52 protein-coding genes, 3 tRNA genes and 1 rRNA gene (1 of these 56 cut by a window edge) are annotated in these 56,041 nt (G+C 71.4%); 29 read left to right on the plus strand and 27 right to left on the minus strand.

Features of this window, described 5'->3' with window-relative positions:
* The 8 genes from AOM07_RS09240 to AOM07_RS09275 form a co-directional block, all read right to left on the minus strand.
* A 16S ribosomal RNA gene (locus tag AOM07_RS09240) occupies window positions 1-814 on the minus strand; the annotation flags it as partial.
* A 616-nt stretch (window positions 815-1,430) separates the two neighbouring features.
* Window positions 1,431-2,444, minus strand: coding sequence for a LacI family DNA-binding transcriptional regulator (locus tag AOM07_RS09245; protein ID WP_369401212.1), 1,014 nt, complete (start codon window positions 2,442-2,444; stop codon window positions 1,431-1,433).
* A 144-nt stretch (window positions 2,445-2,588) separates the two neighbouring features.
* Window positions 2,589-3,767 (minus strand): multiple monosaccharide ABC transporter permease, encoded by a 1,179-nt coding sequence (gene mmsB, locus AOM07_RS09250; protein WP_062313083.1) that lies wholly within the window; start codon window positions 3,765-3,767, stop codon window positions 2,589-2,591.
* Window positions 3,764-5,320, minus strand: a complete 1,557-nt coding sequence (mmsA, locus tag AOM07_RS09255; protein WP_062313086.1) for a multiple monosaccharide ABC transporter ATP-binding protein — start codon at window positions 5,318-5,320, stop codon at window positions 3,764-3,766. The genes mmsB and mmsA overlap by 4 nt, the downstream gene beginning before the upstream one ends.
* A gap of 80 nt (window positions 5,321-5,400) precedes the next feature.
* Window positions 5,401-6,564, minus strand: coding sequence for a multiple monosaccharide ABC transporter substrate-binding protein (gene chvE, locus AOM07_RS09260; protein WP_062313089.1), 1,164 nt, complete (start codon window positions 6,562-6,564; stop codon window positions 5,401-5,403).
* A 470-nt stretch (window positions 6,565-7,034) separates the two neighbouring features.
* Window positions 7,035-8,549 carry an L-arabinose isomerase gene (araA, locus tag AOM07_RS09265; protein ID WP_062313091.1) on the minus strand — a complete coding sequence of 505 codons (1,515 nt, stop codon included), beginning with the start codon at window positions 8,547-8,549 and terminating at the stop codon, window positions 7,035-7,037.
* Window positions 8,550-9,257 (minus strand): L-ribulose-5-phosphate 4-epimerase, encoded by a 708-nt coding sequence (locus AOM07_RS09270; protein ID WP_062313093.1) that lies wholly within the window; start codon window positions 9,255-9,257, stop codon window positions 8,550-8,552.
* A 423-nt stretch (window positions 9,258-9,680) separates the two neighbouring features.
* Window positions 9,681-10,703: a LacI family DNA-binding transcriptional regulator gene (locus tag AOM07_RS09275; protein WP_169748147.1), complete on the minus strand. Its 1,023-nt coding sequence runs from the start codon at window positions 10,701-10,703 to the stop codon at window positions 9,681-9,683.
* Window positions 10,704-11,066: 363 nt separating this feature from the next.
* Here AOM07_RS09275 and galK point away from each other — a divergent pair, with 363 nt between their 5' ends.
* The 4 genes from galK (at window position 11,067) to AOM07_RS09295 (ending at window position 15,059) form a co-directional block, all read left to right on the plus strand.
* Window positions 11,067-12,233, plus strand: coding sequence for a galactokinase (gene galK / locus AOM07_RS09280; RefSeq protein WP_439644920.1), 1,167 nt, complete (start codon window positions 11,067-11,069; stop codon window positions 12,231-12,233).
* Window positions 12,234-12,271: 38 nt separating this feature from the next.
* Window positions 12,272-13,246 (plus strand): UDP-glucose 4-epimerase GalE, encoded by a 975-nt coding sequence (galE, locus tag AOM07_RS09285; protein WP_062313097.1) that lies wholly within the window; start codon window positions 12,272-12,274, stop codon window positions 13,244-13,246.
* A gap of 207 nt (window positions 13,247-13,453) precedes the next feature.
* A complete protein-coding gene (locus tag AOM07_RS09290) occupies window positions 13,454-14,755 on the plus strand; it encodes a uracil-xanthine permease family protein (RefSeq protein WP_062313099.1) in 1,302 nt (433 codons plus the stop codon).
* An 88-nt stretch (window positions 14,756-14,843) separates the two neighbouring features.
* Entirely contained in the window at window positions 14,844-15,059 is a 216-nt protein-coding gene (locus AOM07_RS09295; protein WP_062313102.1) for a hypothetical protein, read from the plus strand.
* A gap of 26 nt (window positions 15,060-15,085) precedes the next feature.
* Here the strand turns inward: AOM07_RS09295 and AOM07_RS09300 are convergent, their stop codons facing one another.
* On the minus strand, window positions 15,086-15,436 hold the full coding sequence (locus AOM07_RS09300; protein ID WP_062313104.1) for a metallopeptidase family protein: 351 nt from the start codon (window positions 15,434-15,436) through the stop codon (window positions 15,086-15,088).
* 137 nt (window positions 15,437-15,573) lie between these two features.
* Here AOM07_RS09300 and AOM07_RS09305 point away from each other — a divergent pair.
* The 4 genes from AOM07_RS09305 to AOM07_RS09320 all read left to right on the plus strand — a co-directional run bounded on the left by AOM07_RS09305 (window position 15,574) and on the right by AOM07_RS09320 (window position 16,464).
* Window positions 15,574-15,646, plus strand: a tRNA-Glu gene (locus AOM07_RS09305).
* A 62-nt stretch (window positions 15,647-15,708) separates the two neighbouring features.
* Window positions 15,709-15,782: transfer RNA gene (locus AOM07_RS09310), tRNA-Asp, on the plus strand.
* A gap of 64 nt (window positions 15,783-15,846) precedes the next feature.
* Window positions 15,847-15,922 (plus strand) — tRNA-Phe (locus AOM07_RS09315).
* 161 nt (window positions 15,923-16,083) lie between these two features.
* Complete coding sequence (locus tag AOM07_RS09320) at window positions 16,084-16,464, plus strand: phage holin family protein (RefSeq protein ID WP_062313106.1); 381 nt, start codon at window positions 16,084-16,086, stop codon at window positions 16,462-16,464.
* Here AOM07_RS09320 and AOM07_RS09325 read toward each other — a convergent pair.
* The 3 genes from AOM07_RS09325 to AOM07_RS09335 form a co-directional block, all read right to left on the minus strand.
* Window positions 16,461-17,519, minus strand: a complete 1,059-nt coding sequence (locus AOM07_RS09325) for a DMT family transporter (protein ID WP_062313108.1) — start codon at window positions 17,517-17,519, stop codon at window positions 16,461-16,463. The genes AOM07_RS09320 and AOM07_RS09325 overlap by 4 nt on opposite strands.
* A complete protein-coding gene (locus AOM07_RS09330; protein WP_062313110.1) occupies window positions 17,516-18,052 on the minus strand; it encodes a methylated-DNA--[protein]-cysteine S-methyltransferase in 537 nt (178 codons plus the stop codon). Before AOM07_RS09330 ends, AOM07_RS09325 begins: the two co-directional genes overlap by 4 nt.
* Before the next feature lie 174 nt (window positions 18,053-18,226).
* Window positions 18,227-18,424 carry a BldC family transcriptional regulator gene (locus tag AOM07_RS09335; RefSeq protein WP_062313112.1) on the minus strand — a complete coding sequence of 66 codons (198 nt, stop codon included), beginning with the start codon at window positions 18,422-18,424 and terminating at the stop codon, window positions 18,227-18,229.
* 306 nt (window positions 18,425-18,730) lie between these two features.
* Here AOM07_RS09335 and AOM07_RS09340 point away from each other — a divergent pair, with 306 nt between their 5' ends.
* Window positions 18,731-18,916, plus strand: a complete 186-nt coding sequence (locus tag AOM07_RS09340; RefSeq protein ID WP_062313114.1) for a DUF3073 family protein — start codon at window positions 18,731-18,733, stop codon at window positions 18,914-18,916.
* 445 nt (window positions 18,917-19,361) lie between these two features.
* Here the strand turns inward: AOM07_RS09340 and purM are convergent, their stop codons facing one another.
* From purM to AOM07_RS09370, 6 genes are all read right to left on the minus strand, one after another.
* Window positions 19,362-20,477 (minus strand): phosphoribosylformylglycinamidine cyclo-ligase, encoded by a 1,116-nt coding sequence (gene purM, locus AOM07_RS09345; RefSeq protein WP_062313116.1) that lies wholly within the window; start codon window positions 20,475-20,477, stop codon window positions 19,362-19,364.
* A complete protein-coding gene (purF, locus tag AOM07_RS09350; protein ID WP_228374423.1) occupies window positions 20,474-21,988 on the minus strand; it encodes an amidophosphoribosyltransferase in 1,515 nt (504 codons plus the stop codon). Before purF ends, purM begins: the two co-directional genes overlap by 4 nt.
* On the minus strand, window positions 21,985-22,299 hold the full coding sequence (locus tag AOM07_RS09355) for a hypothetical protein (protein ID WP_062313120.1): 315 nt from the start codon (window positions 22,297-22,299) through the stop codon (window positions 21,985-21,987). Before AOM07_RS09355 ends, purF begins: the two co-directional genes overlap by 4 nt.
* Before the next feature lie 113 nt (window positions 22,300-22,412).
* On the minus strand, window positions 22,413-23,354 hold the full coding sequence (locus AOM07_RS09360) for a carbohydrate ABC transporter permease (protein ID WP_062313122.1): 942 nt from the start codon (window positions 23,352-23,354) through the stop codon (window positions 22,413-22,415).
* Window positions 23,354-24,373 (minus strand): carbohydrate ABC transporter permease, encoded by a 1,020-nt coding sequence (locus AOM07_RS09365; protein WP_439644921.1) that lies wholly within the window; start codon window positions 24,371-24,373, stop codon window positions 23,354-23,356. The genes AOM07_RS09360 and AOM07_RS09365 overlap by 1 nt, the downstream gene beginning before the upstream one ends.
* 74 nt (window positions 24,374-24,447) lie before the next feature.
* Window positions 24,448-25,812 carry an ABC transporter substrate-binding protein gene (locus tag AOM07_RS09370; protein ID WP_062313124.1) on the minus strand — a complete coding sequence of 455 codons (1,365 nt, stop codon included), beginning with the start codon at window positions 25,810-25,812 and terminating at the stop codon, window positions 24,448-24,450.
* Between the two features lie 279 nt (window positions 25,813-26,091).
* Between AOM07_RS09370 and AOM07_RS09375 the strand changes: the two genes are divergently transcribed.
* From AOM07_RS09375 to AOM07_RS09400, 6 genes are all read left to right on the plus strand, one after another.
* The gene (locus AOM07_RS09375) at window positions 26,092-26,880 is read left to right on the plus strand and encodes a sensor histidine kinase (protein ID WP_062313126.1); all 789 of its coding nucleotides are present in this window, start codon (window positions 26,092-26,094) and stop codon (window positions 26,878-26,880) included.
* Entirely contained in the window at window positions 26,877-27,530 is a 654-nt protein-coding gene (locus AOM07_RS09380) for a response regulator (protein WP_062313128.1), read from the plus strand. Before AOM07_RS09375 ends, AOM07_RS09380 begins: the two co-directional genes overlap by 4 nt.
* Window positions 27,531-27,624: 94 nt before the next feature.
* A complete protein-coding gene (locus AOM07_RS09385) occupies window positions 27,625-28,821 on the plus strand; it encodes a serpin family protein (protein ID WP_062313131.1) in 1,197 nt (398 codons plus the stop codon).
* A gap of 80 nt (window positions 28,822-28,901) precedes the next feature.
* The gene (locus tag AOM07_RS09390) at window positions 28,902-29,654 is read left to right on the plus strand and encodes an ABC transporter ATP-binding protein (RefSeq protein ID WP_062313133.1); all 753 of its coding nucleotides are present in this window, start codon (window positions 28,902-28,904) and stop codon (window positions 29,652-29,654) included.
* A complete protein-coding gene (locus AOM07_RS09395; protein ID WP_062313135.1) occupies window positions 29,651-31,492 on the plus strand; it encodes an ABC transporter permease family protein in 1,842 nt (613 codons plus the stop codon). The genes AOM07_RS09390 and AOM07_RS09395 overlap by 4 nt, the downstream gene beginning before the upstream one ends.
* Window positions 31,489-33,573 carry an FtsX-like permease family protein gene (locus tag AOM07_RS09400; protein ID WP_062313137.1) on the plus strand — a complete coding sequence of 695 codons (2,085 nt, stop codon included), beginning with the start codon at window positions 31,489-31,491 and terminating at the stop codon, window positions 33,571-33,573. Before AOM07_RS09395 ends, AOM07_RS09400 begins: the two co-directional genes overlap by 4 nt.
* Here the strand turns inward: AOM07_RS09400 and AOM07_RS09405 are convergent.
* From AOM07_RS09405 to AOM07_RS09415, 3 genes are all read right to left on the minus strand, one after another.
* A complete protein-coding gene (locus tag AOM07_RS09405; protein WP_062313139.1) occupies window positions 33,570-33,944 on the minus strand; it encodes a sterol carrier family protein in 375 nt (124 codons plus the stop codon). The two genes, AOM07_RS09400 and AOM07_RS09405, sit on opposite strands and share 4 nt — an antisense overlap.
* A gap of 82 nt (window positions 33,945-34,026) precedes the next feature.
* Window positions 34,027-36,333 carry a phosphoribosylformylglycinamidine synthase subunit PurL gene (purL, locus tag AOM07_RS09410; protein WP_062313141.1) on the minus strand — a complete coding sequence of 769 codons (2,307 nt, stop codon included), beginning with the start codon at window positions 36,331-36,333 and terminating at the stop codon, window positions 34,027-34,029.
* Window positions 36,334-36,496: 163 nt separating this feature from the next.
* Window positions 36,497-37,039: a hypothetical protein gene (locus AOM07_RS09415; RefSeq protein ID WP_062313143.1), complete on the minus strand. Its 543-nt coding sequence runs from the start codon at window positions 37,037-37,039 to the stop codon at window positions 36,497-36,499.
* Window positions 37,040-37,149: 110 nt separating this feature from the next.
* Between AOM07_RS09415 and AOM07_RS09420 the strand changes: the two genes are divergently transcribed.
* On the plus strand, window positions 37,150-37,401 hold the full coding sequence (locus tag AOM07_RS09420) for a type II toxin-antitoxin system Phd/YefM family antitoxin (protein ID WP_062313145.1): 252 nt from the start codon (window positions 37,150-37,152) through the stop codon (window positions 37,399-37,401).
* Window positions 37,398-37,655 (plus strand): type II toxin-antitoxin system RelE family toxin, encoded by a 258-nt coding sequence (locus tag AOM07_RS09425; RefSeq protein WP_062313147.1) that lies wholly within the window; start codon window positions 37,398-37,400, stop codon window positions 37,653-37,655. Before AOM07_RS09420 ends, AOM07_RS09425 begins: the two co-directional genes overlap by 4 nt.
* 111 nt (window positions 37,656-37,766) lie before the next feature.
* Here the strand turns inward: AOM07_RS09425 and AOM07_RS09430 are convergent, their stop codons facing one another.
* Window positions 37,767-39,038, minus strand: coding sequence for a hypothetical protein (locus AOM07_RS09430; RefSeq protein ID WP_062313149.1), 1,272 nt, complete (start codon window positions 39,036-39,038; stop codon window positions 37,767-37,769).
* A gap of 74 nt (window positions 39,039-39,112) precedes the next feature.
* Here AOM07_RS09430 and AOM07_RS09435 point away from each other — a divergent pair, with 74 nt between their 5' ends.
* Both AOM07_RS09435 and AOM07_RS09440 read left to right on the plus strand, forming a co-directional pair.
* Window positions 39,113-39,616, plus strand: coding sequence for a phosphoribosyltransferase (locus tag AOM07_RS09435; protein ID WP_062313151.1), 504 nt, complete (start codon window positions 39,113-39,115; stop codon window positions 39,614-39,616).
* 20 nt (window positions 39,617-39,636) lie between these two features.
* A complete protein-coding gene (locus AOM07_RS09440; protein ID WP_062313153.1) occupies window positions 39,637-40,368 on the plus strand; it encodes an ABC transporter permease family protein in 732 nt (243 codons plus the stop codon).
* 4 nt (window positions 40,369-40,372) lie between these two features.
* On the opposite strand, the gene AOM07_RS09445 is transcribed toward AOM07_RS09440, so the two are convergent.
* Together AOM07_RS09445 and AOM07_RS09450 are read right to left on the minus strand one after the other, a co-directional pair.
* A complete protein-coding gene (locus tag AOM07_RS09445; protein ID WP_062313450.1) occupies window positions 40,373-40,759 on the minus strand; it encodes a VOC family protein in 387 nt (128 codons plus the stop codon).
* On the minus strand, window positions 40,759-41,037 hold the full coding sequence (locus AOM07_RS09450) for an ArsR/SmtB family transcription factor (protein WP_228374424.1): 279 nt from the start codon (window positions 41,035-41,037) through the stop codon (window positions 40,759-40,761). The genes AOM07_RS09445 and AOM07_RS09450 overlap by 1 nt, the downstream gene beginning before the upstream one ends.
* 105 nt (window positions 41,038-41,142) lie before the next feature.
* On the opposite strand from AOM07_RS09450, the gene AOM07_RS09455 reads away from it, so the two are divergent.
* The 9 genes from AOM07_RS09455 (at window position 41,143) to AOM07_RS09495 (ending at window position 51,731) form a co-directional block, all read left to right on the plus strand.
* The gene (locus tag AOM07_RS09455) at window positions 41,143-41,556 is read left to right on the plus strand and encodes a rhodanese-like domain-containing protein (protein WP_062313155.1); all 414 of its coding nucleotides are present in this window, start codon (window positions 41,143-41,145) and stop codon (window positions 41,554-41,556) included.
* Between the two features lie 307 nt (window positions 41,557-41,863).
* Complete coding sequence (locus AOM07_RS09460; RefSeq protein WP_062313158.1) at window positions 41,864-42,883, plus strand: LacI family DNA-binding transcriptional regulator; 1,020 nt, start codon at window positions 41,864-41,866, stop codon at window positions 42,881-42,883.
* 121 nt (window positions 42,884-43,004) lie between these two features.
* On the plus strand, window positions 43,005-44,330 hold the full coding sequence (locus tag AOM07_RS09465) for an ABC transporter substrate-binding protein (RefSeq protein WP_062313160.1): 1,326 nt from the start codon (window positions 43,005-43,007) through the stop codon (window positions 44,328-44,330).
* A 66-nt stretch (window positions 44,331-44,396) separates the two neighbouring features.
* Complete coding sequence (locus AOM07_RS09470; RefSeq protein WP_062313162.1) at window positions 44,397-45,362, plus strand: carbohydrate ABC transporter permease; 966 nt, start codon at window positions 44,397-44,399, stop codon at window positions 45,360-45,362.
* Between the two features lies 1 nt (window position 45,363).
* Window positions 45,364-46,257: a carbohydrate ABC transporter permease gene (locus AOM07_RS09475; RefSeq protein WP_062313164.1), complete on the plus strand. Its 894-nt coding sequence runs from the start codon at window positions 45,364-45,366 to the stop codon at window positions 46,255-46,257.
* Window positions 46,254-48,524 (plus strand): alpha-xylosidase, encoded by a 2,271-nt coding sequence (yicI, locus tag AOM07_RS09480; RefSeq protein WP_062313166.1) that lies wholly within the window; start codon window positions 46,254-46,256, stop codon window positions 48,522-48,524. The genes AOM07_RS09475 and yicI overlap by 4 nt, the downstream gene beginning before the upstream one ends.
* A 169-nt stretch (window positions 48,525-48,693) precedes the next feature.
* Window positions 48,694-49,911, plus strand: coding sequence for an O-succinylhomoserine sulfhydrylase (gene metZ, locus AOM07_RS09485; protein ID WP_062313168.1), 1,218 nt, complete (start codon window positions 48,694-48,696; stop codon window positions 49,909-49,911).
* Between the two features lie 66 nt (window positions 49,912-49,977).
* Window positions 49,978-50,589 carry a hypothetical protein gene (locus AOM07_RS09490; protein ID WP_062313170.1) on the plus strand — a complete coding sequence of 204 codons (612 nt, stop codon included), beginning with the start codon at window positions 49,978-49,980 and terminating at the stop codon, window positions 50,587-50,589.
* Complete coding sequence (locus tag AOM07_RS09495; protein WP_062313172.1) at window positions 50,586-51,731, plus strand: PrsW family intramembrane metalloprotease; 1,146 nt, start codon at window positions 50,586-50,588, stop codon at window positions 51,729-51,731. The genes AOM07_RS09490 and AOM07_RS09495 overlap by 4 nt, the downstream gene beginning before the upstream one ends.
* 11 nt (window positions 51,732-51,742) lie before the next feature.
* Here AOM07_RS09495 and AOM07_RS09500 read toward each other — a convergent pair whose 3' ends face one another.
* Together AOM07_RS09500 and AOM07_RS09505 are read right to left on the minus strand one after the other, a co-directional pair.
* On the minus strand, window positions 51,743-54,070 hold the full coding sequence (locus tag AOM07_RS09500) for a heavy metal translocating P-type ATPase (RefSeq protein WP_062313174.1): 2,328 nt from the start codon (window positions 54,068-54,070) through the stop codon (window positions 51,743-51,745).
* A gap of 9 nt (window positions 54,071-54,079) precedes the next feature.
* Entirely contained in the window at window positions 54,080-54,499 is a 420-nt protein-coding gene (locus AOM07_RS09505; protein ID WP_062313176.1) for a heavy metal-responsive transcriptional regulator, read from the minus strand.
* Between the two features lie 86 nt (window positions 54,500-54,585).
* Between AOM07_RS09505 and AOM07_RS09510 the strand changes: the two genes are divergently transcribed.
* Entirely contained in the window at window positions 54,586-55,287 is a 702-nt protein-coding gene (locus AOM07_RS09510) for an aspartate/glutamate racemase family protein (RefSeq protein WP_062313178.1), read from the plus strand.
* A 23-nt stretch (window positions 55,288-55,310) separates the two neighbouring features.
* On the opposite strand, the gene AOM07_RS09515 is transcribed toward AOM07_RS09510, so the two are convergent.
* On the minus strand, window positions 55,311-56,041 hold the end of the coding sequence (locus tag AOM07_RS09515; RefSeq protein WP_062313180.1) for an amidohydrolase. 934 nt of this gene lie beyond the right edge of the window; only the last 731 of its 1,665 coding nucleotides appear in the window; the start codon falls outside the window, past its right edge — the gene reads right to left on this strand; the stop codon is at window positions 55,311-55,313.

Consider the following 56,041-nt stretch of genomic DNA (forward strand, 5'->3'; position numbering starts at 1 on the left):
CCCACATCTAGTGCCCACCGTTTACGGCGTGGACTACCAGGGTATCTAATCCTGTTCGCTCCCCACGCTTTCGCTCCTCAGCGTCAGTTGTGGCCCAGAGACCTGCCTTCGCCATCGGTGTTCCTCCTGATATCTGCGCATTCCACCGCTACACCAGGAATTCCAGTCTCCCCTACCACACTCTAGTCTGCCCGTACCCACTGCAGGCCCGAGGTTGAGCCTCGGGATTTCACAGCAGACGCGACAGACCGCCTACGAGCTCTTTACGCCCAATAATTCCGGACAACGCTTGCGCCCTACGTATTACCGCGGCTGCTGGCACGTAGTTAGCCGGCGCTTCTTCTGCAGGTACCGTCACTTTCGCTTCTTCCCTGCTGAAAGGGGTTTACAACCCGAAGGCCTTCATCCCCCACGCGGCGTCGCTGCATCAGGCTTGCGCCCATTGTGCAATATTCCCCACTGCTGCCTCCCGTAGGAGTCTGGACCGTGTCTCAGTTCCAGTGTGGCCGGTCGCCCTCTCAGGCCGGCTACCCGTCGTCGCCTTGGTGAGCCATTACCTCACCAACAAGCTGATAGGCCGCGAGTCCATCCCAGACCGAAAAACTTTCCCAACCCTCACCATGCGGTGGAGTCGCGTATCCGGTATTAGCCCCGGTTTCCCGAGGTTATCCCAGAGTCTGGGGCAGGTTACTCACGTGTTACTCACCCGTTCGCCACTGATCAGAAAAAGCAAGCTCTTTCATCACCGTTCGACTTGCATGTGTTAAGCACGCCGCCAGCGTTCGTCCTGAGCCAGGATCAAACTCTCCGTAAATGAATGGCGTACAACCACAAAACGTGGCATACAACATTACAGAGTACGTCTCCGAAAAGACTTATTTGACCTCTGACATCGAACAAAACATCATTGCTGACATTTCGTTGTCTACCAAAGGAATCCTGCACCCCCTCAAACGAAGGGATGCCGGGTTTTGGCATCGACATGTGGCACACTGTTGAGTTCTCAAGTTTCGGACGCGCACCGCCTCGACCCTTATTCAGGACCTCGCTCGGGGCAACCCTTCTAACTTACTCTCATCATTTCCCCGTGTCAAATCGGCCCCTCGGGCCTGACTTTCCACCAAAGAAACGAACAAGAGCTCGTCGGTGATCCTTCGAGTGGTGCGGGGCACGAATGCCCGCCGCTTCCATCGGATCATCGTCACCGGGGCGTCTCCTGCAGGACCTTGTTCAGTCCCTGCCTGGCGCGTTCCTCGTCGGCGACAGGTGAAAACATTACGCACCCCCGCCCCCACCGTCAAATCACCGGGATCTCGGGCGTGTCGCCGGTGATGGTGCTGGTAGATACAGGAAGGGGCCGGTCGTGGGCCTCGCGCCCGAGCCGGCTGGCACAGAAATCGCCCGAGGAATCTTGTCGGCCCCGGACGGGGCTAGACGGTGCCCCGCTCCACGATCTCGGTGGGCACCGTGACCCGGCCCGCGGGCTTGCCGTCGATCTCGTCGATCAGCAGCCTCACCATCTCCGCGCTCACGCGGTCGAAGGGCTGGCGCACGGTCGTGAGCGGCGGCTCGGTCTCGAGGGCGACCGGCGCATCGTCGAAGCCGGCCACCGCGACGTCCTCGGGGACGGCGATGCCGGCGGACCGCAGCACGTCCATCGCGCCCGCTGCCATGAGGTCGTTCGCGCAGAAGACCGCGTCGAACGGGATCTCACGCGCGAGCAGCTCACGCATCGCGTGCCGTCCCGACTCCCTGCCGTAGTCCCCGTACGCGACGAGGTCCTCGGAGAACGCCTCCCCCATGAGGTCGCGGAAGGCGCGCAGGCGCGAGGTGCCTCCCGAGGTGTCCTGCGGCCCCGCGATGTGGACGATCCGCGTGCGTCCCCTCGCGCGCAGGTGCTCGACCATGGCGCGCGCGCCGCCCTCGTCGTCCGCGGTCGCGAAGCCCACGCGGTCCTCGAAGCCGAGCGGCACGCCGGCCGAGATCACCGGGAGCTGCGCCTGCAGCAGCGTCGCGAGGAACTCCTGGCTGCCGCTGTGCGACGAGACGACGAGCGCGCCGTCGACGTGCCCGCCGGTGAGGTACTCGGTCGCGCGCCCCCGCTCCTCGAGCGTGTCGGCCATGATGAGCACGAGCGTCATGCCGTGCTCGGCGAGCGCGTCCGCGCACGAGCGCAGGATCTTGAGGAAGTTGGGGTCCGCGAAGAACCGCTCGTAGGACTCCGTGAGGAGGAATCCGATCGAGCCCGTGCGGCTCGTGGCGAGGGAGCGGGCGTGCGGGTTGATGCGGTAACCGGTCACCCGGATCGCGCGGTCGACCTGCGCCCGCGAGGACTCCGAGACCCAGTGGCCTCCGTTGAGGACCCGCGACACGGTGCCGCGCGACACCCCGGCCTCGCGGGCCACATCGTCGATGGTGGGCCGGCGTCCTCGGGGCTTCGTCACTGGCAGCTCTCCTCTTGTACGACTACGAGTATGGACTAGTACCGCTCTCAGTGCGGACCCGTGCCGCGTGCGCGTGTCGCCCCGCGCATCGTCCGCACGCGAAAGGGGCCCCGGCGAACCGGGGCCCCTCCAGCGACGCGGTGCTTAGCGAGCGCCCGCGCGGCGCTTGTTGTAGACGTCGAACGCGACCGCCAGCAGCAGCACGAGGCCCTTGACCACGGACTGCACGGACTGGTCGACGCCCATGAGCTGCATGCCGTTCGACATCACCGCCATGATCAGACCACCGACGATGGCGCCGGTCACGCGACCCACACCACCGGTGACGGCGGCGCCACCGATGAAGCAGGCGGCGATCGCGTCGAGCTCGAACATGTTTCCGGCGGCCGGCTGCGCGCCGTTCGAGCGGGACGAGTACACGATGCCCGCGACCGAGGCGAGGACGCCCATGTTGAGCATGACGCCGAAGTTGACCCAGCGGACCTTGACGCCGGAGAGCATCGCCGCCGCGAGGTTGCCGCCGACCGCGTAGACGTGGCGACCGAACACGGTGCGCTGCGTCACGAGCGAGTAGGCGATGACCAGGATCGCGAGGATGATGAGGACGTTCGGCAGGCCGCGCGCGTTGGCGAGCTGCCAGGCGAACCACATGACCACCGCGGCGACCACGACGAGCTTGACGATGAAGAGCGGGAACGCCTCGACCGGCTGCTCGTAGGCGATGCGCTGGCTGCGCGTACGCCATGCGGAGAAGAAGTAGCCCGCGACCGCGACGCCGAACACGACGAGCGTGAAGACGTCGTACCCGTCACCTCCCAACAACCCGTTCTGGAAGCCGCTCGCGATCTTCTGGTACTGCGCCGGGAACGGCGACAGCGAGATGTTGCCGAGCACCAGCAGCGTGAGGCCGCGGAACAGGAGCATGCCCGCCAGCGTCGTGATGAACGCCGGGATGCCGACGAACGCGACCCAGAAGCCCTGCCAGGCCCCGATCAGCACGCCGGTGCCGAGCGCGGCGAGCACGCCGCCCCACCACGGCACGTCGTGCTTGATCACCAGCACCGCCGAGATCGCGCCTGTCACGGCGACGACCGATCCGACCGACAGGTCGATGTGGCCGGCGATGATGACCATCACCATGCCGATCGCGAGGATCAGGATGTAGGAGTACTGCAGCACCAGGTTGGTGACGTTCTGCGGGCTGAGCGACGTACCTCCCGTGAGGAAGAAGAACAGCGCCACGATCGCGACGAACGCGATGTAGATGCCGCTCGTACGAATGTTCCGCGTGAGCAATTCCCGGATGTTCGCTGTGCCGGTCATGCCCGGACCTCCTTGTCCTTGGTTGCCTTCTCCTGAGTCATCAGGGTCATGAGCCCCTCCTGCGTGGCCTCGGCGACCGGCACCTCGCCGGTGACCACGCCGAACGCGAGGGTGTAGATGCGGTCGCACGTGCCGAGCAGCTCGGGCAGCTCGGACGAGATGATGATGACCGCCTTGCCGGCTGCGACCAGCCGGTTGACGATCGTGTAGATCTCGTACTTCGCACCGACGTCGATACCGCGCGTCGGCTCGTCGAGGATCATCACCTCGGCGTCCGAGTAGATCCACTTGGACAGCACGACCTTCTGCTGGTTGCCGCCCGAGAGGTTGCCGACGGTCTGCATGACCGACGGCGTCTTGATGTTCATCGAGCCGCGGTACTCCTCCGCGACCTTGATCTCCTTGTTGCCGTCCACCCAGCCGCGCTTGGCGAGCTTGAACAGGGCGGCCGACGAGATGTTGCGACGGACGTCGTCGATGAGGTTGAGCCCGTACCGCTTGCGGTCCTCGGTCGCGTACGCGAGGCCGTTCTTGATCGCCTCGGACACGTCGCGGACGTGGATCTCCTCGCCGTGCATGTACATGCGACCCGAGATGTCACGGCCGTAGGACCGGCCGAAGAGGCTCATCGCGAGCTCCGTGCGGCCGGCGCCCATGACGCCGGCGATGCCGACGACCTCGCCCTTGCGGACGTTGAAGGATGCGTTGTCGACCACGACGCGGCCCGGCTGGGTCGGGTGGTAGACGGTCCAGTCCTCGACGCGGAAGAGCTCGTCGCCGACGACGTGCTCGCGCTTCGGGTACCGGTTGGTGAGATCGCGGCCCACCATGCCGCGGATGATGCGGTCCTGGATGCCGGCCTCGTTCACCACGTCGATGGTCTCGATGGTGTGACCGTCGCGGATGATGGTGGTGCGGTCGCAGACCTCCTGGATCTCGTTGAGCTTGTGGGAGATCATGATCGACGTGATCCCGCGCTCCTTCAGCGTGCGCAGGAGACCGAGCAGGTGCTCCGAGTCGTCGTCGTTGAGCGCCGAGGTGGGCTCGTCGAGGATGAGCAGCCGCACGTCCTTGGACAGCGCCTTCGCGATCTCGATGAGCTGCTGCTTGCCCACACCCAGCTGGTTGACCGGGGTCGTGGGGTTCTCGTCGAGGCCGACCTGCTCGAGCAGGCGCATGGCGTCGTGGTTGGTCTGGTTCCAGTCGATCATCCCGTTCTTCCCGCGGCGCTCGTTGCCGAGGAAGATGTTCTCCGCGACCGAGAGGTACGGGATCAGCGCCAGCTCCTGGTGGATGATGACGATGCCCTTGTGCTCGGAGTCCGGGATCGAGTGGAACTTCTGGACCTCGTCGTCGAAGACGATGTCGCCCTCGTAAGTGCCGTACGGATAGACGCCCGAGAGGACCTTCATCAGCGTTGACTTGCCTGCGCCGTTCTCGCCGCAGATGCCGTGGATCTCGCCGTCGATCACGCTGAGCTCGACTTCGGAGAGCGCCTTGACGCCGGGGAAGGTCTTGGTGATCTTCCGCATCTCAAGGATGTGCTTCGGCATGTCTCACCTCCATGGTGTGAGAGGGGTCGGAGGGGAGGGAGCAGCGGTGCCGGCTCCTGGGAGCCGGCACCGCCGTCGACTTAGGCCACGCCCTTGTCGACCTGCTCCTGGGTCCAGTAACCGGAGTCGATCAGCAGCTCGGTCACGTTGTCCATGTAGACGATGTCCGACTCGAGGAGGTACGACGGCACGACCTTCACGCCGTTGTCGTAGGTCTCGGTGTCGTTCGCCTCGGGCTCCTCACCGTTGAGGTAGGCGGTCGCCGCGACGACGGCCTGCTCGGCGAGCTTGCGGGTGTCCTTGAAGATCGTGGAGAACTGCACGCCGTCCACGATCAGCTTGACGGACTCGACCTCGGCGTCCTGACCGGTCACGACCGGGAAGCCGTCCTCGACGGTGCCGGAGTAGCCGTTGTTCTGGAGCGCCGTGATGATGCCGCGCGACAGGCCGTCGTACGGGGACAGCACGCCCTCGACCTTCTTGTCGGTGCCCACGTAGTTGCCGGTCAGGAGGTCCTCCATGCGCTTCTGCGCGGTCTCCTGCTGCCAGCGCAGCGTGGCGGCCTGCTCGATGTCCATCTGACCCGACGGGACCACGAGGGTGCCCTCGTCGATGTAGGGCTGGAGCGTGTCCATGGCGCCCTGCCAGAAGAAGTGAGCGTTGTTGTCGTCCAGCGAGCCGGCGAAGAGCTCGACGTTGAACGGACCCGACGCGTCGCCCTCCGAGCCGTCCTCGTTGAGGAGGCCGAGGCCCACGAGCAGCGAGGTGGCCTGCTGCACGCCGACGTTGTAGTTGTCGAAGGTCACGTAGAAGTCGACGTTCTCCGAGTCACGGATGAGGCGGTCGTACGAGATGACCGGGATGCCCGCGTCCGCGGCGGCCTGGAGCTGGCTCGACAGCGCGGTGCCGTCGATGGCCGCGATGATGAGCGCCTTCACGCCGTTGGTGATCATGTTGTCGATCTGCTGCGACTGCGTCGGGATGTCGTCGGCCGCGAACTGCAGGTCGACCTCGAAGCCCTGCTCCTCGAGACCCGACTTGACCGCGTCGCCGTCGGCGATCCAGCGGGACGAGGTCTGGGTGGGCATCGCGACACCGATGGTGCCGCCCTCCTCCATCATCGCGCCGTCGTCGCCCGAAGCCGAGCTGTCCGAGCTGCTGCCCGCACCGCCGCCGGAGCACGCCGCGAGGCTGAACGCGAGCGCCGCACCGGCGCCTGCCGCCAGGAACTTCCTGAACTTCATATCTCCTCCTCGAGATACCGGCCCGCGCCATCGCGAGCCGTGCGCTTCACAGTGTGTTTGCGTTCACACGCAGAGTCAAACCTTATTCGTCACGATGCGGTCACAAGCCTGTGACACCTTGAATTAAATAGGTTTACCAGGGGCTTCGCGCTTTGACTGGGAGCGGTTACAGGTTTGCGACATGCCGTGCCGATGCGCGCGGCGGGCCGACCCGGGACCTTGGGCCCAGCCTCGAGAGGGCCGCGGTCGAGCGTCGGGAGCGGCCGGTGGCGCCGCCGACGGACCGCCCTGGGACCACCCGCGCCGCCGCCCGCGGCGCCGCCCTCGGGCCACGCCCCGGGCCACGCCCCGGGCCGCCCGGCGCATCGTCCCCGCCCCCGCCCAGCGCATCGTGCCCGGCCTTCGCACGACCCCGGAGACGACGGAAGGCCCCGGCCGGAGCCGGGGCCTTCCTGGGACGCGCGCTGGGGTCAGCGGCCGCCCATCGCGTAGTACGCGTTGTTCCAGCGGATCTGCTGCTCGAAGCCCTCGTACGTGGTGTCCTCGTCGATGACGAGGAGCTCGATGCCCACCATCTTCGCGAAGTCCTTGATCACGTCGATGCCGATCTGGTTCGACATCGCCGTGTGGTGCGCGCCGCCGGTCTGCAGCCACGACGCGACCGCCGTGGTGAAGTCCGGGCGGGGCGTCCACACCGCGTGGCCCACCGGGAGGTTCGGCATGGGCTCGGGCAGGTCGACGTTGTCGACCACGTTCGCCACGAGGCGGAAGCGGTCGCGCATGTCGGACAGCGCCACGACCACGGCCTCGCCCGCGTCGGCGGTGAAGACCAGGCGCACCGGGTCCTCCTTGCCGCCGATACCGAGCGGGTGGATCTCGAGGCGCGCCTTCTTCGACGACAGCGCCGGGTTGACCTCGAGCATGTGGGCGCCGAGCGACAGCTCCTCGCCGGGCACGAGGTGGTACGTGTAGTCCTCCATGAGCGAGGAGCCGCCGGGCAGGCCGGCACCCATCACCGCGCAGAGGTGCACGAGGATCGCGGTCTTCCAGTCGCCCTCCGCGCCGAAGCCGTAGCCGTCGGCCATGAGGCGCTGGACCGCGAGGCCGGGCAGCTGCTTGAGGCCGCCGAGGTCCTCGAAGGTGTCGGTGAACGCGCCGAAGCCGCCCTCCTCGAGGAAGGACCGCAGGCCGGCCTCGATCGCGGCCGCGTCGCGCAGCGACTGGTGGCGCTCGCCGCCCGGGAGCAGCTCGGGCACCACGTCGTACTCGGCGAGGTAGGTCTCGATGAGCGCGTCGACCGCCGCATCGTCCACCGCGTCCACGCGCTCGACGAGCTCGTTGACGCCCCACGTGTTGATCTGCGCGCCGAGCTTGACCTCGGCCTCGGTCTTGTCGCCCTCGGTGACGGCGACGAAGCGCATGTTGTCGCCGAAGCGCGCGACCTTGAGGTTCTTCGCGGCGGCGGCGCCGGCGGCGGCACGCGACCACACGCCGATGCGCTGCGACACGGCGGGCGTCGACGGGTGGCCGACGACGGTGGTGCGGGCGACGTTCATGCGCGACTCGATGTACGCGTACTCGCGGTCGCCGTGCGCGGCCTGGTTGAGGTTCATGAAGTCGAAGTCGATCGACGCCCACGGCAGCTCGCGGTTGGCCTGGGTGGCGAGGTGGAGCAGCGGCTTCTGGAGCGCGTTGAGACCCGCGATCCACATCTTCGCCGGGGAGAAGGTGTGCATCCAGGTGATGACGCCGATGACCTTGGGGTCCGCGTTGGCGGCCATGATCGTCTCGAGGATCTCGTCGCGCGACTTGACGACGGGCTTCCACACGAGGGTCACGGGGACGTCGCCGGACGCCTTGAGCGTCTCGACGACCTCGGTCGACTGGTCGGCGACCTGCTTGAGGACCTCATCGCCGTAGAGGGTCTGGCTTCCGGTGAGGAACCAGACCTCGTACTCGGCGAGGTTGGGAACGATGCTGGTCACTTACATGCCTCCCTGCGGCTTCTGGCCGTAGACGTTCTGATAGCGGTCGAACAGCGCGTCGATCTTCTCCTGGGGGATCTCGACGAGCTCGCCCAGTTGGCGGGCGATGTGGGTGGTGCGGGCGACGTCCTCGCACATGACGGCGGCCTTGACGGCGTCGCGCGCGTCCTTGCCGATCGTGAAGGGGCCGTGGTTGGCCATGAGCACCGCGCGCGAGCGGTGGCCCTCGAGGGTCGCGACGATGCCGCGGCCGATCGAGTCGTCGCCGATGATCGCGAACGGGCCGACGGGGATCTCGCCGCCGAACTCGTCCGCCATGCCGGTGATGTGGCACGGGATGGGCTCGTTGCGGGCGGCCCACGCGGTCGCGTAGGTCGAGTGGGTGTGGACGACGCCGCCGACGTGCGGCATCGCGCGGTACACGTACGCGTGCGCGGCGGTGTCGGACGAGGGGCTGCGGTCCGAGCCGGGCGTGCCGGGCACCACGTTGCCGTCGAGGTCGCACAGGACCATGTTGTCCGGGGTCAGGTCGTCGTAGTCGACGCCCGAGGGCTTGATGACGAAGTGCTGCGTGCCGGGCACGCGCTCCGAGACGTTGCCGCCCGTCCAGATGACGAGGTTGTAGCGGGTGAGCTCGCCGTGGAGCTTCGCGACCCTCTCTCGACTCTTGCGGATCGCGCTGACCTGCTCAGCGGTGAAGCTTGTCACGAGATGGACTCCTTAACCTCTCTGAGGCCGCCGTGGCCTCGCTGGGACTCGTGCCGCGTCACGACGCGCGTCGCGTCGACGTGAGAGCGGTGGTGGTGCGGGGCTGGCGCCCCTTCGAGGGGAGGTCGGTGGCGGCCGCCCCTGACCGCGCGCCGCGTTGAGCGCCGCTGGTCGGAGCGGTGCTCTGCTCAACCATCCTGGCCCCTTCGCGCAGCGTGTCGATCGTTGGTTTTAACGTTAACATACCGGTCCGTCAACAACGTCCGCGGGCCGTTCGTCCCGCCCGCCGTGCCTCACGCTAGCCCAGGCTCGCGGCGTCCGCGCGGCGAGGCACGATGCGCCGGTCGCCCGGCACCCGCCGGGTCTCGGAGGTCGTCGCACGAGCCCGCTCCCGCGGCGGTCGGCCCCGTGCCGGCGGCGGGCTCAGCCCGGCGCGGGCGCCGTGGAGTCGCGCACGACCAGCCACGGCTCGACGGACTCGAGCTCGCCCGGCTCGCGGCCGTTGATGATCTCCATGAGCGCCGTGACCGCGCGCAGGCCCACCTCGGTGAAGTCCTGGTGGACCGTGGTGAGCGCGGGGTGCGCGTAGCCGGACTCGGGGACGTCGTCGAAGCCGACCACCGAGACGTCGTCGGGCACGGTGAGGCCCCGCTCCTCGAGCGCGTGGATCGCGCCCATGGCCATGGGGTCGTTCGCGCAGAACAGCGCGGTGACACCCTCCTCGACGGCGAGCCCCGCGCGGTAGCCGGCGTCGGCGCTCCAGTCGCCCTCGAGGATCGGCAGCCGCTCGAGCCCGCGCTCGTCGAGGAACGCGAGGAAGGTGTCGCGGCGCAGCTGGGCCTCGGTGAGCCCGGCGATCCCCGTAATGTGCTGGAAGCGGCGGTGCCCCAGGTCGTAGAGGTGCTCGAGCGCGAGCCGCGTGCCCGCGACCTGGTCGACCGCGACCGAGCGCTCGGCGTGCGAGTTCCCCGTGAGGACGTAGAGGACCGGGACGTCCGTGGTGGTCTCGACGGCGGCGAGCACGTCCGGGTGCTGCGCCATCACGACCAGCGCGTCCACCGAGCGCGCGAGCAGGAAGTCGAGCGCCTGCCCCATCGACGAGGGCTCCCACGACGCGGTCGTGATGAGCGGCTTGAAGCCCACCCGCTTGGCGGCGTGCTCGATCGCGTAGAGCGTGCTCGTGGGGCCGAAGTGCGGCACCTCGGGCATGATCACGCCGATGACCTCGGAGCGCCCGGTCGCGAGCGCCCGCGCGGCCATGTTGCGGCGGTAGCCGAGGTCGCGGATCGCCTGGAGCACGCGCTCGCGCGTCTCCGGCCGGATGCCCGGGAAGTCGTTGAGCACGCGCGACACCGTCTGGTGCGAGACCCCCGCGCGCGCCGCGACGTCGTGCATGCTCGGGCCGCGGCCCGACTTGCTCAGCGAGGCTGGACGCTCGGGTGTCATGGCGGTCAGGTTAGCCCACGACCTGCAGGGACGATGCGGGGAGGAGGTCCCGCGCGCCCGGCCGACGGGAGCGCCCCGCGCCTCGTCCCGCCACCCGCCCCGGGCATCGTCCCCCGCGGACCTCGCGAGGCCGGTCGACGGTCGGTGCGGCATGCCTTCGCCGCGCCGCGGCGGGACCCGCCGCGGGGACCTCGGTCCCGTACCGCCGCCCGCCATGTTGACGATAACATCGTGGTCATCACCACCGGCAGGGCGCCCGCACGGGCGCCTCGAGACGCCTCGCAGCACCCGTGGCCCCCATGGGAGCATGGACGCGGGCGCCACGGGTAGCCCGCGCCGGCCGCAGCATCCGATGGAGGAACCGTGATCGACATCCCCTCGCCCGAGTCCACCGCTCAGGCCTTCGAGGACCGCTACGGACGCCGGCCCGACGGCGTGTGGTCCGCGCCCGGCCGCGTCAACCTCATCGGCGAGCACACCGACTACAACGACGGCCTAGTGTTCCCGTTCGCGATCGAGCGCCGCACGTGGGCCGCGATGGGCCGCCGCGACGACCGCATGCTCACCGTGCACTCCGGCGCGATGCCCGAGCCCGCGCAGGCCTCGCTCGACGAGCTCGGCCCCGAGCGCTTCGACGGCTGGAGCGCGTACGTGTTCGGCGTCGTGTGGGCCATGGAGCAGCGCGGCGTCGACCTCGCGGGCCGCACCGGCTTCGACATCATGCTCGCCTCGGACGTGCCGCTCGGCGCGGGCCTGTCGTCGAGCGCCGCCATCGAGTGCGCGGTCGCGATCGCGCTCAACGACGAGTGGGAGCTGGGCCTCACCCGCCGCGAGCTCATCTACATCTGCCAGCTCGCGGAGAACGGCGCCGTCGGCGCGCCGACCGGCAACATGGACCAGACCGCCTCGCTCATGGGGGAGGCCGGCCACGGCGTCCTCATCGACGTGCGCGCCGAGACCGCGGACCCGGTGGCGCTGCACTTCGCCGACGAGGACCTCGAGCTGCTCGTCATCGACACCCGCGTCCACCACGAGCACGCGACGGGCGGCTACGGCGCCCGCCGGAAGTCGTGCGAGGACGGCGCCGCCGCCATGGGCGTGGGTTCGCTGCGCGACCTCACCGAGGCGGACCTCCCCCGCGCCGTCGAGGTGCTCGACGACGAGACGTTCCGCCGCGTCAAGCACGTCGTCACCGAGAACGGGCGCGTCGCCCGCACCGCGGAGGTCGTCGCCGCCGACGGCCCGCGCGCCATCGGCGACCTGCTCGTCGCCTCGCATGCCTCGATGCGCGACGACTTCGAGATCTCGGTGCCCGAGCTCGACCTCGCGGTCGAGAGCGCCCTGGCGAACGGCGCCATCGGCGCGCGCATGACCGGGGGCGGGTTCGGCGGCGCGGCCATCGCGCTCATCGACGCGAACCGCGCCGAGGAGGTGGAGGCCGCGATCGAGGCGGCCTTCGCCGAGGCCGGCTTCACCGCGCCCATCATCTTCGTGGTCAACCCGTCCGCGGGCGCGCACCGCGACCTCTGACCCGACCCGCACCGCCCCCGCCTCACCCAAGGAGAGAAATGACCTGGCTCGTCACCGGCGGCGCCGGCTACATCGGCGCCCACGTCGTCCGCGCACTGCGCGAGGCCGGCATCGCCCCCGTCGTCGTCGACGACCTGTTCAGCGGAGTCGAGTCCTTCGTGCCGGAGGACGTGCCGTTCATCAAGGCCTCGATCCTCGACACCGATGCCGTCGAGGCGGCCCTGCGCGAGCACGGAGTCACCGGCGTCATCCACTGCGCCGGCTACAAGTACGCGGGCGAGTCCGTGAAGTTCCCGCTGCTCAACTACAGCATCAACGTCGAGGGCACCCGGTCCCTGCTCGAGGCGATGGAGCGCGCGGGCGTCACCCGCCTCGTCTTCTCCTCGTCGGCGGGCGTGTACGGCAACTCGGGCGTCGACGTCGTCACGGAGACCACCCCCACCACGCCCGAGTCGCCCTACGGCGAGTCGAAGCTCATCGGCGAGTGGCTCATCCGCGACCAGATCGTCGCGACCACCATGGCCGGCGCCCCGCTCGCCGCGACGAGCCTGCGCTACTTCAACGTCGTCGGCTCGGGCTACGCGGACATCTGGGACGCGTCGCCGCACAACCTGTTCCCCAAGGTGCTGTTCGCGATCCAGGCGGGCAAGGCGCCGCAGGTCAACGGCACCGACTACCCCACGCCCGACGGGACGTGCGTGCGCGACTACGTCCACGTGAGCGACCTCGCGGCCGCGCACGTCGTGGCGGCGCAGCGCCTCGAGGCCGGGGACGCGCTCGAGCCGGTCTACAACCTCGGCTCGGGCGCCGGCACGTCGGTGCGGGAGATCGTCGACGCGATGGTCGCCGCCACCGGCACCGACAAGACGCCCGTCGAGGGCCCGCGCCGTCCCGGCGACCCGGCCAAGATCGTCGCCGACGGCACGCTCGCCACCCGCGACCTCGACTGGCGGATGCGGTACACCGTCCAGCAGATGGTCGACAGCGCCTGGGCCTCGCACCCCAAGGGCTGACCCGCCCCCCCTTCCCGTCCCGACGGTCCGCACGGAACGTGCCGCGACGCGCCGCGGCGAGGGGACGATGCGCCGGCTGCGGCCGGCGTGTCGTCCCGAGATCCGTGCGGGCCGTCGGCGTGTGGGGGACCTTCGCGCGCGCGGACGCCCGCGAGCCCGACTAGATTCCCACCCAGTCCTCACCCCTCCCCCGCATCAAGGAGAACCATGAGCATCATGACCTGGACCGTCCACGGCGACGGCAGATCCGTCAGCCCCGGCGAGGCCGTGGCCCCCAAGGAGCGCCTCAGCTGGCCGCGCACGATCGGCATCGGCGCGCAGCACGTGCTCGCGATGTTCGGCTCGACGTTCCTCGTGCCCGTCATCACCGGCTTCCCGCCCACCACCACGCTGTTCTTCTCCGCGGTGGGCACGGTCCTCTTCCTCATCATCACCGGCAACCGCCTGCCCTCGTACCTGGGCTCGAGCTTCGCGTTCCTCGCCCCGATCGCCGCGGCCCAGGCCTCGGGCGGGATGGGCGTCGCGCTCGGCGGCATCGTCATGACCGGCCTGCTGCTCGCGCTCGTCGGCGCCGTGGTCCACTTCGCCGGCACGCGCTGGATCGAGATCACGATGCCGCCCGTGGTGACCGGCTCGATCGTCATGCTCATCGGCCTCAACCTCGCGCCCGCCGCGTGGGGCATGGTCCAGGCCTCGATCGGCACCGCGCTCGTGTCCGCGGCCTCGGTGGTCATCGTGACGGTGCTGTTCCGCGGCATCCTCGGCCGCCTGTCGATCCTGCTCGGCACCGTCGTCGGCGGCATCGTCGCGGCGCTGCGGGGCGAGTACGACCTGTCCGCCGTCGGCGACGCCGCCTGGTTCGGCCTGCCCGAGTTCACGGCCCCGCAGTTCGACCTCACTGTCCTCGCGCTCTTCATCCCGGTCGTGCTCGTGCTCGTCGCGGAGAACATCGGCCACGTGAAGTCCGTCGCCGCGATGACCGGCGACGACCTCGACCCCGTCACCGGCCGCGCGCTGCTCGCGGACGGCCTCGCGACCACGGTCGCGGGCCTCGGCGGCGGCTCCGGCACCACCACGTACGCCGAGAACATCGGCGTCATGGCCGCGACCCGCGTGTACTCGACCGCGGCCTACTGGGTCGCCGCCGGCTTCGCGCTGCTGCTGAGCCTGTCGCCCAAGTTCGGCGCGCTCATCGCCGCGACCCCGACCGGCGTGCTCGGCGGCCTCGCGACCGTGCTCTTCGGCATGATCGCGGTGCTCGGCGCGCGCATCTGGGCGCAGGGCAAGGTCGACTTCGGCAATCCCGTCAACCTCATGTCCGCGGGCATCGCGCTCGTCGTGGGTGCCGCCAACTACACCTGGGTCGCCGGCGACATGACCTTCGAGGGCATCGCGCTCGGCACCGCCGCGGCGCTCGTGACGTACCACGTCATGGCCGCGATCACCCGCTGGCGTCACGCCGACGACGCGGTCGCCTCGCCCGCCTTCGTCGAGGGCGACGAGCACTAGCCACGGCACGATGCCCCGGTCGCCTCGGCAGGAGGCGGCCGGGGCATCGTCACGTCCGGGGGCGCGTCGCCGGGTCTAGCCTGAACGGATGGAGCCCCTCTCCCTCGCACACGGCACCCAGGTGCGCACGTTCAGCGTCGAGGACGACGGCTGCACGATCGTCATCACCACGACCGACTCGTCGCAGCCCGACCGGCCGCCGCACCAGGGGTGGGAGGTGTGCGAGTCCGAGGCGGAGGCCGAGGGCGTCCTCAGGAAGCTCGTGCACGACCTCGAGCGCCAGGGGTGGCAGCCGGTGGGCTGACCCCCGCGGCACCGGGCCCGCCGCGCTCAGTCCCAGCCGAGCTCGTGGAGCCGCGCGTCGTCGATCCCGAAGTGGTGGGCGATCTCGTGGACCACCGTGATGGCGACCTCGTCGCGCACGTCCTCGACGTCCTCGCACATGCGCAGCGTCGGGTTCATGTAGATGAGGATGCGGTCCGGGAGCGCGCCGCCCCAGAGGTCGCCGCGCTCGGTGAGGGCCACACCGTCGTACAGGCCCAGCAGGTCCTTGTCGTCGCCCTCGGGCTCGTCCTCGACGAGGATCACGCAGTTGTCGATGAGGTCGAGGAGCTCGTCGGGGACCGCGTCGATCGCGTCCTCGACGGCCGACTCGAATTCCTCGCGCGTCATCTGCACCATGCCCCGATGCTCCCACGGCGCCGAGGCGCGATCGGCGTCCCGCGCATCGTCGCTGGTACATCCTCGATTGGATTTTTCGCTCCATTACCCCTATAGTTTTCTAGGCCTCGACGCAAGGATTCCTAGCGTGGATGCGAGCCCTCATCGTCTAGCGGCCTAGGACGCCGCCCTTTCACGGCGGTAGCACGGGTTCGAATCCCGTTGGGGGTACGGAGTCGGGTCCGAGATGGTCTAAACTTCATACGTCTTGCTCGCGGGAACGCGAGAATCAAGGCCCTGTAGCGCAGTTGGTTAGCGCGCCGCCCTGTCACGGCGGAGGTCGCGGGTTCAAGTCCCGTCAGGGTCGCGGTACGCGAGCCCCTTCTCACGGAGGGGCTTTCGTCTCAAGTAGGGGGACGCCCCTGCGCAAAGGCTCTGTAGCTCAGTTGGTAGAGCGCACGACTGAAAATCGTGAGGTCACGGGATCGACGCCCGTCGGAGCCACCATCAAGCCCCCGGAGGATCGCCTCCGGGGGCTTTCTCGTCCCCCGGCGAGGCGTGCTCCCACCCTCCCTCCGCGCTCAACCCCCGAGAATCCTGGGCTCACGCATTTGCGGTGGGCTGCCGATACAGGATTGACTAGGGACTATCCCGCTTGGAGGTGCCAGATGTCCGACAACTTCGGCCGCTACTTCGTCAACGCGATCGTCGCCGGCCTGCTCGGCCGCATCTCGGCGGTGATCAAGACCGAGTTCGAGCGCGCGAAGCAGGAGATCGCCTCGAAGCTCAAGGGCATCGGCGTGGGCGTCGGCCTCTTCGTCGGCGCCGGCATCTTCGGCTTCTTCGCGAGCGGCGTGCTCGTGGCCGCCGCGGTGCTGGGCCTCGCGACCGTGTGGCCCGCGTGGCTCGCCGCGCTCACCGTCGCGGGCGGCCTGCTGGTCATCGTGCTGATCCTCGTGCTCATCGGCAACGCGCTGATCAAGAAGAACAAGGACCTCACGCCCCACGAGTCGATCGACAACGTCAAGCAGGTCGTCGGCCTCAACTAGGCCGGCGCCGCTCCCGCGTCGCCCTCGCGCGTCTGCTCGGCGCGCTCCTCGTCCGGCTGCGCCATGCTCGTCTCCACGCCCACGGCGGGCGCGGCCGGTGGAAGGGCGTCCTGCGCCGCTCCCTGCGGAATCGCGACCTGCGCCGGTCCCTCCGCGGAGGGCCGCGGCCGTGGCGTCCGCTGCGCGAGCCACACGCCCGCGAGCACGATCACCGCGCCGACCGGCTCGTGCCACCGGAGCTCCTCGTGGAGCACGAGGATGCCGAGCACCGTCGCCACCACCGGCACGACGTAGGTGACGGAGGCGGCCGTGGTCGCCCCCGCAAGCTTCACGACCCGCCAGAACATCACGTACGTGAAGCTCGTGCCGAGCACGCCGAGCGCGAGCAGCCCCCACAGCACCTCCGAGGACAGCGCGAGGACGCCCGGATCGGGCGCCGGGGCCACGAGCGCCACCGGCAGCAGCAGGACAGCGGAGATCGCGATCTGGACCGCCGAGAGCGCCGTGGGGCCCTCGTGGACGCGCGTGAGCAGCATGCGGGACATGGTCGAGCCGATGCCGTAGCACGCGGTCGCGCCGAGCATGAGGGCCGCGCCGAGGAGCGGGATCCCGTCGACGTTCCACGCCCCCAGGAGCACGGCGATGCCGGCGGCGCCCAGGACGAGGCCCGCGACCTGCGCGCGGCTGGCACGCTCGTGCGGGATGAGCAGCGCGACGAACAGCGCGGTCCACAGCGGCGTGGTCGCGTTGAGCAGGCTCGCGAGGATCGAGGTGATGTGCTGCTGCGCGAGAGGGATGAGCACGAAGGGCACGGTCGACAGGCCGAGCGCGACCACGCCGATGCGCGCCACGTCGCCACGGGAGAGCCGCGGGCGGTGGCGGGTGACGAGCAGCATCGTCCACAGGACGGCCGCGCCGATGAGGACGCGGCCGAAGCCCACCTGCACCGGGTCGAGGCCGCGCAGCGCGAGCGAGATGAAGAGGAAGCTCGAGCCCCACGAGGTCGCCGCGATGACGAACGCCGGCACCCACGCGCGGGCCGGCGCCTGCGTCATCGCGTCACCCGCGCATCGTCCACCGTGCGCTCGCCCTCGAGCGCGAGCATCGCGGCCTTCATGCCCTCGCCCCCGAAGCCGTAGCTCCCGAGCGCGCCGCCGGACTTGACGACGCGGTGGCATGGCACGAACGGCGCGATGTTGTTGCGCGCGCAGGCCGTGCCCGCGGCGCGCATCGCGCGTGGCCGCCCGGCCATGGCGGCGAGCTCCTGGTAGCTCACCGAGCTGCCCGAGGGGACGGTACGCAGCTGCGCCCACAGCTCTTGGAAGAACGGTCCGCCGTCCTGCGCGGCCGGGATGCGGGTGATCGCGTCGCCGTCGCCCGCGAGCCAGGCGTCGATCGCAGCCGCCACGCCGGGCACGTCGCCCTCGACGAGCCCGCGCGCCTGCAGGCGCGACGGGAGCGCGGCGACGGTGTCGCGCATCGGCCGGAAGCCGGACGAGCGCACGACGCCGTCCTCGGGCGTCGCGAGCACCGTCAGGGTGCCGAAGGGCGTGTCGAAGGACGATGCGACGAGCGGGGCCTCTGCCATGGCAGCAGGCTACGTCGCGGCACCGACATCGCGGTGGCGGCGATCGGACGCGGCTGTGGAACCGCGGTCGCGGGTCCGCCCTCAGACGGCCCGCGCACGCGGTTCGACGCCGCACGTCACCGTGCGTCGAGACGCTCTCGTGGGGAGAGCGCTCTCCTCAACAGCGAGGAGGGCCTAGCGGCCTTCCTGCGCGGCAGCGAGGAGCGCCTGCACCTCGGCCTCGCGGAAGCGACGGTGGCCCCCGAGCGTACGGATCGAGCTCAGCTTCCCGACCTTCGCCCAACGGGTGACGGTTTTAGGGTCGACGCGGAAGATCGCGGCAACCTCGGAAGGCGTGAGCAGCTTCTCAGGCTCCTGGACAGTTTCAGTCATCAGTTCTATCCCTCAGTCGTCCGTCGATGCGCCTCGGGGAGGCTGTGTGCGGTATGAGACGCCCGACGGAACCGATTATGACGGCGAAGCGCCAAGTTTTCCCGTATATGCGATTTGTGTCACATTCGGCGTGTCGCGCAAGCGTCTCATGCTTCTCGTGCAGGGAGCACCTCGCGCGGACGCACCTGGTCTCCACAGGGGCGTCCCAGGGAGGTCGCAACGTACTGGACACGCGTTGTAAAGTAGGGCAGGAATGACGAGGCAGCGCCCGTTGAAGAGGCGCGCGAGACCGGGAGGGACGGCGACATGGGGCGAGGCCGTCAGAAGGCTAAGGACGCGAAGATCGCTCGTCAGCTCAAGTACACGAACCACGGGGGCGACCTCCGTGAGCTCGAGCGTGAGCTGATCAGCCGCGACGGAAGCGCGCCCGTCCCTGCACCGTCGGACGACTCGGACGACTACTACGATCGCTGGGCGGACGACGAGGACTGAGTCCTCGCGCGCTCGCGCTCCGGTCTGCCGCATGCCCGGCTGACGCAACCGACGTACGCACGCCTGCTCGTGCGCGTTCTGCCTGCTGCCGCGAGCCGACCGCGGATCCGTACGCCGGTTCGGTCGAGCCAGGCGTCCGGCGCTGCCGATGAGCACAGCCCGGCCAGCTGCGGCCTCTCTCCCCCGCGCGCCGTCCTCGACGAACACGTGCGGCCCGGGCCGTGAAGCCTGGGCCCCATGGACCCCGCCACCGCGCTGCACCGTCTGGGCGACGTCGCGGAGCTCAGGCCGCTCCGTCGGCTCGGGGTCAAGACGGGTGCCGCACGCAACCGGCGCACAGGACCCGGTGCGTGCCGCATCGTCCCTGGCGCGAGCCGACGAGCCGGGTTGCGTACGCCGGTTGCGTACGCCGGGCGGGCGGGCGCGAGCGCCCCCTGCCCGGGAACTAGGCCCGGTACGTGCCCGAGAGCACCACGGTTCCGCCGTCGACGCCCTTGGCGCCGCGGACCACGTCCGGGCCCGTCGGCAGGCCGGCGTCGGCGCCCACGGTGCCGAGCGTCCACGCGGGCACGCCCGCCGCCGCGGAGGCGGCGATGAGCGCGTCCGCCTCGGAGGGCGCCACCACGGCGACCATGCCGACACCCATGTTGAGCGTCGACTCGAGGTCGTTCCACGGCACGGACCCGGCGGCCTGCACCACGGAGAACACCGCCGGCAGGTCCCACGCGTCGCGCGCGACGGACGCCGCCAGACCCTTGGGCAGCACGCGCGCGAGGTTGGCCGCGAGGCCGCCGCCGGTGACGTGCGAGAAGGCGCGCAGGCCGTCGAAGGACTCGGCCATCGAGACGCAGAGCTGCGAGTAGATGCGGGTGGGCTCGAGCAGCTCCTCGCCGACGGTGCGGCCCAGCTCCGGCACCACCGTCGACAGCGACCAGCCGGCGTGCTCGACGACGCGGCGCACGAGCGAGTACCCGTTCGAGTGCAGGCCCGAGGACGCCATCGCGACCACGACGTCGCCCGCGCGCACGCGCTCCGGGCCCAGCAGGCGCGAGGCCTCGACCACGCCGATCGCGGCGCCCGCGACGTCGTAGTCGTCCGGCTCCATCACGCCGGGGTGCTCCGCGGTCTCGCCGCCGACCAGCGCGACGCCCGCCATCTCGCAGCCCTCTGCGATGCCTCGCACGATGTCCGCGATGCGCTCCGGCACGACGCGGCCGCACGCGATGTAGTCGGTCATCACCAGGGGCTTCGCGCCGCACACGACGATGTCGTCCACGACCATCGCGACCAGGTCCTGGCCGATCGTGTCGTGCACGCCCAGCGCACGCGCGATCACGATCTTGGTGCCCACCCCGTCGGTGGACGAGGCGAGCAGCGGCCGGTCGTAGGCCTTGAGCGCCGAGGCGTCGAACAGGCCCGCGAACGCGCCCACGCCGCCGAGCACCTCGGGTCCGTGGGTCTTCGCCACGGCCGCCTTCATCAGCTCGACGGCCTTGTCGCCGGCCTCCGTGTCGACGCCGGCGGCGGCGTAGGTCAGGCCTTCGGACGGGACAGAGCTCACGAGGAGACCTCCACGGGCTGCGACACCAGCAGGTGCCGGGCGTTGACGGGCGGCTCGACCGGGTAGGTGCCGGTGAAGCAGGCGGTGCACAGGCGCGACTCGGCCTGCTCCGTCGCCTCGAGCATGCCCTCGAGCGAGATGTGGCCGAGGGAGTCCGCGTCGATCTGGCGGCGCACCTCGTCCATGCTGTGGCCCACGGCCGCGAGCTCGTCGCGCGTGGGGAAGTCGATGCCGTAGAAGCACGGCCACTGCACCGGCGGCGAGGAGATGCGCACGTGCACCTCGGCGGCGCCGGCCTCGCGCAGCATCGCCACGAGCGCGCGCTGCGTGTTGCCGCGCACGATCGAGTCGTCGACCACGATGAGGCGCTTGCCGGCGATGACCTCGCGCAGCGGGTTGAGCTTGAGGCGGATGCCCAGCTGGCGCAGCGTCTGCGAGGGCTGGATGAAGGTGCGACCCACGTACGAGTTCTTCACCAGGCCCTGCGCGAACGGGATGCCCGAGGCCTGCGCGTAGCCGACGGCGGCGGGCGTGCCGGACTCCGGCACCGGGATGACCAGATCGGCCTCGACCGGGTGCTCCTTCGCGAGCGTGCGGCCCATCGCGAGGCGCGCGGCCTGCACGGACCGGCCCGCGATCGTCGTGTCCGGGCGCGCGAGGTAGACGTACTCGAAGATGCAGCCCTTGGGGTCGGCCTCCGCGAAGCGGCGCGTGCGCACGCCCGTCTCGTCGATGACGAGCAGCTCGCCCGGCTCGACCTCGCGCTCGAGCGAGGCGCCCACGATGTCGAGCGCCGCCGTCTCCGAGGCGACCACCCAGCCGCCGCTCTTGAGCTTGCCGAGCACGAGCGGGCGGAAGCCCTGCGGGTCGCGCGCGGCGTACATGCGGTGCTCGTCCATCCACACGAACGAGAAGGCGCCCTCGACCTGGGGCAGCAGGTCCATCGCGACGTCCTCGAGCGAGTCGAAGCCCTCGGCCCCGAGCAGCGCGGTCACGATCGCCGTGTCCGTGCACTTGCCGCCCTTGAGGTCGAGGCGCTTGGCCATGCCCTCGCGGGCGATGAGCAGCTCGAGCAGCTCCTGGACGTTGGTGAGGTTGCCGTTGTGGCCGAGCGCGATGGTGCCGTGGGCGGTTGGGCCGAGCGTCGGCTGCGCATTGGCCCACACGGACGCGCCGGTGGTCGAGTAGCGCGTGTGGCCCACCGCCATGTGGCCCTGCAGCGCCTCGAGCGCGCCCTCGTCGAACACCTGCGACACCAGGCCCATGTCCTTGAAGACGAGGATGTTGTCGCCGTTCGACGTGGCGATGCCCGCGGACTCCTGGCCGCGGTGCTGGAGCGCGTAGAGGCCGAAGTACGCGAGCTTGGCGACCTCCTCGCCGGGCCCGAAGACGCCGAACACGCCGCACTCGTCCTGGGGCGTGGTCTCGCCCGGCAGGAGATCGTGGTTGAGGCGGCCATCGCCGCCCCGGCGGGCGGTCATGGGTGTGCCGTCGGGGCGTCGCTGGGTCATCGGCCATGCTCCGTTCGGGAGGACGATGCGCGGTCGAGGCTCGTGGCCACCGCGCCGCCGACCACGGCGCCGAGCAGGCACAGCCCGAGCGCCAGGACGAGGAACACGAGGAAGCGCCCCACGCCGGTCGAGTTGGGAAGGAAGGTCGCGAGGACCGCGGCGACGAGGATGCCCGCGCCCACGCCGGTGCCGATGAAGCTCCCGAAGCGGGGCGACCGGCGCACCGTCGCGGGGACGGCCACGCTGGCGAGGTCCTCGGGCGGCGGCTCGGGGACGTCGGACGCGCTCTCGTGCGGGGGGAGGTCGCTCACGGAGCAAGTCTAGGCGGTGCCCGTGCGGGCGCGGGACGGGCGTGAGACGGGGCCGGGGGCCTGTGCGACCCCCGGCCCCTCCCCGGTCCCCCCTCGTGCTCGTCGGCCCCGGGTCACCCCTTCGTGGAGCCGGCGAGCAGACCGCGGACGAAGTACCTCTGCAGCGAGAAGAACACGATGAGAGGCACGATGATCGACACGAACGCGGCTGCCGTGAGCAGCTGCCAGTCGGATCCTCGGTCACCGGCGAACTCCGCGAGACGCTGGGTGAGCGGCGCGGTCTTCACCGTGCCGCCGGAGAACACCAGCGCGACGAGCAGGTCGTTCCAGACCCACAGGAACTGGAAGATCGCGAGCGACGCGATCGCCGGCACCGACAGCGGCAGCACGATGCGCGTGAACGTCTGCGTGTGGCTCGAGCCGTCGACCTTCGCGGCCTCCATGACGTCCCTCGGGATCTCCGAGATGAAGTTGTGGAGCAGGAAGATCGCGAGCGGGAGCCCGAAGATCGTGTGCGCGACCCACACCGCGGCGAACGTGCCGGAGATGTCGATCCAGTCGTAGTTGAAGATCCGCAGCAGCGGGATCAGCGCCATCTGGAGCGGCACGATCTGCAGCGCGAACACCATGACGAACAGCCACGACGCACCCTTGAACGGGATCCAGGCGAAAGCGTACGCGGCCATCAACGCGAGCACGAGCGCGAAGACGGTGCTCGGGATGGTGATGACGAACGAGTTGATGAAGTACGAGCCGAGGCTCGCGGACGACGCGCCGGACTCGAACAGGATCGTGTTGTAGTTGTCGAACGTCCATCCCCAGTTCTCGAAGATGGTCCACCATCCGGTGGTCTTCACCTCGCGCTCGGGACGGAAGGACGAGATCGCGAGCCCGAAGGTCGGGATGGTCCACAGGATCGCGATGACGATCGCCGCGGCCGTCGCGCCGCGCGACGTGAGCCGCTTCTTGACGCGCTTGGCCTTCGGCTGCTCGGAGGCCGCGATGCCGCCGAGGTCGGCGTCGACGTCCGTGCGGGGCGGGGTGGGCGTGGACATCAGCGGACCTCCCTGTGCTGGCGCAGCGTCCTGACGTTGTAGACGATGATCGGGATGACCATCACGAACAGCACGACGGCGAGCGCGGCGCCGATCGCAGGCTGACCGAGCCGGAAGGCGCGCGAGTACATCTCGTTCGCGACCACCGAGGTCTCGAACTGGCCGCCGGTCATGGTGCGGACGATGTCGAAGACCTTGAGGGTCGCGATGGTGATGGTGGTGAGGACCACGACGAGCGCACCGCGGATCCACGGCACCGTCACGGACCAGAAGCGCTGCCACCCGCTCGCGCCGTCGAGCGACGCGGCCTCGTGCAGCTCCGTGGGAACGCCCTTGATGGCCGCGGACAGCACGACCATCGCGAAGCCTGTCTGGATCCAGACGAACACCAGGATGAGGAAGAACGTGTTCCAGGGCGGCACGTTGAGGAACTGATGCGGTGTCCCGCCGAGCCATACGAGCACCTGGTTGAGGAATCCGATCTGGTCGAAGCCCTCGGCGCGGTACGTGTACATGAAGCCCCAGATGATGGACGCACCGACCATCGAGATGGCCATGGGCATGAAGACCAGGGACTTGAGGATCTTCTCGCCCTTGGAGCGGTCGATGAAGACCGCATAGGCGAGACCGATCGCGGTCGACGCGATCGGGACGATCAGGACCCAGATCACGGTGTTGCGCAGCACCGTGAGCATCGTCGGGTCGGTGAAGACGGTCTGGAAGTTGTCGAGGCCCACCCAGGTGCCGTCACGATCGGTGACCGACTGCCACATGGTCTGGATCGCGGGCCAGATGAGGCCGGTCGCGAGCAGCAGCAGGGCCGGGGCGACGAAGAGCGTGAGCTGGATGAAGTCGCGCCCCTTCTTCGGCGCGCGATCGGCGAAGAACATGAGAAGGCCGACGACGGCGAGAAAGATGACGATGGCGACGGCCGCCCCACCCAACTTGCTCCCCGCATCGGCCCAGAAGTTGTCGTTGCGCCCGGCCAGCTGCATGGCCGGGAAGGTCAGTGTCGACATCATTGTCGACTCCTCTCTCAGCAGGATGCGAGGGTGCCGGTCGGCGGGAGGCCGACCGGCACCCTCCTCTCACCTTACGGCCACGTGCTGTCGATGAACGAGGTCACATCGTCAGTGTCACGCGTGCCGTTGACCCAGTCGGTGATGCCGGTCCAGAAGGACGCGGCACCGACGGCTGCCGGCATGAGGTCGGAGGCGTCGAACTTGAAGACGGTCTCCGGGTCCTGCAGGATCTCGATGGCCGCCTGGCCGATCGGCGAGCTCGCGTTCGCCGGGTCGAGACCGGTGTTGGCGGAGATCACGCCGCCGAGCGAGACGCGCTCGTTGGCCCACGTGTCCGAGGACATGAAGGTCTGCAGCGCGACCGTCGCCGGGTCGGAGTCGAAGGCCGCGACGAACTCGCCGCCACCCGTGACGCCTGCCGGGTCGCCCTCGGCCATCGGCGGGGTGAGGAACGCCCACACGTCGCCGTCCTCGGCGACCGTGGTGCCCTCGGGCCACTGGGCCTCGTAGAACGACGCCTGGTGGTGCATCGAGCAGTTCCCGTCGAGGATCGGCAGACCGCCGTCGTTGAACGAGGTCGAGATGATCGACTCGGGACCGCCGAAGCCGCCGTTGACGTAGTCGGCATTGAGCGCGATCTCACCGAAGGTGTCGAAGGCCTCCTTGATCTCGTCGGAGGAGAACTTCACCTCGCCCGCGACCCACTGGTCGTAGACCTCGGCACCCGACTGACGGAGGACGATGTCCTCGATCCAGTCCGTGCCCGGCCAGCCCGTCGCGTCGCCGGACTCGAAGCCGATGCACCACGGACGGTACTGCGGGTTGTCCGCGGAGCGGGCCGCCATCTCGTCGGTGAGCGCCATCATCTCGTCCCACGTCGCGGGAACCTCGTAGCCGTTGTCCGCGAAGTCGGTGGGCGAGTACCAGACCCAGCCCTTGACCGAGGCCATCAGCGGCGCGGCGTAGAACGTGCCGTCGAAGGTGCCGTACTCCTTCCAGCTCTCGGACCAGAACTCGTCGACGTTGGCCGCGACGGCCTCCGGGGCCTCCATCACGGCGCCCGCCTCGACGAGGCGCTGCAGCAGACCGGGCTGGGGGATGATCGCGAGGTTCGGCGGGTCGCCGGCCTCGACGCGGACGTTGATCTGGGTCTCGAACTCCTGGGTGCCGACGTAGTCCACGGTGATGCCCGTGCACTCCTCGAACTGGGCGAAGGAGGTCACGAGGTCGTCGGCCTCCTGCTCCTGGATGGTCGAGTAGACCTGGACGGTCTCGCCGTCGTGCATGCCGTAGTCGGCGTAGGCCTCACAGCCCTCGGCCATGGCACCGTCGGACGAGCCGCCCGAGCTGCCGTCGTCGTCTCCGCCGGAGCATCCGGCAAGAACAAGGCCGCCCACCGCAAGCGCGGCGACCGGCAGGATGAAACGTCGATTCATGGGTAATGCGCCTCCTCTTCGTTGAGCTGCGCCCGTGCGTACCGCTGACGACGGCACCCACGGAGCCGCGCCCGAATCGACGAAGAGACCGCATCCGCATCGACGCAAGCGCTTGCATCGAACGTAGCCTCTCGCGACAGGGTGCCGCAACCGCGGTTGCCGGAGCGCCTCCCAATCGTTACTCGCGCGTGACCTGGGACGATGCGCGGCAGGTACGGCGCGGACACCCGTATGAGAGCGCTCTCCCTGGCAGGCGGCCGAGGCCGTACAGTGTGCGCCATGACCTGGGGGCTCGCAGCGCTGTCGCTCGCGATGACGGCGCTGTCCGCGCTGCTGGGCGTCCGGCTGCTGGTCGAGCGACGCCGTGCGCGCGTGCTGGCCGACGAGCACGAGCGGGACGGCGAGGCGGCGCTCGCCCTGGCCGCGTCCAACGAGCGCGCCCGCATCGCGCGCGAGATGCACGACGTGGTCGCGCACACCCTCTCGGTGGTGGTCGCGCAGGCCGACGGCGGCCGCTTCGCCGGGCGCTCCGATCCCACGTCGGCGCTCACCAGCCTCGACACGATCGCGGACGTGAGCCGGTCCGCCCTCGCCGAGATGCGCGCGCTGCTCGGCGTGCTGCGCGACGGGGACGGCGACGTCGCGCTCGGCCCGCAGCCCTCGCTCACCGACATCCCCGCGCTGGTCGCTCAGACACGCGAAGGCGGGCTCGAGGTCTCGTACGTCACCACCGGGACCCCGCGACCGCTGCCCATCGGGGCCGGCCTCACCGCGTACCGCATCGTCCAGGAGGCGCTCACCAACGTGCTCAAGCACGCCGGGCCCCACGTGGCCGCCTTCGTGCAGCTGCGGTGGGAGGACGATGCGCTCGCCGTGACCGTGTCCGACGACGGCCGCGGCGCCGCGGCCCGGGGCGACGGCGCCGGCCTCGGCATCGCCGGCATGGCCGAGCGCGCGACCATCTTCGGCGGCACGCTCACCGCAGGACCGCGCGCGGGCGGTGGCTTCGTCGTGCGCGCACGCCTGCCGCTCAACCCCCGCACCTCGCACCAGCTGGAGGACGCATGATCAGGGTCGCGCTGGTCGACGACCAGCAGCTCATCCGCGCCGGCTTCCGCATGGTGGTCGACTCGCAGGAGGACATGACCGTCGTGGCAGAGGCCGGTGACGGCGCGGACGCGATCGCCACCCTCATCGCGCTCGAGCCGCCCGCCGACGTCGCGCTCATCGACGTCCGCATGCCCGGCACCGACGGGATCGCGGCGTGCGGGGTGATCACCGCATCGTCCCCCACGAAGGTGATCGTCCTCACGACCTTCGACCTCGACGAGTACGTGGTGGCGGCCATCAAGGCCGGCGCCTCCGGCTTCCTGCTCAAGGACGCGCCGCCGGAGGACCTGCTCGCGGCAGTGCGCACCGTGCACGCCGGCGATGCGGTCATCGCGCCCTCGTCGACGCGGCGGCTGCTCGCGCGCGTCGCGGCGATGCCGGATCCCGTGGACGATGCGCGGCTCGCCGGCCTCACCGATCGCGAGCGCGAGGTGCTGCTGCTCATGGCGCGAGGGCTGTCCAACCAGGAGATCTGCGCGGAGCTGCACCTCGCGGAGCCCACGGTGAAGACGCACGTGGGGCGCGTGCTCGCGAAGCTGGGCGCCCGCGATCGCGTGCAGGCGGTCGTGATGGCTCACGAGGCGGGGCTGGTCCGACCGCTCGGCTGAGCAGGGACCCAACGAAGGGGGGCACGTGATGCGTCTGATCAGCATGAGGGGTGCGATCGGGCTCGCTGTCGGAGGGCTGCTGTTGGCTGGGTGCATGTCGCCCGCCGCGCCCGAGTTCAACCGCCCCACGCCCACGCCTTCGGCGGCCGTGCCGCTCGCCGGCGCGCTCAACGAGGCCGGGCTGAGCATCTTCCGCGCCGCCGCCGAGGAGAAGAACCTCGCGCTCTCCCCCGTCTCGATCGGGCTGGCTTTCGGGATGGTCGACGCGGGCGCGTCCGGGCCCGTGGATGCGGCCCTCGACGAGCTCTTCGCCTACCCCGCCGAGGGCGAGGCGCTGCTGAGCGCGTTCAACTCGCTCGACCTGACGGTGTCGAGCGAGAAGGGTGAGGGCGCGCCGGACGTCGACGGCGACATGGTCGACCTGCCCATCGTCCGGATCGCGAGCTCGGCGTGGTTCGAGGAGACGTTCACGCCGGACCCGGACTACGTGCACACGGTCGCGACGTGGCTCGGCGCGGAGGCAGAGAGCCTGCCGCTACTGGAGGACCCGGCCGGCTCGCGCAAGACCATCGACGGGTGGGTGAAGGACCGCACCCAGGGGCTGATCCCCAAGGTGATCCCGGAGAGCATCCCCGACGAGTACACGCGGTTCGTCCTGGTCAACACGGTGTACCTCAAGGCGCAGTGGTGGACGCCGTTCTGGGAGGCCGGCACCCACCGCGAGCCGTTCACGCTCCTCGACCACGGCACCACGTCCGCCGAGCTCATGGCCGTCGGCGCCGACGCCGAGCACGTCCTGACGGACACGTACGACGCCGCGATCCTGCCGTACGTCGGCGACCTCGAGATGACGCTGATCGTCCCCCACGAGGAACAGTTCGAGGCAGTCCGTGACGGACTCGACACGGCGGCGCTCGCCTCGCTCGACGCGGCGCGCGAGTCCGGCTACATCTACGTGAGGATGCCGCGGTTCGAGACCGAGGCGAGCGTCGATCTGCACGACGTCATCGGCACGCGGATGGGTATCGAGGGGCTGTTCGACACCATCGGCCTCGACGGCATCGGCCCCGAGCTCGAGGTCGGCGCAGCCGTCCACGCCACCAAGGTCATCGTCGACGAGGAGGGCACCGAGGCGGCGGCGGCCACCGTCGTGGAAGGGGCGGCCGGGAGCGCGCCCCCGGAGTACATGGCGGAGATCATCGCGGACCGGCCCTTCATCTACGTCATCCGGGACACGATCACGGGCGCGATCCTCTTCGTCGGCCAGTACCTGGATCCCGACGGTAAGTGACACGTCATACCTGGGTATCACCGCAGGTCCATGCCTGCGGACGATGCGGGGGGCATGCGTGCGCCGATAGTTTCGCTGGCATGGATACCAGGGGGGACCTGCCGCTCGCGCTGAGAGCGCGGGGGCTGACCAAGACCTACGGCGCGGGCGACGCCGCGGTGACCGCGGTCGACCACGTGGACCTCGACATCCCAGCCGGGGTGCTGACGGCCGTCATGGGGCCGTCCGGATCGGGCAAGACCACCCTGGTGCACCTGCTCGCGGGGCTCGACCGGCCCGACGGCGGCCAGGTGTGGGTGGGTGAGGACGAGATCACCGCGATGAAGGACCGGCACCTCGCGAAGGTGCGCGGGCGCATCGTCGGCTTCGTGTTCCAGGGCTTCAACCTGCTGCAGACCATGACGGCGCGGGAGAACATCGTGCTGCCGCTGCGGCTCAACGCGCTGCCCGCGGACGACGCGTGGCTCGCCGCCCTGGTGGAGATGCTGGGCATCGGGCGCGAGCTGGACCGCCGCCCCTACGAGATGTCGGGCGGCCAGCAGCAGCGCGTCGCCATCGCGCGCGCGCTCATCACCCGGCCGCGCATCGTCCTGGCCGACGAGCCCACCGGCAACCTCGACACCCACGCGAGCGCGGAGATCCTCGCGCACCTGCGGCAGTCGTGCCGCGAGCTGGGGCAGTCGGTGGTGATGGTGACGCACGACCCGACCGCGGCGTCCTACGCGGGCCGCGTGCTGCTGTTCGCCGACGGCAACGTCGCCGGGCATGTGACGGATCCGACCCCGGATGCGGTGCTCGCGGGCCTCGACGCGTTGGCGGGGGTCGAGCGATGAGGCGCCTGGCGGAGATCGCGGTCGCCGTCACCGGCATCGCGCTGGGCCTGGCCACCGAGCCGGTCTGGGTACCCGACTCGGGCCTGGACTATTACAGCCTCACCACGCTCACGATGCTCGGCCCCTACGGCGTCCCGGTCATCGCCATGGTGCTTGCCACCGTCTCCGGCACGCTCCGCGCGGCACACCTGGTGACCCGGCGCGCCGAGCTCGCCTCGCGGCGCGCGCTCGGGCAGTCCCGAGGTGCGCTCGTGCGCGCCGAGGCGCGGCTGGGAGCCGCCGCCGGCGGCGCGTGGGGCGGCGCGGCGCTCGTCGCGGGCTCGGTGGTCCGCCAGGCGAGCCAGGGCTTCGGACCGGGCACCCCCTACTGGGGTGCGCTCGGCACGCTCGCGTGGTTCTGGCTCGCGATCGTGCTCGGCGCCGCCGGCGGCTGGCTTGTCGCGGCCGTGTGGGCGACCCGCGGGATGCGCGACGATGCGTCGGCGGGGCGGTCCGGGAAGTCTGGCCCATCCGCACGACGAGAGTGGTGGCCGTCGGCGGCGGGCGGGCTCGCCATTGCCGCGCTCGCAACGTCCGCGACGGGTTGGCCGGGCGACGTCGCGATGCCGTGGACGCTGGTGCTGTTCCTCGTGAGCACGCTCGGCTACTACCTGGCGATCCCCGCGCTGCTGGTCCGGTGGGGCTCCCGGCTCGGTCTCGCGATCCTCCGCGGGATCGCGCGGCTGCTCGACCGGAGTGCGACTCCGGCGAGTGCAACGTCGCTCGCGTCCGACTCGCTCATGCGGCGCACGCCTCTGCGCGGCGCGGCGCTGGGCGCGATCGGCCTCGTCGTCGCGGTGTCGACAGGCGCGAGCCTGGCGCTCAACGCGAACACGGCAAGGAACACCCTCGCGGACGAGCTCGCGCCCGATGCCATCGTCGCGACCGTGGCCGTGATCGACGGCGACCGCCCGGTCGCCGGTCAGCCCTCCCCGGGCTGGGCGCCCGCGCTCGACCCGGCGATCATCGCGGAGCTCGAGGCGGATCCTGGCCTCGTCGTGGTGCCGGCGGCGCTCCTCACCGTGGGCGTCGACCGCGGCACCGGCACCGTGCTCGCGGTGGAAGCAGAGGCACTCGACGGGCTCGACCCGCGCGGGCTGCGGCCGACGTACCTCGATGAGGATGTCGTGATCGGCACCGGGTACGAGACCCTCACGGTCGGCGACCTCGGCGTCGAGGTCGAGTGGCCCTCGGTCTCCGCGCCGTTCTCCGGCGTCGACCGCGACTGGGCCGAGGAGACGCTGGGAGCCGCGCCCACCTCGGCGGTGCTCGTCTACGGCGACCTCGCCGCGCACGACGTCGGCGACGCGACCGTGACCCACCCGGACCGCGGCTACATCGACGGCGACCCCTGGGCGGACGCGTCGAGCCTCACCCTGGTGGCCGGCCCCTTCCTGCTCGGCGCGGTCGCGATCGTGGTCGCGCTTGCCGCGGCCAGCCAACGGCTGCGGGCGCGCGAGCATGCAACGCTGGTCGCGCTCGGCGCCCAGGCGAGCACGCTGCGGGCCGCCGCGGCCCTCGAGTCCGGACTGGTGACGGCGGTGGGGGCGACGCTCGGGCTCGCCACCGGCACGATGCTCGGGCTCGCGCTGTCGGCACTGAACGGCGCGGGTGGGTGGGCCGTGCGCCTCTGGAACATCGCGTTCGACCTCGCGCAGGCGCCGTGGGGTGCGCTGCTCGGGCTGATCACGATCGCGGTGGGCCTTGCCGCCGGGCTCGCCGCGCTGGTGCGGGTGAGGGCGGAGGCGCAGAGTCCGGCGGACCAACTGCGCGGCGCCGAGAAGGAGGGCGTGGCGTGATCTGGCAGCTCATGCGGGAGCAGGCACGGGCGCATCGTGCCTATCTCGGGTGGACGGGGACGTTCATCGCGGCCACGGTGGCGCTCGTGGTGTTCGTGGCGTCGACCACCCTGCAGCAGCTCGCCGTCGAGGCGTACGCCGAACGGGTCTTCGGGCTCGACGGCGAGTGGTCGCGGTCCATCGAGTTGGGCGCGACCTACGAGGACTCGGGCAGCGCGATCACCCGCGCCGAGCTCGACACGGTGCTCGACGAGGCCGATGCGGACGGTGCGCGGACGGCCGCGCTCCACGAGGTGACGGGCCTGGGCCTGCGCGCGCCCGGCGCTACCCGCTTCGCAGCGGCGGGCTTCCCCGCCGCGCAGCTCGCCGCCGATCCCGCCGGGGTCCGCGGCGCGCTCGCCTGGGACGCGCTGCTCATCGAGGGTCGCACGCCGTCCCGCGGCGAGGTGGTCCTCGACGCCGCGTGGGCTCGCGCCGTCGGCATCGAGGTCGGCGACACGGTCTCCGCGGTGTGGAGGGACGAGCTGGCCGACGATCCCGCGTGGATGCAGGTCGCGTCGCTCACGGTGTCGGGCCTCATGCGCACGTCCTCCGACGGCCGCTACACGGCGCATCTCCCGCTCGCGCTGCTCGAATGGGAGCAGTCGTTCGACTTCGGGAGCAGCGATCACGTCGAGGTTGCCGCGGCACGCTCGACCCCTGCTCTCGAGGCGGTTCCCGGGTGGCCCGGATCGCCGAGCGTCGGCGGGTCACCCGGCATGACGGTCGCGGTCGTGCTCGGGCTCACCGCCGCGGTGCTCGCGCTCGGCCTGATCGGCATGGCGTTCGCCGCCGGCCGCGCGCAGGCGGGGCAGCGCACCCGGTGGATCGCGACCACGCGCACGCTGGGCGCACGCCGTCGCGCGATTGCCGGGGCAACCCTCCTTGAGGCGCTCGCGACGGGCGCGATCGCCGGCGTCGCCGCCGTCGCCCTGGGTTGGTCCGCGGCCTGGCTGGACTGGACCGGGTTCACCGCCACGCGTCCCGATGCACTGGTGCCGGGCCTCCCGCCGCTGCCGCCATGGCTGGCTCTCGGCGCGCTCGCACTCGCACTTGTGCTGGCGGGGATCGTCGGCGCCGTCCCCGCGCGCCTCGCCACCCGCGTCTCCCCCGCGGCAGCTCTCAAGCCGATCGCTCCGGTCACGGCAGCCGAGCGGTCGCCCCGCGTGGGATCGACCACGCTCACTCTCGTGTGGGCAGCCGCCGTCGCGTGGAGCGCGATCGAGCTCGAGGGGTGGGCCGACGCGGGCCTCACGGGCTTCACCTGGGCGGTGGCGCCCGTGCCGATCGCGGCGATCCTCTCGATCGTGGTCCTGGTCCGCTGGACGCGCGCCGTGACACGTGCGGCCGGGTCCCGGCTCGAGCGGTCGTCGCGCCCGTGGGCGATGTCCGCGGGTATCGCCCTCGCCGGGCGGCCACGGCAGGCCTCCACCCCGGCCGTCGTGCTCGCGCTCGTCACGGCCGCCCTCGCCGGGACACAGGCGTGGGGCGCGCTCTACGGCTGGGCACTGCACGGCGTGGAGGGCGCGGCATCCGTGGTGGCGTACGCTGCCTGGTTCCCGGACGCGCTGCTCTATCCGGCGCGCTCCTCGATGGGCGTGGCGAACGTCTCCATGATCGCGGTCCTCGGCTGCGGGGCGCTCGCCCTTGTCGCTCTGGCCACCCACCTGGCGACCGCCGCCGCGCATCGGGACGATGCGGCGGCGCAGTCGGCGCTCGGCCTCACCCATCGCGAGGCGAGGCTCGCCCACGCGACGACGCTGGGCGTTCCATTGGCGCTCGGCGTCGCGCTCGGAGCCGCGATGGGCATGTTCGCGGCGGTCGCGGGATTCTTCGGCTACGCCTCGGACGCCGCGATCGAGGTCGCCCCGAGCGTCTGGCAGCCAGGCGGCGTGGGGCCCGTGTGGGCGCTCGAGCACGCCTCGCACGCCGTCGTCCCGGTGGCGGGCATCGTATTCATCGGTCTGGCGTGGGTCGCCCTGGCCGCGGCGCTGGCGGGCGCTCTCGTGCGGGTCGGCGCACGAGAGCGGATAGCGGCCTAACCGAGCGCGAGCGGCAGGAGCGCCGACAGGTCCGACCGCTCCCCCGACGCGTCCACGTCCCCGGCGGCGACCGCATCGTCCCACCGCAGGCGGCCGGTGACGAGGCCCAGCCACACCTCGGGCGCCATCTCGACCACGGCGGGCGGGGTGCCGCGGCGGTGCACCGAGCCCTCGACGGCCTGGACCGCGCCGAACGGCGGGACGCGCACCTCGAGCGAGCGGCCGGGCGCGACCGCGGCGAGCTCCTCGAGGCTGAAGCGGACCGCCATCGCGGTCATGCCCGGCTCGACGTTTCCCACGTCGCTCAGCACGGTCCACTGACGGACGGCCTCGCGGCCGGCGGCGACGGGGATGCGGCGACGGGGAGGCATGCGTCCAGGGTGGCATACGCGGAACGCCCGGCCTGTCACCAGGCCGGGCGTTCGCATCGTCCCTGCTCCGGGAAGGGATCGATCAGGCGAAGCGGGTGGGAAGCGGGGCCTCCCAGGCCTCGGCGAGCTCGGCGACCGGGACCTCGAACTGGCCCTGGACCTCGAGCACGTCGCCGCCGGTGACGCCCACGCGGGCGAACGGCACGCCGCGGGCCTCGAGCATGGCGACGAGGCGGGGCTCCTCGGTGCGCGGCACCGTGAGGAGCGCGCGACCCTGCGACTCGGAGAAGAACGCCTCCGCCGGGGTGAGACCGTCGCGCTCGCACACCTCGTCGAGGACGATGCGCGCGCCGACGCCGTAGCGCAGGGAGCCGTAGGCCGCGGCGGCAGCGAGGCCGCCCTCGGACACGTCGCGGGCCGCGTCGACGAGACCGTCGCGCGAGCAGGCGATGAGGATCTCGGCGAGCTCCTTCTCCCACGCGAGGTCGAGCTGCGGCGGGGTGCCGCCGAGGTGGCCCGCGGTGGCGGCGAGCTCGGAGCCGTCGAGCTCCGCCGTGGTCGAGCCCACGAGGAACAGCAGCTGGCCGTCCTCGCGCCAGCCCGACGGGGTCGCACGGGCGACGTCGTCGAGGATGCCGAGGATGCCGACGATCGCGGTCGGGTTGATCGACGAGTCGATCTTCCCGGGCTCGCCGGTGCCGTTGTAGAGCGAGACGTTGCCGCCGGTGACGGGGACGCCCAGCTCCTGGCACGCGTCCGCGAGACCGCGGATGGCCTCGGCGAACTGCCACATCGAGTCGGGGTCCTCGGGCGAGCCGAAGTTGAGGCCGTCGGTGACGGCGGTCGGCTCGGCGCCGGTGATCGCGACCCCGCGGTACGCGGCGGCGACGGACTGGCGGGCGCCCTCGTACGGGTCGAGCTTGGTGAACCGGTCGTTCGAGCGGGTGGCGATCGCGACGCCGCGGCCGGTGGTCTCGTCGATGCGGATGACGCCGGCGGTGTCGGGGCGCGACGCGGCGGTGTTGCCCTGGACGTAGCGGTCGTACTGGTTCGTGATCCACTCGCGCGACGACATGTTCGGGCTGCCGAGGAGGCCCATGAACGCGCGCTTCATCTCGGCGGCGTCCTTGGGCAGCGGAATGGAGAAGTGGTCGGCCTGGAGCCCGTCCATCCACGCGGGGCGGTGGAACGGGCGGTTGTAGACGGGACCGTCGTGCGCGACCGTGCGGGGGTCGACGTCGACGATGCGCTGGCCGTGGTGGTCGATGGTGAGGCGACCCGAGTCGTTGACCTCGCCGACCACGGCGGACTCGATGTCCCACTTGCCGGTGATCTCGAGGAACTGGTCGAGCTTCTCCGGCGTGACGACCGCCATCATGCGCTCCTGCGACTCCGACATGAGGATCTCGCCGGCGTTGAGGGTGGGGTCGCGCAGGAGGACGTCGTCGAGCCACACGTGCATGCCGCCGGAGCCGTTGCTCGCGAGCTCCGACGTGGCGCAGGAGATGCCGGCCGCGCCGAGGTCCTGGATGCCCTGGACCACGTCCGCCGCGAACAGCTCGAGGCAGCACTCGATGAGCACCTTCTCCATGAAGGGGTCGCCCACCTGGACCGAGGGCCGCTTGGCAGGCACGCCGTCCTCGAACGTCTCGGACGCGAGGATCGAGGCGCCGCCGATGCCGTCGCCGCCGGTGCGGGCGCCGAAGAGCACGACCTTGTTGCCGACGCCCTCGGCGGAGGCGAGGTGGATGTCCTCGTGCTTCATCGCGCCGACGCACAGCGCGTTGACGAGCGGGTTGCCCTGGTAGCACGAGTCGAAGCGCGCGCCGCCGCCGATGTTGGGCAGGCCGAGCGAGTTGCCGTAGCCGCCGACGCCGGAGACCACGCCGTGCACGACGCGGGCGGTGTCGGGGTGGTCGATCGCGCCGAAGCGGAGCTCGTCCATCGCGGCGACCGGGCGGGCGCCCATCGCGAGGATGTCGCGGACGATGCCGCCGACACCGGTCGCGGCGCCCTGGTACGGCTCGACGAAGGACGGGTGGTTGTGCGACTCGACCTTGAAGGTGACGGCCCAGCCGTCGCCGATGTCGACGACGCCGGCGTTCTCGCCGATGCCGACCATCAGCCGCTCCTTCATCTCCGGCGTGGTCTTGTCGCCGAACTGGCGCAGGTGCACCTTGGAGGACTTGTACGAGCAGTGCTCCGACCACATGACGGAGTACATGGCGAGCTCCGCGTTGGTGGGACGGCGGTCGAGCAGGTCGCGGATGCGCTGATACTCGTCGTGCTTGAGACCGAGCTCGCCCCAGGGCTGCTCCTGGTCCGGGGTCTTCGACGCGTACGAGACGGTGTCGAGCTGGGCTGCGGTGGGCTGGAGCGCGTCGGTCATGTCGTCCTCTGAGAGCCGGCGATTACCCGGTAATCCTACCGGCGGCCTCCGCTCGCGACACTCCGCACGGATCGCGCCGCGACACGCCGGCGCGACGGGACGATGCGGCGGCCCGGGACGGCGTGTCGGCCCCGGTTCCGTGCGGGCTGTCCGGGGGGGCGGGTCAGTTCATCAGCCTCGGGAAGCGCACGGTCGAGCCGGGTTCCACGAGGACGACGGCTTCGAGCTCGCCGCACGCCGCGGTCCAGGAGTCCGCGAGCGCCCGGTCGGCCGGGTCCGCGGCGTCGAGCACGCGGCCCATGATCGGGTCGCCACCGAGGTCGACGGCGTCGGGCAACGCCAGCCCGTCGGGGCCGCGCAGGTACGCGACGGCTCCGCCGCCGCCCACCCCGACCCCCGGGATGGCCGCGCTCCACCCGTCCACGAGCAGCAGTCCGGCGGTCGCGCCGTCGCCGAGCGTCGCCGTCGGGCACGCGGTGAAGAGGCCGTGCGCGGCCACCTGCGCGTCGTCGGCGACCTCCACGGCGTCGCCGGTCCACGCCGATGCGTCGTAGGTGGGCACCCGTGCCGGGCGCTCCCCCACCGCGGCGACGCCGACGGCGGCCAGCGCGAGGCCGGCGAGGACGATGCCCGCGAGCGCGGCGCGCCGGGTGGGCGCCTCCTTCCTGAACGGCGCCTCATCGCGTACCTCGCCGGTTGCCCCCATGGAGGGATTGTGCACCTCCAAGGCCGTGTTCACCAGGGATGTCGCACACCTTCGCGTCGCGATGAGACCCGGTTCTGTACGCTGTCGGACGCGAAACGTACAGTTGATGCATGAGCGAGATCGTTCCGGTGTCCCAGGCTCGCGCGGAGCTGCGCAGCGTGATCGAGCGCGCGCAGGAGCAGGCGATCTTCCTCGAACGGCGGGGCGCCGTCGAGGCGGTCGTCATCAGCCCCCACATGTACGAGCGGATGATCGCGGCTCTCGAGGATGCCGAGGACATCGCGGCCGCCGACGCCGCCCTGGCCGAGGACGGCCCCAACGTTCCGTGGGAGCAGGTCAAGACCGAGCTCGGCTGGTCATGACCTACCGGGTCGAGATGCGCCCGCAGGCGTCGAGGGCGCTGCGCCGCATCCACCCGCGCGACCAGGCGCGCCTCTACGCGGCGATCGAGCTGCTTGCGCGCGACCCGAGGCCGCCCGCGTCACGGCCGCTGGTCGGGAGCGCCTACTTCCGCGTGCGCGTCGGCGACTACCGGGTGATCTACTCGATCGACGACGGCCGCCTGCTCATCCTCGTGCTTGCCCTCGGCCACCGGCGCCAGGTGTACGAGCGCTGACCGAAGCCGCTCAGCTCCCCGCGGGAGCCTCGAATCCCCGCAGGAGTCTCGAAATCCGCAAACCGTCGCTCACCTCACCGCAGCACTTCTGAGGTAGGGCCGAGCGAGGCGTCAGACGGACAGCGCGTCCGCGACCGCCTCCGCGAGGTCCTCGGCCGGCAGGCCCGGCGCGTGGACGTGCACGCCCTCGGCGTCCTCCCACAGCACGCGGTCCACGCCCGGCAGCAGCCCGAGTGCGTCCGCGACGGCCTGCATGCGCGCCTGGGTGAGGCTCTCCACCACGCGCGGGTGCAGCGCGACGGTGTACGTGTAGTCGTCGAGCCACGGGGTCTGCACGGTGACGGTCGCATCGAAGCCGTCGAGCTCGATCGTGCGCACCGCGAGGTCGTCGTGCGCGCCGAGCCGCTCGAGGAACGGCGCCCGCAGGAGCAGTCCGCGGCGGTCGTCCTCGGTGAGCGACGCATCGTCCGGGCGCGCGGGGAGCTCGGCGCGGGCGGCCCGCCGCAGCTCGGACAGCACCTCGACCGTGAGGAGCCCCGGCGCCCACACCTCGAGGATGTGGTGGCTGCGGAACGCGACTCGGGCGATACCGGGCGCGGCGTCGCAGCCGCGGAGGAAGCGCAGCAGCGCGGGCTCGTCGATCGCGCCGGCGGCGAGCATGACGATCGCGTGGTGCGTCGCGTCGGACGGCGTGCCGGGCGCGTGGCCCGGTCCCGCATCGTTCACCACGAGGCCGGGGTCGCCCTCGCCCTCGGGGCCGAGGCCCTCCGACGGCGGGACCGACGGCAGCTCGGTCGGCCGCACCGCCTTCTTGAAGAGGCCGCCCTTGGGGATGAACGACTCGCGCACGTCGCCGGGGGTGTCGAAGGCGTCGTAGGCGAGGTTGCCGGGCGTCCCGAACCAGCGCAGCACGTCCTCGATCGAGTCCCACGCGGCGCGGCCGTGGCCCATCGCGGCGACGGCGTGCGGAAGCAGCGCGATGGGCGGACCAGCGGGGCCGAGCACCGGGTCGAGGTAGCTCGGGGAGCCCTCGCGGCGGTCGAGGCCCCACGTGACGGGCTGGTGGTCGTCGGCGAGGCCGCCGAGGTAGACGAGCAGGCCGTCGATGAGGGCGGCTCCGTGCATCGTGAGCTCGCGGCCCAGGTCCGACCGGAAGGCCCAATCGGGCTTGACGGCCGACCGGTCGCGGCGCAGGTCGCGGGTCACCCAATCGATGGTGGGGCGCAGCTCGGCGGGCGTGAACTGGAGGTCGTGGCCCGTCGCCTTGCGCAGCTGGACGGCGAGGTAGTCGGCGCTCTTGGGGCTCGCGGCGAGCCACGCCTGGAACCACGCGTCGGCCTCGTAGAAGCGGCGCGCGTCGCCCTCGGAGGTGAAGAAGCCCATCGGTCAAGGGTACGGGGGGACGATGCGGCGGTCGCGCCGGTAATCTCGCCTCACCGGACCCGAGTGGAGGCGTGATGACCGAGACCCCCGAGCGCGAGATCCTCACGTGGCAGGGCTACGGCGAGGCGTCGCGCGAGCTCGCGCAGATGGTGGTCGACTCCGGGTACGAGCCCGACGTGGTGGTCGCGGTCGCGCGTGGCGGCCTGCCCGTGGGCGGCGCGATCTCGTACGCGCTCGGCACCAAGGGCGTCGGCACGCTCAACGTCGAGTTCTACACGGGCATCGACGAGCGCCTTCCCGCGCCCGTGCTGCTGCCGCCGCTGCTCGACACCGACGCGATGAAGGGGCTGAAGGTGCTCGTGGCGGACGACGTCGCGGACACCGGCGAGACCCTCGCGCTCGTGAAGTCGCTCATGGAGCAGCACGCGGGCGAGGTCCGCACCGTGGTGCTGTACGCGAAGCCGCACTCGATCATCGACCCCGACTACGTGTGGAAGCGCACGGACCTGTGGATCACGTTCCCGTGGTCGGCGCTGCCGCCGGTGACGCCGAACAAGCCGCACCCCGAGGAGGGGTAGGCGCCGCTACTGTGCCCCTCATGGGGTACAGCAGGGACGATGCCGTGGTCGCCGGCGTGCGCGCGGCGCGCGGCCGCACAGATCGACTGATCGCCGCGGCTGCGGTTGTTGCCGTCGCCGCCGGGCTGTGGGCCGTCATTGCGCAGCCGTGGAACGGGGCGGACGGCTGGCCCGACGCCGAGCACGGCGCGTGGCTCCCGGTGTGGGTCGCCGGGCCGCCTCAGCCGACACCGGACATCGGCGAGGGGTTCCCGGAGCCCGTCACCGAGGACGCGTGGGCGGCCATCGTGGCCGACCTGCGCGCGACGGACCCCGACGCGTACGTCTCGATGACGGTGCCCGTCGTGCTCGCGGACGATGCCGGCGGTCTGACAATGCTCGAGGCCGTCGACGGCACGCTCGCGGACGGCGCGCTCGTCGCGGGGCGCGAGCCGGGTCCGGGCGAGGTGGTGCTCGGCGCCGCCACGGCCGAGGCGCACGGGTGGGCGCTCGGCGACGCCATCGCGCTGGCAGGCTCGCACGGCCGGACGCCGCCCTTCGCGACGCTCACGCTCGTCGGGCTCGCGCCGGACCACCTCGAGGGCTGGGTGGCGTGGGCCGACGCCCGCACGCTCGTGGGGACCTACTCCTTCGCGAGATTCGACAGCTCCGGCCCCGCGCTGGACGGCTCCGGCGTCGTCGCCGACACGCACCTCCTGTGGAACGGCGGGATCCCGGCCTCCCTCGAGGACCAGGTGCTGCCGGACGCGTAGCTGCTCAGCGCATCTGCGCGAGCTGGATGAGGTTGCCGCACGTGTCGTCGAGCACCGCGACGGACACGGGGCCCATGTCGGTGGGCGGCATGGTGAACTCGACGCCCAGCGCGGCGAGGCGCTCGTGCTCGGCACGCAGGTCGTCGACCGCGAACTGCGTCGCGGGGATGCCGTCCGCGGCCAAGGCGTCCCTGAAGGGGCCCACCGCGGGGTGGCCGGCCGGCTCGAGCAGCAGCTCCACCGCATCGTCCCCGGGCACGCCGACGGTGAGCCAGCGGTTGCCGTCGCCCAGCGGGATGTCGGTGCGGGGCTCGAAGCCGAGCACGCGCGTGTAGAAGTCGAGCGCCTTCTCCTGGTCGTCGACGAAGACGCTGGTGAGGTGGATGCGGATCATGGGGAGTCCTTGTCCGGCCAGCGGCGCGCGATCTCGCGCAGCGGCCCGGTGTCGAGGGTGTGGAGCTTGGAGCGTCCGCGGCGGCGCGCGGACACGAGGCCGGCATCCTCGAGCACCGCGAGGTGCTGCGAGACGGCCTGCCGGGTCAGGCCCAGGTCGTGCTCCGCGACGAGGCGGGCGACGATCTCGAAGAGGGTCTGGTCGTCGCGGTCGGCGAGCACGTCGAGGATCGCGCGCCGGGCGGGCGCGGCGAGGGCGTCGTACACGTCGGCCACGTCCCCCACGATAGGCAAGCGATCGCTTGCATGCAAGCGACAGCTTGCCTTTTCCGTGAGACCCGGCCGTTTACACTCGTGCCAACTCGACCAGAGAGGATCACGATGAGCTACGCCGGAGACCTGACCCCGCACGAGGCCTGGAAGCTGCTCGAGGACGAGCCCGGCGCGCTGCTCGTCGACGTCCGCACCGAGGCCGAGTGGCGCTACGTGGGGGTGCCCGACGCGTCGAGCCTGGGCAAGAAGGCGGAGCTCATCGAGTGGGTCTCGTACCCCGCCATGTCGCGCAACGAGGACTTCCTCGCGCAGCTCCAGGCGACCGGCGTGGAGCCGGGGCAGCCCATCGTCTTCCTCTGCCGGTCGGGCCAGCGCTCGATCGGCGCCGCGCAGGCGGCGACCGCGGCCGGCCTCGGCCCCGCGTACAACATCCTCGAGGGCTTCGAGGGCGCCACCGACGAGCACGGCCACCGCGGCTGGCAGGGCTGGAAGGGCGCCGGCCTCCCCTGGCACCAGGGCTGAAGCACCGCCGCGCCTGTCGCTGACGCGCGCCGGGGCGTCGGCGCGCGGCCAGCCGGCGAACGGTCGACGGACAGCTTCGGGGATTCCGGGTGGATTCCGCGCGCTTCTCACCCAGAATCCTCAAAGTTGGCGGGAGTGCGGACCCGCGACCCCGGAAGTGTCACGATTCGGTAACCCGGCTTGCTTTGTTGCGGCGAGCAACATACCGTCGTGGCATCGCGGCGCGTCGAAGCGCTTCGACCGTGGGGAGCAGGCCCCGCAGCCCCGCCGGGAGGGAGTCCCGGCCGATCGAGACGACGGAGTCGAGATGGCGACGATCGCTGACGTGGCGCAGGCCGCGGGGGTGTCGATCAGCACCGTCTCGTACGCGCTGTCCGGCAAGCGCTCGATCACCGCGCAGACCCGTGAGCGGGTCCTCGCGGCCGCCGACGAGCTCGGCTACCTCCCCCACGCGAGCGCCCGCATGCTGGCCGCGCACCGCTCCCACATCATCGCCGTGAGCGAGCCGGTCCACCCCGACACCGACGACGCCGCGCACATGGCCTTCGCCATGCAGACCACCCGCGTCGCCCGTGAGCACAACTACGACACCCTCCTCCTGGTCCACGACGACGCCTTCGAGGGCATGCGCCGCTCGGCCGCGACGCAGCTCGCGGACGGCATCGTGGTCCTCGACGTGGACGTGGACGATGCGCGGGTCCCGCTCGCGCGCAAGCTCGCCTGCCCCACGGTGTTCGTCGGAGTGCCCGCCGACACCGAGGGCCTCGTGTGCGTCGACCTCGACTTCGAGGCGGCGGCGCGCCAGGCGGTCGACCGCCTGGTCGACGCGGGCCACACGCAGATCGGCCTGATCTCGCACCGCCAGGAGACGCTGACCCGCGGCTCCAACTTCCCCCTCCGCTTCCTGCGCGCGTTCCTCGACCAGTGCGAGGCCCGCGGCGTGCGCCACGCGGTCACCCACCCCAACGGCCACACCGCCGACGGCAGCGTGCGCCGCCTGCTCGAGCAGCTCCCCGGCCTCGACGCGATCGTCCTCAACACCACCGCCGACGTGGCCTCGTCGCTGTCCGCGATCCTCGCGACCCGCGGCCTCGAGGCCCCCCGCGACGTCTCGGTCATCGCGGCCGGCGTCAGCTTCACGACGGCGCGGTTCGCCGTGCCGTTCGACACCATGCCGCTCGATGCCCACGCATCGTGCTCCGCCGCCGTGGACCTCCTGGTCCAGGCGATCGACGGTGGGGAGCACACGCCCCGCATCGTCCTCCTCCCGCCCACGTACATCGACCGTGGCTCGGTGATCGCGCGAGCGACGCCGGGCTCCCCCTGAGGGGCGCCCCGACCTCCCCGGACGCACCCCGCACACGCGCATCGTCGAAGCGCTTCGAAAGATCGCCGACACGACGCACCACCGGCCCGACGGGCCACGACAAGGAAGCAGGAATCGGACAATGAAGTACCGCATCACAGCAGCGACCGCCGTGCTCGCGGCCGGCGCCCTGAGCCTGAGCGCATGCTCGTCCTCCGACGACGGCGGCACCGGCGGCTCGTCCGCCGGTGCGGGCGACGGCGACTACAGCGGCGAGACCCTCACCGTCATGCACTACGAGGGCGACGAGTCCGCGATGGGCATCGCCTGGAACAAGGCCATCGAGATCTTCGAGGAGGAGACCGGCGCGACCGTCGACCTCCAGACCACCGCGTTCGAGGACCTCAACGCCTCCGCGCAGCAGCTCTTCGACTCCTCCGACGCGCCCGACGTGTCCGAGTACAACAAGGGCAACGGCACCGCGGGCCAGCTCGCCGCCACCGGCGTGATCCTGCCTCTCGACGACGCGTACGAGACCTACGGCTGGGCCGACAAGCTCAGCGCCGGCATCGACACCATCGCGAAGTACGACGAGAACGGCGTCATGGGCTCGGGCAGCTGGTACGGCGTCCCGAACTACGGCGAGTTCGTCTTCCTCTACTACAACCAGGACATGTTCGACGAGTACGGCATCGACGTCCCGACCGACGAGGCGAGCCTCGAGGCCGCGATGGAGGCCTTCGAGGCGGAGGGCGTCACGCCCCTCACCACCTCGGCGCAGGAGTACCCGATGGGCCAGCTCTGGTACCAGCTCGCGCTGTCGCAGGCCGACCGCTCGTGGGTCGACGCGTACCAGCTGTACACCGAGGAGGTCGACTGGACCGGACCCGAGGTCACCTACGCCTCGAGCACCCTCGAGGACTGGGTGGGCGCCGGGTACATCAGCGGCGACGCCTCGGGCATGACCGCCGAGGACGCCGGCCTGCAGTTCATCAACGGCGAGGCCCCGATGTTCTACTCGGGCTCGTGGTGGTACGGCCGCATGCTGTCGGACATCACCGACTTCGAGATGGGCATCACCAACTGGCCCGGCACCACCCTCACCCCGGGCTCCGGCGGCAACATCTGGGTGGTCCCGGTCGAGTCGAAGCAGCCCGAGCTGGCGGAGATCTTCATCGACGTCACCATGCGTCCCGAGGTGCAGGCGCTGCTCGGCGAGTCCGGCGGCCTGCCGGTCGCGGCGGACACCGCCGACATCACCGACGCCGACGCGCAGGCGCTCATCGAGCTCTTCAACGAGGTCAACGACCGCGACGGCCTGTCGTTCTACCCCGACTGGCCGACGCCGACCTTCTACGGCGACCTCAACTCCGTGATGCAGGGCATCGTCAACGGCGACGTCTCCGCCGACGAGGCCAACACCCAGCTCATGGACTACTACGAGAGCTACGTGGCGGATCTCCGCTAGTCACCACCCTCGGCAAGGTGGGGTCCGGGCCCGCGCGGCCCGGACCCCACCGGAGACGGATCCCTCATGACCTCGACCCCCCAGCGCACGCGCACCCGCCGCGCCGACGAGGCCGCCCGCATCCCCCAGCGCGGCGGCGGCAAGCTCGGCTACTGGCTGTACCTCATCCCCGGCGCCCTGCTCGTCGGCCTCGTGATCTTCTACCCGATCGTGCGCAACGTGCGCCTGAGCTTCTTCCACTGGCGCGGCGGCCGCGCCGAGGAGTCGTTCGCGGGTCTCGACAACTGGATCGCGCTGTTCGGCGACCAGGAGTTCCTCCAGTCGTTCAAGAACATCATCCTGGTGATCATCGCCATGGTGATCGTGCCCACCCTGCTGGGCCTCATCGTCGCCGCGCTGCTCTTCGACGTGGTCGGCCGCCGCTTCGGCGCCCGCCTGTCGAGCTTCCTGCGCGCGACCTACTACCTTCCGCAGATCCTGCCGATCGCCGTCGCCGGTGTGATGTTCAGCTGGATCCTCAAGCCCAACTCCGACGGCGTCCTCAACCAGTTCCTCACCACCCTCACGGGCAGCGAGGTCGAGATCAACTGGCTCGGCGGCCAGTACTCGACGGCGATGGCCTCCGTCATGGTGCTGATGATCTGGATCCAGATCGGCTACCCCGTCGTGATCTTCATGGCCGCGCTCCAGCGCGTCGACCCGCAGCTGTACGAGGCCGCGGAGCTCGACGGCGCCAACTGGTTCCAGCGCTTCCGCGCCATCACGCTGCCGATGATCCAGCCCGAGGTCTTCGTGGTCGCCCTCACCACCACGATCGCCGCGCTCAAGGTGTTCGCCCCGGTGTTCATCCTCACCGGCGGCGGGCCGTCGAAGTCGACGTACGTGCCGTCCTTCTACGCGTACCAGGAGTTCATCCGCGGCACCGACAAGGGCTACGCCGCGACCATCGCCTCCGCCATCACGATCCTCGTCGTCGTGGTCGCGATCATCTTCATCCGCGTGCAGAACCGCGCCGAGCGAAAGGACGCCTGACATGACCGCCGTGGCCCAGGCCCCCGCCCCCGCGCCGCAGTCCTCCGGCAAGGACCGCCGCAACAAGGCCCGCCCGCGCACCCCCGCCGAGTGGGTGATGCTCATCCTCGCGATCCTCGGTGCGCTGGCGATCGTCTTCCCGATGCTCCTGCTGCTCCTCAACGCGTTCAAGTCCCCGCAGGACTACGCGAACTCGGGCCCGCTCGACCTGCCGCAGGCGCTCAGCTTCGAGGGCATCACGACGTTCTGGGAGACCCAGAACTTCCCGCGAGCGCTGTGGAACTCGATCTTCATCTCGACGATGGTCGCGATCATCGCGGTGGTCGTGTCCGTCCTCAACTCGTTCGCGATCGGCATCGGCCGCGTCCGGGGCCGCACGTGGATCGTGCTCGTCTTCCTCATGGCGAACCTCGTCCCGCAGGAGATGCTCTTCGACCCGCTGTTCCGGCTCTACGACGACCTGGGCCTGCTGTCCAACCCCTGGTCCGTCATCCTCACCTTCGTCGTGATCCAGTCCGCGTTCGGCACCTACCTGCTGTCGTCGCTGCTCGGGACGTTCCCCAAGGAGATCCTCGAGGCGGCCTCGGTGGACGGCGCGACCCGCTGGCGCACCCTGCGCTCGGTGATCGTGCCCATCGTCCGGCCGACGCTGTCCGTCCTCATGGTGTTCTTCTTCATCTGGACGTGGAACGAGTTCCTGCTGCCGCTGGCCTTCCTCAACACGTCGGACTCGCTCACGGTGCCGCTGCTGCTCGAGCAGCTCAACGGCGAGCGTCAGACGGACACCACGACCCTCATCGCGGGCACGCTCATCAGCATCATCCCGACGATCATCTTCTTCCTCATCTTCCAGCGCACCCTCACGCGCGGCATCACGGCAGGAGCAGTGAAGTGAAGTTCACCGACGGATTCTGGCAGCGCCGGCCCGGGGTCGACGCGCTGTACGCGGAGGAGGCCTACGACGTGTGGGCCGAGGACGGCGCGCTCACCGTGCACGCGCCCACGCGGGTCATCCGCTCGCGCGGCGACGTGCTCAACCGCGCGATGCTCACCGTCACCCTCACCTCCCCGCTCGAGGGCGTCGTCAAGGTGCGGATCGACCACCACCAGGGCGCGCACCGCTCCCCCGGTTTCCGCATGCCGGGCGCCGTCGAGGGCGCGGGCGTCGCGCAGGTAGACGATGCGGGGGGCACCCTGACGTCGGGCCGCCTCACCGCCCGTATCGCGAAGGGCGCGCCGTGGAGCCTCGACTTCGAGGTGGACGGCGAGCGGATCACCGGCTCGGGGCACCACGCGGTCGGGTACATGACGCTCGCGCAGGACGCCTCCGTGTCCGCGGAGCCCACCGGCGCGACGGGGTACAGCGCGACCGGGCTCGCCCCGCATCGTGCCTACGTCCACGAGCAGCTCGACCTCGACGTCGGCGAGACCGTCTACGGGCTCGGCGAGCGCTTCGGACCGTTCGTGAAGAACGGCCAGAGCGTCGACATCTGGAACGCCGACGGCGGCACCAGCTCCGAGCAGGCGTACAAGTCGGTGCCGTTCTACCTCTCCTCCAAGGGCTACGGCGTGCTGGTCAACCACCCCGAGCACGTGAGCTTCGAGGTGGGCTCCGAGGCGGTCGAGCGCGTGCAGTTCTCCACCGCGGGCGAGTCGCTCGAGTACCTGGTCTTCGCGGGCCCCACGCCCGCCGAGGCCGTCGAGCGGTACACCGCGCTGCTGGGCCGGCCGCCGCGCGTGCCGGACTGGTCGTTCGGGCTGTGGCTGTCGACGTCCTTCACGACGGACTACGACGAGGAGACCGTCACCTCGTTCGTGGACGGCATGCGCGAGCGCGACATCCCGCTGTCGGTCTTCCACTACGACTGCTTCTGGATGCGCGAGTTCAACTGGACCGACGGCGTGTGGGACGAGCGCGTGTTCCCCGACCCCGACGGCATGCTCCGCCGCATGCACGAGGACAAGGACCTCCACGTGTCCGCGTGGATCAACCCGTACATCGCGCAGCGCGGCCGCATGTTCCGCGAGGGCATGGAGAAGGGCTACCTGGTCAAGCGGGCCGACGGCACCGTCTGGCAGTGGGACCAGTGGCAGGCCGGCATGGGGCTGGTGGACTTCACCAAACCCGAGGCGCGCGCCTGGTTCCAGGACTTCATCCGCACCCTGGTGCGCCAGGGCGTCGACGCGATCAAGACCGACTTCGGCGAGCGGATCCCCACCGACGTCGTGTGGCACGACGGCTCGCGGCCCGAGACCATGCACAACCTCTACACGCAGCTCTACAACGAGGCCGTGTGGGAGGCGCTGGTCGAGGAGAAGGGCGAGGGCGGGGCCGTGCTGTTCGCGCGCTCCGCGACCGCGGGCGGGCAGACGATGCCGGTCCACTGGGGCGGCGACAACACCTCGTCGTACGTGTCGATGGCGGAGACGCTGCGCGGCGGGCTGTCGCTCATGAGCTCGGGCTTCGGCTACTGGAGCCACGACATCGGCGGCTTCGAGGGCACCCCCGACGCGGGCGTCTTCAAGCGCTGGCTGGCCTTCGGCCTGATGTCGACGCACTCGCGCCTCCACGGCAGCGGCTCGTACCGGGTGCCGTGGGCGTTCGACGACGAGGCCGTCGACGTCGCCCGGCTGTTCACCAAGCTCAAGCTGTCGCTCATGCCGTACCTCTACGCCGCATCGGTCCGCACGACCGAGACCGGCGTCCCGATGATGCGGCCGATGTTCCTCGAGTTCCCCGGCGACCCAGCGACCCAGCACCTCGACCGGCAGTACATGCTGGGCGACTCGCTGCTCGCGGCGCCCGTGATGTCCGCGTCGGGCGAGGTGACGTTCTACCTCCCCGAGGGCACGTGGACGTCGCTGCTCACGGGCGCGCGGGTCGAGGGCGGGCGGTGGGTGCGCGAGACCCACGGCTTCGACTCGATGCCGCTATACGTGCGGCCCGGCACCGTGCTCGCGCGCGGCACGCGCGACGACCGCCCCGACTACGACTACCTCGCCGACGTCGAGCTGGTGGTCTACCCCGGAGGGCCCGACTCCCGTGAGGTGTCCCTCCACGCCGCCGATGGCTCGAGCGACACCGTCACCGTCGTGTCCCGCGACGGCTCGCTCACGGCCACCGGCACCTCCGGCCGCGCCTACGCGGTCCGCGAGGCCTGAGGACGATGCGGCGGCCGGGCCCCACTCCTTCCCGGCCGCCGCATCGTCCTCCCCGTCGCCTCACCACCGCGCTGCCCCCACCGGCCGATAGCGACAACGTCGAGGCCAAGGCCGCGCACGGTGCCAGTCCGCACCTCGACGGCCCGCAACCCGCCGGTAGCCTGAGCCCATGACCTCGGAAGACGCCCCGCAGCTCCGTCCCGACACCCTCGCCGTGCGCGCCGGCCACGTCCGCACGCCGTTCGACGAGATGTCCGAGGCGATCTTCATGACGCAGGGCTACGTCTACCCGACCGCGCGCGAGGCCGAGGCCGCCTTCGCGGGCGAGATCGAGCGCTACCAGTACTCGCGCTACGCCAACCCGACGGTCACGATGTTCGAGACCCGCCTCGCCGCGATCGAGGGCGCCGAGGACTGCTTCGCGACCGCGACCGGCATGGCCGCCGTGTTCGTCGCGCTCGCGTCGATCCTGCGCCAGGGCGACCGGCTGGTCGCGTCGCGCGCGCTGTTCGGCACGTCGATCGCGACCTTCGACGAGTACTTCGCGGGCTGGGGCATCCGGGTCGACTACGTCGACGGCCACGTCAACGAGGACTGGGAGCGCGCGCTCGCGGAGCCCGCGACCGCGGTCTTCTGCGAGTCCCCCACCAACCCCATGCAGGACGTGGTCGACCTGCCGTTCGTCGCGGGCCTCGCGAAGAAGGCGGGTGCGCTCTTCATCGTCGACAACGTGTTCGCGACCCCGCTCGGCCAGAAGCCGCTGCAGCTGGGCGCGGACGCGGTCGTGTACTCGGCCACCAAGCACATCGACGGCCAGGGGCGCGTGCTCGGCGGGGCGGTGCTGGGCGCCAAGGAGTACGTCGACAAGGTGCGCCAGATGGTCCGCACCATGGGCGCGACGATGTCGCCGTTCAGCGCGTGGGTGCTCGGCAAGTCCCTCGAGACCCTCGCGGTGCGCGTGAAGGCGCAGGCCGCCTCGGCGCTCGACCTGGCCGGCTGGCTGGAGGCGCACCCCAAGGTCGCGATCGCGCGCTACCCGCTGCTGCCCTCGCACCCGCAGCACGAGCGCGCCATGAAGCAGATGACGCTCGGCGGCACGCTCGTCACCATCGACATCGCGCTGCCCGAGGGCGTCGACCCGCACGGGCCCGAGGCCAAGGCGGCCACGTTCCGCTTCCTCGACGCGCTGAGGGTCATCGACATCTCCAACAACCTGGGCGACGCGAAGTCCATCGCAACGCACCCCGCGACCACGACGCATCGCAAGCTCGGACCGGAGAAGCGCGCCGCCGTCGGCATGTGCGAGGCGACGGTGCGCCTGAGCATCGGGCTCGAGGACGTCGAGGACCTGCGCGAGGACCTCGCGCGGGCGCTCGACGCGATCTGACGACGGCCCCGATGGCGTCCCTCGACGCCCCGAGATGAAGCGCGCCCGCGTGCTAGCGTCGCGAGCATGAGCAGCGGCGCCGCTTCCGCCGCTGATGCGGCCTCCCAGGGCCAGCCCCAGCCGCTCTCCGTGCGGCTCATCGGGCGCGGCTCGCTCGCCGGCGCCGTCATCGTCGTCGCCGTCGCGCTCCTGTACGCGGTGCTGCTGCCCGCGGTCGCGGACGTGATGTCGGCACCGCCCCCGCCGCAGACCATCGAGATCGGCGCCGGCGCGACCGTCACCACCTCGTCCGACTGGTCGGTCTCGGCCTCGCACCCCGGCATCACCACGCTGACCCAGGGCGGCGCGACCCTCGCGATCACCACGCCGCACGCGTCCGACCTCCACCCCGCGCAGGCCATCGCTACCGTCACCGAGCAGTGGGTCGCGCAGGCCGAGGCCGACGGCCAGGGCATCGTCGCGCCGCAGCCCCGCGCCTTCACCACCACCGCGGGGGACGATGCGGCGACCGTCACCCTCCAGGAGCCGCTGCAGACGCGCCAGGCCTGGGCCGTGTCCGACGGCACCCAGCAGGTGATCATCCTGCTGACCGCGCCGCCGGCCGCGTGGGAGAGCACGAACGCGTCGGCGCAGTCGCTCGTGCGGTCGCTGCGCTTCGCGACGCCGGAGGCGCCATGACCACCGCCCCCCGCGCGCGCGGGAGCCTGCCGCGACCGCGCACCGCGACGTTCATCGACACGCGGTCGTGGGTGTTCTGGGCCTCGATCGCGCTCGGCGTCGGCGCGTTCGCGCAGGTCGCGCCGCTCGTGCTCGAATCGCTGCTCGCCAACCCCGCGTCGGGAGCGCTGTCCGCGGCCCTGTGGCTCGCGTACGGCCTGGTCTTCGCCACCACGGTGTACCTGCTCGAGCTCTACGAGAGGCGCCCGCTCGTCAACGTCGCCGGCGCCCTGCTGTGGGGCTCGATCGTCGCGGTCGGGGTGTCCCGCATCGGCGGGCCGGCGATGCACTCGATCGTCGGCGACTGGCTCGGCGACGGCTCGTCCTGGGTGTCCGCGGTCGCGGCGCCCCTGGTCGAGGAGCCGCTCAAGGCGCTCGGCATCGTCGCGCTCGCGCTCATCCCCGGGGCGAGGATCCGGACCGTCGCCGACGGCGCGTTCTACGGCGCCATGGTGGGGCTGGGCTTCCAGGTCGTCGAGGGCTTCCTCTACACCGCCCGCACCGCGGCGCTGTCGGGCGACGCGATGGACACCGTGTGGCAGATGTTCGTGCTGCGCGGCGTGGTCGCCGGGCTGTGGAGCCACGCCGCGTTCTCCGCGATCGCGGGTGCCGGCATCGCGTACTTCTTCGTGTCCGTCGGCCCCGCGTCGCGCCGCTGGGCCGTCGCGCTCGGGTCCCTGGGCGCGGCGATGATCCTGCACGGGCTGGTCAACTCGCCGCTCATCCACGGCTCGCAGGTGACGGCGGCGCTCATCAAGGGCGTGCCGATCGTCATCGTGCTCGCCACCACGATCCACGTCGGCCGCCTGAGGGAGCGGGCGATCTTCGCGCGGATGGCACGCGTGACCGTCCCCGACCACCTCGTGAGCCCGGCCGACTTCGAGGTGCTGTCGACGCGCAGGCGCCGCAGCCACGCGCGCGCGGAGATGCGCGCGCGGCACGGCGCGCAGGCGGCGCGCGACCTGCACCGGCTGCAGCGCGCGCAGCTCGCGCTGCTCGTCGCGGCGCACTCCGACGGCATGGTGTCGGCCCGCGCGGCCGACGCCGCGGGCTGGGTCACCGCGGCGCGCTCGGCGCTCGCGTGGTCCGTCGTGGGCCGCTGAGCCTGCTCGGCTCAGCGGCGGCCGAAGCCCCGCAGCCGCAGCGAGTTGCCCACGACGAAGAGGCTCGACGCCCCCATCGCGCCCGCCGCGATCATCGGGTCGAGCACGCCGAGAGCGGCGAGCGGGATCATGCAGACGTTGTACGCGAAGGCCCAGAACAGGTTGCCCCGGATGGTCGCGTACGTGCGCCGCGACAGCGCGATCGCGTCCGCGGCCGCGCGCGGGTCGCCGCCCACGAGGGTGAGGTCCGAGGCCTCGCGCGCGACGTCCGCGCCGGTGCCGATCGCGATGCCCAGGTCCGAGGCCGCGAGCGCGGGCGCGTCGTTGACGCCGTCGCCGACCATCGCCACGCGCCGGCCGCCGGCCTGCAGCTCGCGGATCACGTCCTCCTTGTCGCCCGGGAGCACCTCGGCGATCACGCGGTCGATGCCGAGCGAGGCACCCACCGCCTCCGCGGCCCGGCGGTTGTCGCCGGTGAGCAGCACGACGTCGACGTCGAGCGCGTGCAGCGCGTCGACGGCCTCCGGCGCGGTCTCCTTGATCCGGTCGCGCACCGCGATCGCGAGCTCCGCCGCGAGCGCCGTCCGGGTGAGGGTGGACGATGCGCCGGGCGTCCCCAGCAGCCCGCCGCCGAGCGGCGCCTGACGGCCCGCGAACACGACGGTCTCGCCGCGCTCCTCGCGCGCGGCGGCCCAGTCGGCGAGCTCGGGCGACAGGTCGTCGAACAGGCGCCGCGAACCGACGGTGACGTCGGCGTGCGCGCCGTCCGCGCCCGCCTTCTGCACGGTGGCGGTGACGCCCTGGCCCGGCGTCGAGCGGAAGCCCTTGAGCGGGACGCGTCCGTCACGGGAGGCGGCGATCGCGACCGCCACGGGGTGCTCGGAGCGCGCCTCGACCGAGGCGACGGCGTCGAGCAGCGCGGCCGCCGCATCGTCCTCCAGCCCGGGAGCGGCGGTCGCGGTGACCTCCATGCGTCCCTCGGTGACGGTACCGGTCTTGTCGAGGACGACGGTCTGCAGCGAGCGCGCGTCCTCCAGCGCCTGCGCGCCGCGCACGAGGATGCCGAGCTGGGCGCCGCGCCCGGTGCCGACCATGATCGCGAGCGGCGTCGCGAGGCCCATCGCGCACGGGCAGCTGATGATGAGCACGGCGACCGCGGCGGTGATCGCGTCGGCGGCGTCGCCGGTGACGGCGAGCCAGCCGAGGGCCGTCACCGCGGCGATGCCGATGACGGCGGGCACGAAGATCGCGGAGACGCGGTCTGCGAGCCGCTGGAGGCGTGCCCTGCCGGCCTGCGCCTCGTCGACCATGCGCGAGATCTGGGCGAGCATCGTCTCCTCGCCCACCCGGGTCGCCTCGACGGTGAGCGAGCCGTCCGCGGCGAGCGTGCCGCCGACCACCTCGGTCCCGGGGCCGGCCGCGACGGGCACCGGCTCGCCGGTCACCAGGCTCGCGTCCACCGCGGCCGCGCCATCCACGACCACGCCGTCGGTCGCGATCGCCTCGCCCGGCCGCACGAGGAAGCGCATGCCCACGCCGAGGTCCTCGCGCGGGATCTCGGTGCCGTCCTCGAGCGTGACGGTCACGCTCTGACGCGCGCCGAGCGCGCGGATCGCGTCGCCCGCGCGGGCCGTCGAGCGCACCTCGAGCCACTTGCCCAGCAGGATCAGCGTGACGATGACGGCGCCCGTCTCGAAGTAGACGTGCGCGTGCGCGGGACCCGCGAGCAGCGTCCACATCGACCACAGCCACGCGACGGACGTGCCGAGGCTCACGAGCGTGTCCATCGTCGTGGTGCGGTGGCGCGCGCCCTTCCACGCGGACACGTGGAACGGCCAGGCCGCCCACCACACGACCGGCGTCGCGAGCAGCGCCGCCCACCATTCCCAGCCGTCGAACTGCAGCGCCGGCACCATCGACACGAGCGCGACGGGGACGGTCAGCGCGGCGGCGACGAGGAAGCGGCGGCGGTAGTCGGCGATGCGGCGCGCATCGTTGGCCTCCTGCGCGGCGGCCTCCTCCTCGCGCGAGGAGGGACGAGGCGCGGCCTCGCCGGCCTCGGCGGCGGCACCCGCGGGCCGCGTGAGGACCTGGTAGCCGAGACCCGTGATGGCGGCGCGCATGGCCTCCTCGAGCTCGTCGCGGTCGAGCGTGCCGTCGGGCCGCACGGTCGCGCGGCGGGTCGCGATGTTGACGTCGGCGGCGCCGACGCCGGGCAGGATCGCGAGCCCGCGCTGGATGCCGGAGGCGCAGCCGGCGCAGGTCATGCCGCCGACGGCGAGGTCGATCGTGGGCTCGTCGGCCTCGGCGGGGGTCTCGGGAGCGGTGTCGGTGCTCATGCGGGCAGGCTAGACCTTGCCCTCGGCGGGAAGGTCAAGCGCGAGCACCTGGCAGCGGTGCGGATCGGTGCAGTCCTCGGGGTCGAGCGACTCGGCGCGGCGGGCCAAGGCGGTGAGCTCGGCCTTGGCGGCCAGCAGGCTGGCGATCTGGGCGTCGATGTCGTGGAGGTGACGCTCGAGCGCGGCGCGGCTGTGCTCGCACGTGCTCTCGCCGCGCTCCTTCATGTGGAGGATGCCGCCGGCCTCGGCGAGCGTGAGCCCCGAGGCCTGGGCGTCGCGCACGAAGCGCAGCTGCTCGAGCGCGGCCTCGTCGTACTCGCGGTAGCCGTTGGCGCGCCGCTCGGGCGCGGGCAGCAGCCCGATGCTCTCGTAGTAGCGCACGGTCTTCGCGGTGACGCCTCCGCGGGAGGCGAGCTCTCCGATCTTCATCGTTACAGCGTACTGGAGGGTTCGCGGGCGCGACAGGGGCCAACGGCCCGGCCCGCGGCACCCGTCCGCCTCGCTAGGGTCGGGTCATGCGCACCACGCCTCGCCGCATCGGCCTGCTCGGCGGCATCACCTGGCACTCGACGCTCGTCTACGAGGCGCTCCTGCACGAGGGCGTCGCCGCCGCGCTCCCGGGCCGCACGGCGGACCTCGTCATCCGTCACTACGACTTCGGGGCCGTCGCGGAGGCCCAGGAGGCCGGCGACTGGGACGGCCTCGCCGCGACGTTCGGGCGCGACGCCCGCTGGCTGGTCGACGGCGGCGCCGAGGCGATCCTCATCTGCGCCAACACGATGCACGTCATCGCGGACGAGGTGGCCGGGGCCGCGGGCGTGCCGGTCATCCACGTCGTCGACGAGACGGCGGCCGCGATCCGCGCCGCCGGGCTCGACACCGTCGCGCTGCTGGGGACCGGCTTCACCATGCGCATGCCGTTCTACCGCGAGCGTCTGGCCGCGCGGGGCGTCGAGGCGATCGTCCCCGACGAGCCGCGGCTGACCGAGGTGCACGACCTCATCTACGACAGGCTCGCCCGGGGCGTGGTGGACGATGCGGGACGCGCCCTCGCGCGCGAGGCCACCGACGAGCTGGTGGCGCGCGGCGCGCAGGGCGTCATCGCCGGCTGCACCGAGATCCCCATGGTGATGACCGCAGCGGACGTCGACGTGCCGTACTTCGACGCGCTCGCGCTGCACGCCGAGGCGGGCGTGCGGTTCGCGCTGGAGGGCTGAGGAGCGCGTCGCGGCGGCCGGCCTCAGGCCGGCGCCGGCTCGGCCGCCTCGCGGTGGACGATGCGGCCGCCGAGCACCGTGACGATGGTGCGGGTCTCACCGATCTCCCCGGGCTTCCCGGCGAACGGGTCGCGGGACGCCACGCAGAGGTCCGCGCGGGCCCCGACCTCGAGCACGCCCGAGCCCTCGAGCCCCAGCAGCCGGTGCGAGCCCGCGGTGTAGGCGCGCAGCGCGACGGCCAGCGGGAGCGACTCGTCGGGCAGCAGCGGGTCGGCGTCGGAGCCCGGCGCCCGGCGGGTGGCCGCGACGTGGATCGCCTGCCACGGGTCGTAGGTCGACACCGGCCAGTCCGAGCCCATCGCGAGCTCGGCCCCGGCGCGCAGGAACGAGCCGAACGGGTACTGCCAGGCCGCGCGCCGCTCGCCGAGCACCGGGAGCGTGAGCTCGGTCATCTGCGGGTCGTTGCACGCCCACAGCGCCTGCATGTTCACGGTGACGCCGAGCGCCGCGAAGCGCGGCACGTCCGCCGGGTCGACCACCTGGACGTGGGCGATGTGGTGGCGGCGGCGCCCGCGGAGCTCCTCCGGCAGGGCCGCGACGGCGTCGAGCGCGTCGGTGACCGCGCGGTCGCCGATCGCGTGGAAGTGCAGCGCGAAGCCCTCCGCGGCGGCGGCCGCCGCGACCGCGCACAGGACGTCGCGGCCGAAGTAGGCGATCCCGCGGCCGTCGCCCGCGCCGCAGTCGCACCCGTCGA

This window comes from Demequina rhizosphaerae, from assembly GCF_000971255.1.
Classification (GTDB): domain Bacteria; phylum Actinomycetota; class Actinomycetes; order Actinomycetales; family Demequinaceae; genus Demequina; species Demequina rhizosphaerae.

Bases quoted from the DNA above. Each gene is read 5' to 3' on its own strand.
- purL (WP_062313141.1), bottom strand. From the start codon at position 36,333: ATGACCGACGCGCTCCAGCCCACCGCAGCCCAGCTCGACACCGTCTCG.
- AOM07_RS09340 (WP_062313114.1), top strand. From the start codon at position 18,731: ATGGGGCGAGGCCGTCAGAAGGCTAAGGACGCGAAGATCGCTCGTCAG.
- AOM07_RS09430 (WP_062313149.1), bottom strand. From the start codon at position 39,038: ATGGGCTTCTTCACCTCCGAGGGCGACGCGCGCCGCTTCTACGAGGCC.
- metZ (WP_062313168.1), top strand. From the start codon at position 48,694: ATGACCTCGGAAGACGCCCCGCAGCTCCGTCCCGACACCCTCGCCGTG.
- mmsB (WP_062313083.1), bottom strand. From the start codon at position 3,767: ATGACCGGCACAGCGAACATCCGGGAATTGCTCACGCGGAACATTCGT.
- AOM07_RS09300 (WP_062313104.1), bottom strand. From the start codon at position 15,436: ATGGTGCAGATGACGCGCGAGGAATTCGAGTCGGCCGTCGAGGACGCG.
- AOM07_RS09395 (WP_062313135.1), top strand. From the start codon at position 29,651: ATGAGGCGCCTGGCGGAGATCGCGGTCGCCGTCACCGGCATCGCGCTG.
- chvE (WP_062313089.1), bottom strand. From the start codon at position 6,564: ATGAAGTTCAGGAAGTTCCTGGCGGCAGGCGCCGGTGCGGCGCTCGCG.
- AOM07_RS09510 (WP_062313178.1), top strand. From the start codon at position 54,586: ATGCGCACCACGCCTCGCCGCATCGGCCTGCTCGGCGGCATCACCTGG.
- AOM07_RS09475 (WP_062313164.1), top strand. From the start codon at position 45,364: ATGACCGCCGTGGCCCAGGCCCCCGCCCCCGCGCCGCAGTCCTCCGGC.
- AOM07_RS09505 (WP_062313176.1), bottom strand. From the start codon at position 54,499: ATGAAGATCGGAGAGCTCGCCTCCCGCGGAGGCGTCACCGCGAAGACC.
- AOM07_RS09455 (WP_062313155.1), top strand. From the start codon at position 41,143: ATGAGCTACGCCGGAGACCTGACCCCGCACGAGGCCTGGAAGCTGCTC.
- AOM07_RS09385 (WP_062313131.1), top strand. From the start codon at position 27,625: ATGTCGCCCGCCGCGCCCGAGTTCAACCGCCCCACGCCCACGCCTTCG.
- AOM07_RS09420 (WP_062313145.1), top strand. From the start codon at position 37,150: ATGAGCGAGATCGTTCCGGTGTCCCAGGCTCGCGCGGAGCTGCGCAGC.
- AOM07_RS09470 (WP_062313162.1), top strand. From the start codon at position 44,397: ATGACCTCGACCCCCCAGCGCACGCGCACCCGCCGCGCCGACGAGGCC.
- AOM07_RS09275 (WP_169748147.1), bottom strand. From the start codon at position 10,703: ATGACACCCGAGCGTCCAGCCTCGCTGAGCAAGTCGGGCCGCGGCCCG.
- AOM07_RS09375 (WP_062313126.1), top strand. From the start codon at position 26,092: ATGACCTGGGGGCTCGCAGCGCTGTCGCTCGCGATGACGGCGCTGTCC.
- AOM07_RS09425 (WP_062313147.1), top strand. From the start codon at position 37,398: ATGACCTACCGGGTCGAGATGCGCCCGCAGGCGTCGAGGGCGCTGCGC.
- AOM07_RS09335 (WP_062313112.1), bottom strand. From the start codon at position 18,424: ATGACTGAAACTGTCCAGGAGCCTGAGAAGCTGCTCACGCCTTCCGAG.
- AOM07_RS09370 (WP_062313124.1), bottom strand. From the start codon at position 25,812: ATGAATCGACGTTTCATCCTGCCGGTCGCCGCGCTTGCGGTGGGCGGC.
- AOM07_RS09500 (WP_062313174.1), bottom strand. From the start codon at position 54,070: ATGAGCACCGACACCGCTCCCGAGACCCCCGCCGAGGCCGACGAGCCC.
- AOM07_RS09325 (WP_062313108.1), bottom strand. From the start codon at position 17,519: ATGACGCAGGCGCCGGCCCGCGCGTGGGTGCCGGCGTTCGTCATCGCG.
- AOM07_RS09290 (WP_062313099.1), top strand. From the start codon at position 13,454: ATGAGCATCATGACCTGGACCGTCCACGGCGACGGCAGATCCGTCAGC.
- AOM07_RS09495 (WP_062313172.1), top strand. From the start codon at position 50,586: ATGACCACCGCCCCCCGCGCGCGCGGGAGCCTGCCGCGACCGCGCACC.
- AOM07_RS09405 (WP_062313139.1), bottom strand. From the start codon at position 33,944: ATGCCTCCCCGTCGCCGCATCCCCGTCGCCGCCGGCCGCGAGGCCGTC.
- AOM07_RS09380 (WP_062313128.1), top strand. From the start codon at position 26,877: ATGATCAGGGTCGCGCTGGTCGACGACCAGCAGCTCATCCGCGCCGGC.
- AOM07_RS09415 (WP_062313143.1), bottom strand. From the start codon at position 37,039: ATGGGGGCAACCGGCGAGGTACGCGATGAGGCGCCGTTCAGGAAGGAG.
- AOM07_RS09330 (WP_062313110.1), bottom strand. From the start codon at position 18,052: ATGGCAGAGGCCCCGCTCGTCGCATCGTCCTTCGACACGCCCTTCGGC.
- AOM07_RS09365 (WP_439644921.1), bottom strand. From the start codon at position 24,373: ATGTCGACACTGACCTTCCCGGCCATGCAGCTGGCCGGGCGCAACGAC.
- galE (WP_062313097.1), top strand. From the start codon at position 12,272: ATGACCTGGCTCGTCACCGGCGGCGCCGGCTACATCGGCGCCCACGTC.
- AOM07_RS09360 (WP_062313122.1), bottom strand. From the start codon at position 23,354: ATGTCCACGCCCACCCCGCCCCGCACGGACGTCGACGCCGACCTCGGC.
- AOM07_RS09320 (WP_062313106.1), top strand. From the start codon at position 16,084: ATGTCCGACAACTTCGGCCGCTACTTCGTCAACGCGATCGTCGCCGGC.
- AOM07_RS09435 (WP_062313151.1), top strand. From the start codon at position 39,113: ATGACCGAGACCCCCGAGCGCGAGATCCTCACGTGGCAGGGCTACGGC.
- purF (WP_228374423.1), bottom strand. From the start codon at position 21,988: ATGACCCAGCGACGCCCCGACGGCACACCCATGACCGCCCGCCGGGGC.
- AOM07_RS09490 (WP_062313170.1), top strand. From the start codon at position 49,978: ATGAGCAGCGGCGCCGCTTCCGCCGCTGATGCGGCCTCCCAGGGCCAG.
- mmsA (WP_062313086.1), bottom strand. From the start codon at position 5,320: ATGCCGAAGCACATCCTTGAGATGCGGAAGATCACCAAGACCTTCCCC.
- AOM07_RS09440 (WP_062313153.1), top strand. From the start codon at position 39,637: ATGGGGTACAGCAGGGACGATGCCGTGGTCGCCGGCGTGCGCGCGGCG.
- AOM07_RS09390 (WP_062313133.1), top strand. From the start codon at position 28,902: ATGGATACCAGGGGGGACCTGCCGCTCGCGCTGAGAGCGCGGGGGCTG.
- AOM07_RS09465 (WP_062313160.1), top strand. From the start codon at position 43,005: ATGAAGTACCGCATCACAGCAGCGACCGCCGTGCTCGCGGCCGGCGCC.
- AOM07_RS09295 (WP_062313102.1), top strand. From the start codon at position 14,844: ATGGAGCCCCTCTCCCTCGCACACGGCACCCAGGTGCGCACGTTCAGC.
- AOM07_RS09460 (WP_062313158.1), top strand. From the start codon at position 41,864: ATGGCGACGATCGCTGACGTGGCGCAGGCCGCGGGGGTGTCGATCAGC.